Source organism: Granulicatella sp. 20925_1_45 (assembly GCF_041433555.1).
Classification (GTDB): domain Bacteria; phylum Bacillota; class Bacilli; order Lactobacillales; family Aerococcaceae; genus Granulicatella.
Genome location: NZ_JAPWBR010000018.1, coordinates 1 through 41125, shown reverse-complemented (window position 1 = coordinate 41125; position 41125 = coordinate 1). Strand labels below are relative to the sequence as shown.

Annotated in this window: 44 protein-coding genes and 1 other RNA gene; 12 read left to right on the top strand and 33 right to left on the bottom strand. The window is 38.9% G+C overall.

The genetic code is table 11. From position 1 onward, the window contains the following. Positions 1-66 precede the first annotated feature (66 nt). The 16 genes from O3798_RS06765 to secG form a co-directional block, all read right to left on the bottom strand. The gene (locus tag O3798_RS06765) at positions 67-594 is read right to left on the bottom strand and encodes a ComF family protein (RefSeq protein ID WP_371445718.1); all 528 of its coding nucleotides are present in this window, start codon (positions 592-594) and stop codon (positions 67-69) included. A gap of 149 nt (positions 595-743) precedes the next feature. Then, the gene (locus tag O3798_RS06760) at positions 744-2102 is read right to left on the bottom strand and encodes a DEAD/DEAH box helicase (protein WP_371464036.1); all 1359 of its coding nucleotides are present in this window, start codon (positions 2100-2102) and stop codon (positions 744-746) included. Between the two features lie 84 nt (positions 2103-2186). Then, positions 2187-3314: a sodium ion-translocating decarboxylase subunit beta gene (locus O3798_RS06755; protein WP_048784270.1), complete on the bottom strand. Its 1128-nt coding sequence runs from the start codon at positions 3312-3314 to the stop codon at positions 2187-2189. 13 nt (positions 3315-3327) lie between these two features. Then, entirely contained in the window at positions 3328-3702 is a 375-nt protein-coding gene (locus tag O3798_RS06750) for a biotin/lipoyl-containing protein (RefSeq protein ID WP_048784272.1), read from the bottom strand. After that, a complete protein-coding gene (locus tag O3798_RS06745; RefSeq protein ID WP_371464035.1) occupies positions 3703-4020 on the bottom strand; it encodes an OadG family protein in 318 nt (105 codons plus the stop codon). It lies immediately after the preceding gene. A 10-nt stretch (positions 4021-4030) separates the two neighbouring features. Beyond that, positions 4031-5422: an oxaloacetate decarboxylase subunit alpha gene (locus O3798_RS06740; RefSeq protein WP_371464034.1), complete on the bottom strand. Its 1392-nt coding sequence runs from the start codon at positions 5420-5422 to the stop codon at positions 4031-4033. Between the two features lie 18 nt (positions 5423-5440). Then, positions 5441-7090, bottom strand: a complete 1650-nt coding sequence (locus O3798_RS06735; RefSeq protein WP_371464033.1) for a phosphoenolpyruvate carboxykinase (ATP) — start codon at positions 7088-7090, stop codon at positions 5441-5443. 190 nt (positions 7091-7280) lie between these two features. Next, positions 7281-8612 carry a histidine kinase dimerization/phospho-acceptor domain-containing protein gene (locus O3798_RS06730; RefSeq protein WP_371464032.1) on the bottom strand — a complete coding sequence of 444 codons (1332 nt, stop codon included), beginning with the start codon at positions 8610-8612 and terminating at the stop codon, positions 7281-7283. Beyond that, positions 8609-9265, bottom strand: coding sequence for a response regulator transcription factor (locus tag O3798_RS06725; RefSeq protein WP_371464037.1), 657 nt, complete (start codon positions 9263-9265; stop codon positions 8609-8611). The genes O3798_RS06730 and O3798_RS06725 overlap by 4 nt, the downstream gene beginning before the upstream one ends. A gap of 63 nt (positions 9266-9328) precedes the next feature. Continuing rightward, complete coding sequence (locus O3798_RS06720) at positions 9329-10705, bottom strand: ABC transporter permease (RefSeq protein ID WP_371464031.1); 1377 nt, start codon at positions 10703-10705, stop codon at positions 9329-9331. Next, the gene (locus O3798_RS06715; RefSeq protein ID WP_371464030.1) at positions 10706-11350 is read right to left on the bottom strand and encodes an ABC transporter ATP-binding protein; all 645 of its coding nucleotides are present in this window, start codon (positions 11348-11350) and stop codon (positions 10706-10708) included. It abuts the gene before it with no gap. 11 nt (positions 11351-11361) lie between these two features. Continuing rightward, the gene (locus tag O3798_RS06710; protein WP_371464029.1) at positions 11362-12645 is read right to left on the bottom strand and encodes an ABC transporter permease; all 1284 of its coding nucleotides are present in this window, start codon (positions 12643-12645) and stop codon (positions 11362-11364) included. A gap of 162 nt (positions 12646-12807) precedes the next feature. Next, the gene (gene smpB / locus O3798_RS06705) at positions 12808-13272 is read right to left on the bottom strand and encodes an SsrA-binding protein SmpB (RefSeq protein WP_371464028.1); all 465 of its coding nucleotides are present in this window, start codon (positions 13270-13272) and stop codon (positions 12808-12810) included. A gap of 11 nt (positions 13273-13283) precedes the next feature. Continuing rightward, complete coding sequence (rnr, locus tag O3798_RS06700) at positions 13284-15578, bottom strand: ribonuclease R (RefSeq protein ID WP_371464027.1); 2295 nt, start codon at positions 15576-15578, stop codon at positions 13284-13286. A 4-nt stretch (positions 15579-15582) separates the two neighbouring features. Next, entirely contained in the window at positions 15583-16311 is a 729-nt protein-coding gene (locus tag O3798_RS06695) for an alpha/beta hydrolase (protein ID WP_371464026.1), read from the bottom strand. A 72-nt stretch (positions 16312-16383) separates the two neighbouring features. Next, a complete protein-coding gene (secG, locus tag O3798_RS06690; RefSeq protein WP_298647714.1) occupies positions 16384-16614 on the bottom strand; it encodes a preprotein translocase subunit SecG in 231 nt (76 codons plus the stop codon). Positions 16615-16767: 153 nt separating this feature from the next. Here secG and O3798_RS06685 point away from each other — a divergent pair, with 153 nt between their 5' ends. The 4 genes from O3798_RS06685 to O3798_RS06670 are packed head-to-tail and all read left to right on the top strand — an operon-like array spanning position 16768 to position 19010. Beyond that, the gene (locus O3798_RS06685; protein WP_371464025.1) at positions 16768-17535 is read left to right on the top strand and encodes a Cof-type HAD-IIB family hydrolase; all 768 of its coding nucleotides are present in this window, start codon (positions 16768-16770) and stop codon (positions 17533-17535) included. A gap of 16 nt (positions 17536-17551) precedes the next feature. Next, a complete protein-coding gene (locus O3798_RS06680; protein ID WP_371464024.1) occupies positions 17552-18028 on the top strand; it encodes a glutathione peroxidase in 477 nt (158 codons plus the stop codon). A gap of 46 nt (positions 18029-18074) precedes the next feature. After that, complete coding sequence (locus O3798_RS06675; protein WP_371464023.1) at positions 18075-18500, top strand: pyridoxamine 5'-phosphate oxidase family protein; 426 nt, start codon at positions 18075-18077, stop codon at positions 18498-18500. 18 nt (positions 18501-18518) lie between these two features. Beyond that, a complete protein-coding gene (locus O3798_RS06670; RefSeq protein ID WP_371464022.1) occupies positions 18519-19010 on the top strand; it encodes a TlpA family protein disulfide reductase in 492 nt (163 codons plus the stop codon). 81 nt (positions 19011-19091) lie between these two features. On the opposite strand, the gene O3798_RS06665 is transcribed toward O3798_RS06670, so the two are convergent. From O3798_RS06665 to O3798_RS06600, 14 genes are all read right to left on the bottom strand, one after another. Beyond that, entirely contained in the window at positions 19092-19517 is a 426-nt protein-coding gene (locus O3798_RS06665) for a F0F1 ATP synthase subunit epsilon (RefSeq protein WP_371464021.1), read from the bottom strand. Positions 19518-19519: 2 nt separating this feature from the next. Continuing rightward, positions 19520-20944, bottom strand: a complete 1425-nt coding sequence (gene atpD, locus O3798_RS06660) for a F0F1 ATP synthase subunit beta (protein ID WP_371464020.1) — start codon at positions 20942-20944, stop codon at positions 19520-19522. Positions 20945-20967: 23 nt separating this feature from the next. Further along, positions 20968-21900, bottom strand: a complete 933-nt coding sequence (locus O3798_RS06655) for a F0F1 ATP synthase subunit gamma (RefSeq protein ID WP_048711081.1) — start codon at positions 21898-21900, stop codon at positions 20968-20970. 24 nt (positions 21901-21924) lie between these two features. After that, on the bottom strand, positions 21925-23433 hold the full coding sequence (gene atpA, locus O3798_RS06650) for a F0F1 ATP synthase subunit alpha (RefSeq protein ID WP_371464019.1): 1509 nt from the start codon (positions 23431-23433) through the stop codon (positions 21925-21927). A gap of 10 nt (positions 23434-23443) precedes the next feature. Beyond that, positions 23444-23986, bottom strand: coding sequence for an ATP synthase F1 subunit delta (gene atpH, locus O3798_RS06645; protein ID WP_371445754.1), 543 nt, complete (start codon positions 23984-23986; stop codon positions 23444-23446). Further along, on the bottom strand, positions 23979-24491 hold the full coding sequence (gene atpF / locus O3798_RS06640; protein WP_371464018.1) for a F0F1 ATP synthase subunit B: 513 nt from the start codon (positions 24489-24491) through the stop codon (positions 23979-23981). The genes atpH and atpF overlap by 8 nt, the downstream gene beginning before the upstream one ends. Before the next feature lie 40 nt (positions 24492-24531). Then, positions 24532-24747 carry a F0F1 ATP synthase subunit C gene (gene atpE, locus O3798_RS06635; RefSeq protein WP_048711085.1) on the bottom strand — a complete coding sequence of 72 codons (216 nt, stop codon included), beginning with the start codon at positions 24745-24747 and terminating at the stop codon, positions 24532-24534. 24 nt (positions 24748-24771) lie between these two features. Next, entirely contained in the window at positions 24772-25485 is a 714-nt protein-coding gene (gene atpB / locus O3798_RS06630; RefSeq protein ID WP_048711086.1) for a F0F1 ATP synthase subunit A, read from the bottom strand. A gap of 137 nt (positions 25486-25622) precedes the next feature. After that, positions 25623-26258, bottom strand: a complete 636-nt coding sequence (gene upp, locus O3798_RS06625) for a uracil phosphoribosyltransferase (protein ID WP_048784310.1) — start codon at positions 26256-26258, stop codon at positions 25623-25625. Between the two features lie 130 nt (positions 26259-26388). Continuing rightward, the gene (gene glyA, locus O3798_RS06620) at positions 26389-27621 is read right to left on the bottom strand and encodes a serine hydroxymethyltransferase (protein ID WP_371464017.1); all 1233 of its coding nucleotides are present in this window, start codon (positions 27619-27621) and stop codon (positions 26389-26391) included. A gap of 75 nt (positions 27622-27696) precedes the next feature. Beyond that, entirely contained in the window at positions 27697-28707 is a 1011-nt protein-coding gene (locus O3798_RS06615) for an L-threonylcarbamoyladenylate synthase (protein WP_371464016.1), read from the bottom strand. Further along, on the bottom strand, positions 28707-29582 hold the full coding sequence (prmC, locus tag O3798_RS06610; protein ID WP_371464015.1) for a peptide chain release factor N(5)-glutamine methyltransferase: 876 nt from the start codon (positions 29580-29582) through the stop codon (positions 28707-28709). The genes O3798_RS06615 and prmC overlap by 1 nt, the downstream gene beginning before the upstream one ends. Continuing rightward, complete coding sequence (gene prfA / locus O3798_RS06605) at positions 29569-30648, bottom strand: peptide chain release factor 1 (protein WP_371464014.1); 1080 nt, start codon at positions 30646-30648, stop codon at positions 29569-29571. Before prfA ends, prmC begins: the two co-directional genes overlap by 14 nt. 21 nt (positions 30649-30669) lie before the next feature. Further along, positions 30670-31248, bottom strand: a complete 579-nt coding sequence (locus tag O3798_RS06600) for a thymidine kinase (protein ID WP_048711092.1) — start codon at positions 31246-31248, stop codon at positions 30670-30672. Between the two features lie 194 nt (positions 31249-31442). Here O3798_RS06600 and O3798_RS06595 point away from each other — a divergent pair, with 194 nt between their 5' ends. Together O3798_RS06595 and O3798_RS06590 are read left to right on the top strand one after the other, a co-directional pair. Next, positions 31443-32786, top strand: a complete 1344-nt coding sequence (locus O3798_RS06595) for a MurT ligase domain-containing protein (RefSeq protein ID WP_371464013.1) — start codon at positions 31443-31445, stop codon at positions 32784-32786. After that, a complete protein-coding gene (locus tag O3798_RS06590; RefSeq protein ID WP_371464012.1) occupies positions 32783-33442 on the top strand; it encodes a type 1 glutamine amidotransferase in 660 nt (219 codons plus the stop codon). The genes O3798_RS06595 and O3798_RS06590 overlap by 4 nt, the downstream gene beginning before the upstream one ends. A 47-nt stretch (positions 33443-33489) precedes the next feature. On the opposite strand, the gene sstT is transcribed toward O3798_RS06590, so the two are convergent. The 3 genes from sstT to O3798_RS06575 all read right to left on the bottom strand — a co-directional run bounded on the left by sstT (position 33490) and on the right by O3798_RS06575 (position 36856). Then, positions 33490-34728 (bottom strand): serine/threonine transporter SstT, encoded by a 1239-nt coding sequence (gene sstT, locus O3798_RS06585; RefSeq protein ID WP_371464011.1) that lies wholly within the window; start codon positions 34726-34728, stop codon positions 33490-33492. A 168-nt stretch (positions 34729-34896) separates the two neighbouring features. Further along, on the bottom strand, positions 34897-35616 hold the full coding sequence (locus O3798_RS06580; RefSeq protein WP_371464010.1) for an A24 family peptidase: 720 nt from the start codon (positions 35614-35616) through the stop codon (positions 34897-34899). Positions 35617-35665: 49 nt separating this feature from the next. Next, a complete protein-coding gene (locus tag O3798_RS06575) occupies positions 35666-36856 on the bottom strand; it encodes an AI-2E family transporter (RefSeq protein ID WP_371464009.1) in 1191 nt (396 codons plus the stop codon). A gap of 122 nt (positions 36857-36978) precedes the next feature. Here O3798_RS06575 and O3798_RS06570 point away from each other — a divergent pair, with 122 nt between their 5' ends. The 6 genes from O3798_RS06570 to O3798_RS06545 all read left to right on the top strand — a co-directional run. Beyond that, entirely contained in the window at positions 36979-38004 is a 1026-nt protein-coding gene (locus O3798_RS06570; RefSeq protein WP_371464008.1) for a lactonase family protein, read from the top strand. A 111-nt stretch (positions 38005-38115) separates the two neighbouring features. Beyond that, positions 38116-38940, top strand: a complete 825-nt coding sequence (locus O3798_RS06565) for an undecaprenyl-diphosphate phosphatase (RefSeq protein ID WP_371464007.1) — start codon at positions 38116-38118, stop codon at positions 38938-38940. Positions 38941-39024: 84 nt separating this feature from the next. Beyond that, positions 39025-39387, top strand: a complete 363-nt coding sequence (gene crcB, locus O3798_RS06560) for a fluoride efflux transporter CrcB (RefSeq protein WP_371464006.1) — start codon at positions 39025-39027, stop codon at positions 39385-39387. Positions 39388-39448: 61 nt separating this feature from the next. Next, the gene (locus O3798_RS06555) at positions 39449-40171 is read left to right on the top strand and encodes a histidine phosphatase family protein (protein ID WP_371445776.1); all 723 of its coding nucleotides are present in this window, start codon (positions 39449-39451) and stop codon (positions 40169-40171) included. A 72-nt stretch (positions 40172-40243) separates the two neighbouring features. Further along, positions 40244-40610: a transfer-messenger RNA gene (ssrA, locus tag O3798_RS06550) on the top strand. A gap of 197 nt (positions 40611-40807) precedes the next feature. Next, positions 40808-41125 (top strand): transposase family protein (locus tag O3798_RS06545; protein ID WP_371464005.1); only part of this gene is annotated, 318 nt, incomplete at its 3' end.

Sequence of the window (41125 nt, the reverse complement as noted above, 5' to 3'; positions counted from 1 at the left end):
CTGCTTGGGCTATTTTGTCGATTGCTTTTGTATCATAAATGATACGTATCATTTATGATACACTTTTTATCTAAATAACGTCAGAGATTCCACTTCTTCAACACCCATTTCCGTTAATGCTTTTGCGGCAAGGTGGATTGTTGCGCCGGTTGTATAAACATCATCCACCAATAAGACTTTCTTTGGAACCCCTACATTCTCTTTCACTTTAAAAGGTTGCTTTAGTTGCAGACGCTCCTGCCTTGTCTTCTCGGATTGCTTCTTTCCGCTGCCAATATGTTCTAAAAGCGAAACAGCTGGTACATGGCACTGTTCCAGTAAAGTTGGAATCGTCTCGAATTCTCTTTTTCTTAGACTCGCTTGGGACGAAGGTAATGGACAAAGAACAAAGCCCCTCTTTTGATATTTGAGCAACTCTTTCCTTAACTCTTTTATGACCAACGTCATCACTCTTGTATCTCCCACAAATTTGAATAACTCCATAAACTTTCGACCTGCCTCGTCATAAGCATATAAGGCAGTATTCTTTAGGAGTACCGCTTCTTTTACTTGATGCCATTTTTGACAATCCGGGCAAACTTCCACTTTTGTCATCAGCCTCCCGCACTCTAGGCACGTTGGATGCTGTTTTAATTCTATAAACGGATGCTCACAATTGACGCAAATGCACTTTCTATTTGCTCCTAGTAAAAACGAGAGTATTGGTTGGGCTCGTTCGACTTCTTCACCGCACCATAAACATTTCATTCGTGTTCCCTCCCTCGAAGCGCTTGTTGATTTAAGTTTTCAATTTCCCTGACCGCCTGGACCATCGCTTTTGTTTTGCCATTATGAAAATACACAACTTCTCCTGTTGGACATTCTACTGTCCGTCCAACGCGTCCTGCGATTTGCACGAGTACTTCTCTTGAAAATTCCTCTTCATGCGCATTGACGACACAAACATCGACTCCTGGAAAAGTGACTCCGCGTTCTAGAATCGTTGTCGTCAAAAGAAACTCGAGCTCTCCTGCTCTCATTTGAGCAATCCGTTCCTGCCGATACGATTCTTTAGAACTAACCGTCTCGAATTTTGCATTTGGAAACTGTCGTCTAAGTGCTACTTCTATCGGATTAAGAAGTGTAATTCTCGGTACAAACAGCAAAAATCGTTTCCCTACTTTAACATGTTCCTCTATAAACTGACACACAGGTTTTGGCACTTTTTTCTTTTTCAATTTTTTGTCTAAATCTCCGATAAAACTCATCGTCGGTACTATTAGTGGCTTCTTATGATACCGTTCCGGTAGCAAGGATACCGACAGCTCTTTTCGTTTGATTCTTCTCTCTAGTGTCTGGGACGGGGTCGCTGTTAAATACAGCAAACAGCCGTTCTCTTTCACCGCACGATGAACTGCTCGAATCAGTAACTCATTATCCCGGTATGGGAATGAATCTGTCTCATCAATCACGACCAAATCAAATGCGTGGTAAAATCTTAGCATCTGGTGCGTCGTCGCAATCGTCAGTGGCACTCTCTTGTACCCTTCCTCCGACTGCGAGTGAAGGACGTTTTGCTCGACTGTCGGGAAAGCTTCCTTCAAGCGCGGTGCTAGTTCCACACATACATCAATTCTTGGTGCGGCAATGGCGACTCGTTTTCCTTGTTGTAACATCCATTCGATGCTCGCAAAAATCATCTCCGTTTTCCCAGAACCTGTCACAGCCCAAAGTAGGTGCTCACGGAATCCTGTTTGCTTTACGACTTTTAAGCACTCCAAAGATAGCTGTTCCTGTTTTGCACTCAGAGTATGTTTATAGTGTGCTAATTCCTCTTCTCTTTTTGGAAAAGGTTGCTCTTCTTCAGGAGTCGCAATCACCATACTACAAGCCTTCACCTTTCCCATTCCAATACACTTCAAGCAGTACCAACATTCACCGCCCGCGCAATTCAGACAAGGCCCCTTAGCAAATTCCAACGGATCTGTATTCCCACAAAACTGGCACTCCTTCTTTCCATTTTTAGTGGTAATTCCAACATCTAGCACAGCATTCGTAGAAACTTCATGCTCTTTTAGCATCGATTGATAGACCGCTTGAATACGTCCAACCGCTCCTTCCATCCCACTCACCTCACCCCTAACTACGCAAAAAAATCAGAAGAAGATTTCTCTTCTTCTGATTTTTGTTTGAAAGGAGTGCTTCTATTATGAGAAGAATGCGAGTAATACCCCTGCAGCAATCGCACTACCGATAACTCCGGCCACGTTTGGTCCCATTGCGTGCATTAATAAGTAGTTACTTGGGTCTTCTCTTTGTCCTTCTTTTTGTACAACACGAGCGGCCATTGGTACGGCAGATACCCCTGCAGCACCGATCATTGGATTGATTTTACCGCCAGATAATTTGTACATCAATTTACCCATTAGAACCCCAGCTGCTGTTCCTCCAGCAAACGCGATTAATCCTAATAAAGTAATTTTAAGAGTCGATACTGATAAGAATAATTCCCCTGTTGCTTTCGCTCCAACGGTTAACCCTAAAATAATGGTTACCCCGTACATCATCGCATTTTGTAGAACCTTTGTAATGTTTGGAACTACCTTAATTTCTTTAATTAAGTTACCGAGCATTAAGCATCCTACTAACGGTGTTGCACTTGGTACTAATAAGCTGACAAAAATTGTAACAATGATTGGGAAAAGAATTTTTTCCGTTTCACTCACTTTACGGTTTTCTGTCATCTTAACAAGACGTTCTTTCTTCGTCGTGAGCGCACGAATAATTGGCGGTTGAATAATTGGCACAAGCGCCATGTATGAGTACGCTGCTAGGGCGATTGCTGGTAATAAGTGCGGTGCAAGTCTTGTCGTTAAGAACAAGGCTGTTGGTCCATCCGCACCCCCGATAATCCCTACTGAAGCAGCTTCTTGCGGTGTCATCCCCCACATTACTGAAAGGAAGAATGCGACGAAAATACCGAATTGAGCTGCCCCACCAAGCAAGATGGTTTTTGGATTAGCAAGTAGCGGACCAAAGTCTGTTGAGGCCCCTAAGCAAAGGAAAATCATCGGTGGATAAATCCCAAGGTTTGTTCCTTGATATAAGTAATACAAGAGTCCACCAGGTCCATTTTCAGTAGGAGCATCCATCAACCCTGCTAATGGTAAGTTAACAAGGAGCATCCCGAACGCAATCGGAACCATTAAGTATGGTTCATACCCTCGTTTAATCCCTAGATATAGAAACACGCAGGCAATAATTAACATAATGATATTTTGAATTGTTAAGTTATAGAGCCCACTCGTTTCAATCAACTGTTGAATGACTTCCATAAACCATCGCCTCCTAAATCGTTAAGAGTGGTTGGTTCGATTCGACAGATTCATTACTTGATACATGAATTGCTTTCACAACACCATCAGCCGGAGCAAGGATTTCATTTTCCATCTTCATGGCTTCTAAAATCACAAGTACATCTCCTTTTTTCACTGCATCACCGACATTTTTATTGACCGATAATACAATCCCTGCCATTGGAGCAGGCACCACTTCACCGTCCCCTGTTGGAGCAGGTGCTGGCGCAGCTTTCTTTTCTTCCACTGGCGCGCTAGGTGCTGGAGTTGGAGCTGCTGCTAATTTTTGTGCTGCTTCTTCATTTGAAATTTCTTTTAGTGAGACGATAAATGTTTCGCCATTCACTTCTACTTCGTATTTTTTCATTTAGTCCACCTTCTTTTCAATCGATACAATTTCAAAGTGCTTGTCCGGAACATCCGCACTCGCTTGTGTTAAAGCGACCAGTGCGGCAACTCGAGCAAGTTTATTCGTTTCAAATAGTGTTCCATCATTTGTTGGAGCTTCAGGTTTCACCTCAACTGGTTTTCCTACAACTCCAGCTGTTGGATGGCTCTTTGCTTCCAGGATTTGGATAACTTTAGAGCTTCCTTGCATGAGAAACATTAGAATCGTCAACATCACAAACACAATTCCCATTGAAACGATTGTGATCCATAGGATTTCTAATAAACTTAAGTGCATAACTCTCTCCTCACTTTACAGTCGCAAAAATCTTCACGATTTCAGATGGTTTTTGCCATTGTCCATTCTTCTTGAGCAAGAATTCTTTACCGACTTTAGGGAAGAGTGCGTAAGTTAAGACATCTTCGTCACTTCTTGCTAAATCTCCAAGTTCTGCTTTGAGTGTTTCGAATTCTGGTGGCAAGTGGTTTGCTGGTCGATCGCTGATGACTTCTTGGTCACCAATGATGGATCTTCTGAAGCTTTCTTGAATTGGTACTGGTGATTGTCCATAAGAACCAAGTAAGTAAGCTTTCACTTCGTTAGAAACCACTTTGTAGCGTTGGCCTGTAAGAACGTTCATCGTTGCTTGTGTTCCCACCATTTGGCTCATTGGAGTAACAAGAGGTGGATATCCAAGGTCTGCTCTTACTTTTGGCACTTCTTTTAATACTTCTTCGTATTTATCTGTTGCACCCGCTTGCGTTAATTGGGAATACATATTTGATAACATTCCACCAGGTACTTGATATAAAAGCGCACGTGGATCTGGTGTTAACATTTTTGGATTCAAGGTTCCATCTTTAATGTATTTATCTTTAATTACTCGGAAGTGGTCTGCAATAGGTTCTAATTTTGCCAAATCAACCGAAATATCATAGCCTAATTCGCGAAGAGCGATGACTAATGATTCCGTAGGTGGTTGGCTTGTACCTTCACTAAGTGGTGAAAGGGCTGTGTCGATGCGGTCTGCACCCGCTTCAATGACTGCTTGATAAGTGAGTTGTGCAATACCGCTTGTGCAGTGTGTATGCACGACGATTGGCACTGTAATCACTTCTTTTAATGCACGAACAAGCTCGATACCACGAGCTGGCGTCAAAATTCCGGCCATGTCTTTCACACAGATAGAATCGGCACCCATTTCTTGCATTTTAGCTGCTAGTTCTTTGTAATAGTCAATCGTATGCGCATCACTAATCGTATAGCAGATTGTCATTTGCGCTTCTTTACCTGTCTTCTTCACGGCATTTAGTGAAGCTTCCAAGTTACGAACGTCATTTAACGCATCGAAAATTCTGAAAATATCAATCCCGTTTTCTGCTGATTTTTCGACAAATTTTTCGACAACATCATCGGCATAGTGACGATATCCTAAAATATTTTGTCCGCGTAATAACATTTGTAACGGTGTTTTCTTTAAATGTTTTTTCAAGGTGCGCAGTCTGTCCCATGGGTCTTCGTCTAAGAAACGAATACATGCGTCAAACGTTGCTCCACCCCAACATTCCAAAGAGGCAAATCCTGCTTCGTCTAATTGATCTAAAACAGGGAGCATATCTTCAATTCGCATACGGGTTGCCATCAAAGATTGATGGGCATCCCGTAAGATTGTATCTGTAATTCCTATTTTTCGAGTCATCACCGAACACTCCTTCCATTATAAGACGTCGATAAAGCGTTCGATTGTCTTGATGCTTTCAAGGGCATCTTGTGGAATTTGATGTTCTGGATTTGCATCGTTAAATGCCTTCAAGTAGTCTAGACGGAATTGCATACGGTCACGAATTAATTCAGCGTAGTCTCCGTTCATTTCAGGCACTTCATATCCTTCCACTGGTAAGTATTCCATTCCTGGAAGCCCACCGAATAATTCGAAGTTTGCTTTGCCATCTACAACTGTTTCGATTACACCTAGGGAAACTTCTTTTGTAACTTTCTTACCTAAGTAGTCTCCTGTATTGATGATGTAGCAGTCTACGTCTTTATCAAATAATGCTTTGAATTTTTCGTAGTCCTCTACTAATGGATATACACGGAATGGGTTTGCGTATGGTTCGATAACAAGCGCATCTAAGTTTGCTCCAGCTCCTGTATTTTCAGCATTAGAACGTTTTGTCATTAATGTACATCCTAAAATAGATGCCAAACGTGGATCTGTGATTTTCACTAGTGGTGGTAGTGCATCATCTTTCATAATCCAGAAAATAGATTGAATTGGTTCTTTAATCTTATCAACACGGTTTGGTGTAGAATAACGAGATTTAACCGTACGTCCGTTACCGTTACGAATATCTTCTGTTACTAATACTTTACGGCCGTTTTCATCCAGAGTCACACCACAGTTTTGAACCGTTACGAAGTAATCTTGTTCTCTGTGACCTGCTGGATAGTCATTTGTTTTGTCGAAGTAAGAAGGTTCCAAAGCTACAGATGAACCATCTTCTACCGAAATCACAAATGCGTCGTCGTGTAATACTTCAATGTCGTATTTATCGTCATGTTTAGCGTGTGTTAATGTAGACTTACCTGATCCAGATAATCCGAAGAAGCTTGCAACGTAAGAAGCGCCTTCTTTACGGAAAATCTTCAAACCACCGTGGCAAGAAACGTAATTGTTACGAGCGGCAGTTGCCCATGCTAATGTTAACGTTCCTTTTTTGATTTCCCCAAAATAACTCATTCCTAAAATTGCAGCACAGTTATGTTTTGTATCAAAGAATGCTAATCCATCTGGGTAATCAGGATGTCTCCAAGTTGGGTCGAAGAAAATGAAAATATCATTTTCGTCATATTGTTTAGACGCATCATAACGTCTCTTATATTGGTCATTGAAAATTTGGAAGTTCAATAACCATGAGTACAAGTTGTTAATGTGTTCTTTAGGCATTGTGATATGTGCCTTCACCATGAAGTCTTCATCAAGACCTACAACAGCTGTACCCTTAATAAACGGTCTGAACGAACTGTTATAAATCTCTTCACGAATGATTGGAATAATCTTAGCATCTTCTGCTGGATTATTACCCAAAATTCGACGAGCTTTTGCAGTACGTCCTACAACGCTCCCATCAACCACCGTAAGAATATGTGCATCCTCCGGTAACCCTAAATCCTTTGCGTTTGCAACGAACGCATCTAACACTGTTGTATTAGGTGCATGTGACGCTAATTCATACGCCTCTGCCAGAGTCTGAATTTCAGTCGCATTGTTCGAATAAAAAGCTGGTTCAATAGTTGCCTTCAATTGCGAAAGATGCGGATTGCTCTTGCGTATAGTGTCTGTAGCGAAACGATCAATTGTTGCCATAATATCAACCTTCCTATCTTTTTATTGATACTTTAATTATACACGAAAACGCTTTAAATGTAAGCGTTTTTTGTGATTTTTTTTGCTAATTTCTCCATTTTTTTCTTTTAATTCTTGGAATCTCGTCCAAAAGTAGCAAATCGCTCCCAAATAGAAAAGAATGGGTTACCGCATGCGGTAACCCATTCTTTTAAGTGTTATCTTTAAAATTCATCTCAAAGCACATACCTTCTGCCGTTGCAAAGAAGCGGTGTTCTATTTGTTCACGCTCGAGCAACTGATGAACACTATAAAGCCCTACTCCATTTCCTCCACCAGTCGTTCCTTTAGAAGATGGTAGGAGCGAAAATGCTGTTTCAATTTGTTCTTTTGTGAGAGGTATACATGGATTTTCAATCGTCAATACCTGATCCTTTAATTCCACTCGAATGACGCCTTCTTTTGATGAGTGTTTAATGGCATTCATCAATAAATTATTCCATACATTTCGAAAGGCGATTGGACTCGCTTCAATCGTGAATGGTTCGATGCTTTCTTCAAGCACTAGTCCTTTTTCTTGTAATAATAACTGGAATTCTCTGTTCCACTCTGGAAGAACTTTGTCTAACGCTATCTCTTCTTTTTTTAGCGTTTCTTCTTGTAATTTAGAGAGTGCTAGAATTTCCTGAACGAGTACAGACATTTGATCGACTTTTGCAATCGACTCCTCAAGATACTTATCACGGTCTTTATATTTACCAACATTGAGGCTCATATTCTCTAATAAAATACGCAGACCTGCTAATGGCGTCTTCAACTCATGAGAAGCGCTTCGTAAGAAATCTACCTTTGTTTTTTCCAACTGAATCATCTTCTGGTTCTTCTCTTCCAGTTCATCGATGACAGATAGCAGATGCTCGTATAAGTCATTGATTTGGATTTCCATTTGTCCAATTTCATCGGACCTTGGATTTGCAAACCGTGCATCTCTATCCAATTCCATCATCTTCTGAGTGACTTTGGACATTTGCATCAGCGGTTTCGATAATTTTCTAGCATATATATACGAGAAAATCACTGCTGTAAAGATCGAAATGGCGAGCGATAATGGCAAATAACGGAATGTAACCTTGGTTGCCTGTTTGACCGATTCGGTTGTTGTCACGACCTGCAGTTGCATTTGTTTGCCGTCTTTTGTAGTGACTTGTCTGTCCTCGATAATCACCGAGTTCTGATCACTATTTTCATCAATGGCTAACTCGCTTCCTAGCTGTAAGTTCTCCCCGTTCGATTCTTTTCTTAAGTAAGCTGTAATCCCTTCATTTTTAGCATACAGTTGCAAGGCAGACGCAGCCTCTTGTTCATCGACTTTGGATAAACTTTCCACTAACACATCTGCTTTTTGGCTTAATTCTTGCTGACGTTCCTGCAAATAAAAGTGCGGAAAAGCAAAATATAAAAACAGATGCGCAATCGCCACTAGCGTACCTAGAATGCTTAATGTATAAATAAAAATCTTAGGAAACAGTTTTAATTTTCTCATCTTAACTCCAACTTGTATCCGACATTTTTAACGGTCACGATACAATCCAACAATAGTTTTTTTCGCAATTGCTTGATATACACATCCACAACACGGTCAAATGGTGGATCTTCATGAGCTGCCCACACGTGATCTAAAATTTGAGCACGACTCAACACTTGTCCTTGATATTCCACGAGCAGTTTTAAAATCGCCAGTTCCTTTGCGGTAACTTCCACGATTTGCCCATTTACTCTGGCTTCAAAACTGGTGAAATTCACACTCGTAGACTCATAGTTCCACACATTCATTTCTCCGTAGTGACGCTTCAATACGGCTTCAATCTGCTTATGCAAAACGACGAGTGAAAAAGGTTTTTGAATAAATCCATCAACGAGCAGTTCGAACGTTCTCACCTGTGTCTCTTCGTCATGAAGGGCCGTTAGCATTAGAATAGGAAGTTTACTTGTTTTTCGTACCTCTTCTAACACTTCAAAGCCATTTTTTCGAGGCATCATAATATCCAATAAGATTAAATCAATCGACTCTTTTTCAAATACTTCAAGCGCCTCTACTCCATCTTCTGCTTCAAACACATGAAATCCTTGCTCTGTTAAATATTCGCGAACACCTTCGCGAATCGCTCCTTCATCTTCAACGACTAATAAATTCAAAACCATCACCTCTTTTTCGCTATTATATCAATCAATTGGTCTTGCGACTAGACCCTTGCATTTTTATTCCGTATCTTGCAATAAACTCTTCGGAGATTTTTGTAAAATAAACGCACTTCCTAGGAGAACTGCAATGACAATGACCACAAGCCCAAGACCAACAACCGTTGCTTTATCCATATTGGATACTGTCACCGATAATTCTGTCAATGTCTTATTGAAGCCGTCCACGGCTGCTCCACCACCAAGGTTTGCTGATTTCGCTTCATTCGCCAGTTGCGTGCCAAGGCTACTATTGACTTGCCCTAAGATGAGTTTTCCAACCCATTCACTGACAGGTCCACCTGCAAGAATCGCAGCGATAAAGCTGGCAATGCTGACCATTCCTACTTCGCACAGCATTTGCGCGATAATCGTTTTGTTCGTCATTCCAAGCGCCAAACGGACACCGATTTCTCTTCTGCGGCTATTTGTCCATAAGAAGAGAACGAGCACTAAAATAATCGCAGAGAAAATCAGACTTCCAAGGAATAGTTTATCCGTTAAGCCGTATACTAAGTTAATTGATTTTTGAAGTGTTGGGTAGTTTTGGCTACTCTTAATGAGCGTATATGCCTTCCAGTCAATTCCCAATTTCTTCGCTTGCTCCATCACCTTATCAATGTCGTATTGACCACCGACAAGGAAAGTAGCATCCAGGTAAATCGCATCCGCATCTGTATAGCCATACATTAAAGCACTTGTCTTCAAGTCCGTTAAAATCGTATTTTCATATAATTCTTGTGGCGCTGTGACTCCACCTTTATTTTTACCTCCGAACAGACCAACAATCGTCACTTCGGTTTGGTTATTGGCTTGCTTTTCGTTATCTGCATCATAGATGTTTGATTTCAACTTGAACTTGTCGCCGACTTTTAAATTATTTTTCTTAGCAAAGTCTTCGTGTACTAACGCCACATTTGTATCGTCATCCTTAATATGGCGCCCTTCTGTTAGCGTAAAAGTCTGCGCCGCGAATCGTTCATCCATGCTAGAATCATTAATTCCGGTTACTTGAGCGGCTTTTCCGAAACGTTGCTGACGAGTGGCGTCAAGACGAACTCCTTTTGCTGGAATCAATTCTTGATCCACAAGGTCCGCTACGACTTCCATTCGCTTCACTGCCTTTTGAACACCTTCGATTCCTTCAATCGCTTGAATATCTTTTCCTTTCAAGTTCCCGCCCCCACGAGCAGTCCCTTGATTATGTCTGCGGTCGATTTGCATCGAGAACGAAGAATTAATCGACTTAAACGTTTCTTTTGCAGCGGTATCCGTTGCGTGTTTTACGGCTAAACTACTGAGGGCCACCGTTGCCATACTGAATAAAATAAAGAAAATAATTAAGGTTTTAAACTTTTTTCTTGAGACATATGCCCAAGCATTTTGTAGGATATTCATCTATTTTTCCCCTCTTACTTTCTTTAGTTTTCCGTCTTCTAATTCCAACACTTCATCACTCGCAGCGGCTACTTGCGGGCTGTGAGTCACTACGATGACGCATTTTCCACTTTCATGTGCTGCCATTTTTAAGATATCGATAATTTCTGCGGCTGTTCCTTCGTCCAAGTTTCCGGTTGGTTCATCCGCTAAAATAATTGGCGCCTTTGAAACAAGCGCTCTCGCAATCGCAACCCGTTGTTGTTGCCCACCTGATAGCTTCAATACATTACGATGAATTAATTCTTCCTCTAAACCTAATTTCAATAGGATATCTTTGGTTGCTTTTCCATTTACGAGTCTTACATTTTCAAGAGGTGTTAAATAATCGATTAAATTATAGTTTTGGAACACTAAGCAAATATGGTCACGACGATGTTCACTGTATGACCCTTGCGCAATATCTTGCCCATTGAAACACACTTTTCCTTTCGTTGGGCTATCTAATCCTGCTAATAGCGATAAGAAAGTTGATTTCCCAGCTCCGGATTTACCAACGACCGCATAGAATTTTCCTTCTTCAAAAGTGGCATTCAGATCATTCAATACATATTTTTGAGAATCCTCGTATCGATAATAAATATTTTCTAATGATAATACTGACATAAAAACACTCCTTAGTTCATTTGACTTAAAATTTTCTTCGGTTTCTTCATTAAAATGACTGCCGTGCTAAATAGAACGGCTAGTGCAATAATGATTAGGACGACTCCAATGGTTAGCAGTCCTTGCATCAGACTGAACTCTGGCAAGCTCGATTCAAATAATGATTTCACTTGTATTGGAATCTCATCCGAAGATAAGAGACCAGTATAAAATTGTTTAGCTACAAAGCTTCCCAACATAAGAGCGAAAATCGAACTCGTTGCCGCAACGGTGTAGAGTTCTAATAAGATTTGCGCGATAATTTCTTTTCTTGAAATTCCGACCGACATCAAAATTCCAAACTCATGGATTCTTTCTCTTAATGTAAATAATAAAATTAAAAATAAAACAATTACTGCTAATACAAATACAGAACTCGTCAACAATGTCATGAGCGATTTGAAGTTTTGGATAGGCGAGGCCACCTGTTCAAATACTTGCTCATTTTTAGAAAGTTGCATCCCATCCCACTTGAGAGGAAGTACTTTTACTCTAGAAATCACTTCTTCTAATTTTGATGGATCTTTCACCGTAAAAATCGCACGATGAACAATGGCATTCGATTCATCTTTCCCGATTAATGTTTGACTCGTTTTATAATCCATATAGATGCGATTTTCTGTTAAGTCACTCGTCAATCCTGTCGATTGCTCTGATAACTTCCCATTGAAAATCCCGACGATTTCCACCGTTACTTCTTTACTGTTTGCAGTAGCGTCCCCGTTTTGGAAGTTCTTCAATTTAATCTTGCTTCCGACTGTCCAATTGTTTTCTTTTGCAAGCTCTTCATGTACGAGAACTTTTCCGGAATCGTCTTTTGTTAACGCACGACCTTCTTTAAGATTTAGCGCTCCACTAGCAAAATTTAGCTCCTGATTACTAGAAGTGACACCATGATACCCCACAAGTTCCCCCATATTTCCTTGATCGAGTTGGACCGCTTGTTCTCTTTCAACGGCCTTTGCGTCTTCTAGTTGACCGATGCCATCAAATTCATACTGCGTCTCTTTCACTCCCTCAACTTGTTCTACTTGAGACAATTTCTTTTGTTCGATGTTCCCATCTTGTAAGAGGGATTCAATTTGAAACCCTGAATTCGATAGTTCTAACAACTTCGTTTGAACCTTCCCTGTACTTTCTTGCATCGAGAGGACCGCCAAGACAGCTGCTGTAATTAGCATCATGATGAAAAATAATATTCCTGTACGAATCTTCTTGCGAACAAGATACGCACCCGCTCTCTTTTTCCAATCCATGTGCTCTCCCACTTCCTTTCCTATTCTGTACTGTTAGTTTGCACTCCCAATATGAAACGAATATGAAACGAATTTCTTTTTTGAAAAATTTCATTACCATATATGGTAATGAAATATTTTTTGCATGCAAAAAAGGCTGGACAATTTGTCCAGCCTTCCTCTTTAATATCTTTCTTTCATTGCACGATCGATTTCGCGTTTCATATCCTTTTGCTTTAAGGCATCACGTTTATCGTAATTTTTCTTCCCTTTCGCAACTCCGATTAACAACTTTGCAACGCCATTTTTAATGTAGAACTTTAGCGGCACTACCGTATTTCCGGCTTGCTTTACTTGCTCCAGTAAATAGTTGATTTGCTTTTTATGAAGCAATAATTTTCTCGTTCTTAATGGGTCATGATTGAACAGTGTCCCTTGTTCAAACGGACTAATATGGACACCTACAAGAAAAGCTTCTCCTTGCTTCAAGCTCACGTATCCATCTTTTAAATTGATACGCGCTTGACGAACCGATTTGATTTCTGTTCCAGTTAAGACCATCCCAGCTTCAATCGTTTCAAGAATGGTATAGTCATGACTTGCTTTTCGATTTTGTGCGAGCACTTTATCGTTCGTTCCTTTAGGCATTCACGAACCTCCTAGCGTCTTTTCTTTTTCGTTTTAATCGCTTTTTTAAAGCGTTGGCGCCCTTTTGATTTTTTACCCTTTTTAGAAGACTTTTCATCAAAGCGTTCGCCTTTTCTTGGACGTTCTGTTTTGGCCAATTTTGCATCTTCTACGAGTAGGAAATCGACTTCTCTAGCTTCCACATCTACTTTCACACATTTCACACGAACACGGTCACCGATACGGTAACTAACACCCGTACGTTCCCCAAGTAAAATCATGTGGCTTTCAATAAAGTTAAAGTAATCTTGCTTCAAGTGAGAAATATGAATTAATCCTTCTACGGTATTGGCTAACTCAACAAACATCCCAAATTTTGTCACTGAGCTTACGATTCCATCGAATTCCTCGCCGACTTTGTCTTGCATGTATTCAGCTTTTTTCAATGCGTTCACATCGCGTTCCGCCTGTACTGCAAGTCGTTCCATACGAGATGATTGGTCTGCAATTTGTTGTAATTTATCTTCCAGAAGCGTTTCTTCTTTCTTCGATAAATGACCTGGGTGTTTTCCGTAATGACGAATCATACGATGAACGATTAAGTCAGGATAACGACGAATCGGCGAAGTGAAGTGCGTATAGTCTTCCGCTGCCAGTCCATAGTGTCCTGTAGGCGTGATATCGTACTTAGCTTGTTTCATAGAACGAAGCATCATCGTTGATACCACTGCTTCATACGGTTCACCACGTACCTCGCTTAATGCTTTTTGCAATTTCTTCGGTGTAATCGAATCGTTCTTCCCTTTAATCGTAATTCCAAACGCTGTAATAAACTCTAAGAATCGTTGGAGTTTTTCGCTATCTGGATTTTCGTGAATACGATAGATAAATGGCACCTTCATTTGTTCATAGTGACGAGCCACTGTTTCATTCGCCGCAAGCATAAAGGACTCAATGAGTCGCTCTGCTACACCACGTTCACGTAGTACGATTTCTGTTGGCGCTCCTTTTTCATCCACCAGAATTTTTGCTTCTTGTGTATCAAAGTCAATCGCTCCACGTTCCGTACGTCTACGTTCAAGAATCGTATGTAATTCTTTCATGTTCCAAAGCATTGCTTCAATCTCTGGAGTGATTTTTTCAGAAGCTTCATTCGTATTGAATAATACGTTCACTTCATCATACGTTAATCGCTCGTTCGATTGAATCACACTTGGAAAAATCTCATGCTGGTAAATCGTTCCGCTACGGTCGATTTCCATGCGTGCTGTTAACGTTAATCGCTCTTCATATGGATGAAGCGAGCAGATTCCATTGGATAATCGTTGCGGTAACATTGGAACAACACGGTCCGTTAAATACACACTCGTTCCGCGTTCAAATGCTTCCTTATCCATTTCGGAATTTTCCGTTACATAATAAGAAACATCAGCGATGGATACCGTTAATACAAAGGTTCCATCTTCACGTTTAACAAGAGCCACCGCATCATCTAAGTCTTTGGCGTCTGCTCCGTCAATCGTCACGGTTAATTCTTGGCGTAAATCCACACGCCCTTCGATTTCTTCCGGTGAGATGGTTTCACTCACACGGTTGGCTTCCTCTAATACTGATTCTGGGAATACTGTTGGGATTTTTAATTGATGTAAAATCATTAAAATGTCCATGCCGACAGCGTCTTTATAGCCGATTTCTTTGACGATATGCGCCTTCAAGACGAGTTCGTGACGCTCTGTTTCATAATGTTCCACTTCGGCAATAACGACGGTTCCGTCAACTGGGTTTAATCCCTTTCTAGTCACATAACATTTCGTTTTCTTTAATTTAGAATCTTTTATTGCAATTTCGCCACAATAGCCTGTTTGCAGCATAATCTTCGAGGGATAACGTGTATAAATCCCCACCACTTGCTTCACAGCGCGTTCTAAGATTTTCACAATCGTTCCGCTTGCGGCTTTATCGTTATAAGGATTTTCTTCTTGAACGATACGAATCGCAACTGTGTCTCCATCCATAGCGCCATGGACATCCGTTCTTGGGATAAAAATATCTGGTTTGCCTTCTTCAACTGTTACAAAACCAAATCCTTTATCGTTTAATCGGAATGTTCCTTCTAACGTACGATTTTTTTGATTGAATCCAAATTTACCTTGTCGTGTCAATACAATTTTTCCAGAATCTTCGAGGTCAGCTAATTGTTTCACTAAAATCTTAAAGTCCTTTGAAGCAGTAAATCCGAAATGCTCACTAATTTCTTGAACAAAAAAACTTTCGGATTCATGTTCCATAAAGAAATTCATTAAGATTTCTTCTAATGATTGTCTCATTTCTTTACCTCCATTCTTGTTGATTTAGAAAAGAGAGAACAGTCTCTTGGAATTCCTTTCTAACAGGACTAACCGTAATCACATGCCCTGCTTCTTCATACCAATGTAACTCCACTTGTGCGTTAATGAGGCCCTCTTTTAATTCAAGAGAAGACTCTGGATCGACAAGTGTATCTTGTTCCCCTTGTGCAATATAAAAACTTCCTGTCACTTCGTCTAAATGTGAAGCAACGTCACTTGAAAATGATTGAATGTGTGCTAATTGTTTTTGTGCTTTTTCCTTCATTTCAGCTTCATCAAATGGTCGTCCTACATTTCTATAAGATGCCTTCGCATACATCATAAAACTTTGAAACAGTCCTGGCAACTGAGGATTCCCAGAAGATACCGGAGAACAAAATGTGCCCGCATATTCCACTAGATGTTCGGTTGCTAATTTAGTCGCCATAATACCGCCCATCGATAATCCAAAGGCACTAACCGTGTGATAGCCTTGTCCTCGAACAAAGTCGACAGCACGTTTAGCATCATCGTACCAAGCCTCAGGAGAACTTGCTAAGATATCTTCCACATCTGGAGTTCCATGGCCAGAAAATACTGGAACATAGACTGCATAATCATGACGATATAAAAACTGCGCAAGCATTCTCACATCCGCAGGTGTTCCTGTATAAGCATGAAATAAAATCACCGCTCTTGTATTGCTTTCTTTTCTTAACCATAGTGCTTCCATATAACTCTCCTCTAATCTGCCAAATAAAAAAGTACAATTGGTTGGATGTCCGAACAATTGTACTTAAATTTATTATTTTGATGAAATGTATGCTAATGCAAATGCTAATAACATGAAGATTGTTCCTAAAACAACTGTTACGCGAATTAAGAATGCCTCAAAACCACGTGCCTTTTGTTTACCGAATAATTGCTCTGCTCCACCTGTTAAATTCGCAGCATTTGTTTTTGAAGGTTGCATTGCAACAACAATAATTAATAATACGCATACCACAACCATCAGTGATAAAATCAAATTGTACAAAGGATTCCCTCCTTAACTAAAATTCTTTTCAATTTTAACATAAAAACTACGATATTTCTACTCTTTCACGCGAAATATTTTCAATTCGAACTACAATTAAAATCCTTCGAAACATGGTATAATAGAAAAAGACAAAATGAATGGAGTGACGGAATGAAAGGTTTTGTATTTTTTGATTTGGATGGAACACTTTTAAACGGCGAGTCAAAAGTGGACGTCGCTACAGCCAAAGCCATTCAAACGCTAAAAAACAACGGGTATGAACCCTTTATCGCAACAGGACGTTCTTCTGCTGAAACACGCGATATTATGGAGAGTGCCAATATCCACTCAGGAATTTTTATGAACGGTCAAGTCGTTCTTTATCAAGGCAAGCGTGTTTATTCTTCAGAAATTCCAACTGAAATGGTGAAGAAATTCCATCAAATGGTAAAAGAAGATGGATATGGGTTTACGGCCTATAATGACAAAGAATTCTACTTAGTAGAATCCACAGATGGAGCTAAGGATGCTTACGGATTTATTCACACGAATCCACCTGCACTAAACGCAGATTTTTATATAGATAATCCGATTAACATGTTGCTCTTTATCTGTCTTCCACCAGCGGAAGAAAAATATAAAGTAGCATTTCCTAATCTTGATTTCCTACGGAACACACCGTACTCAGTCGATGTGATTTCAAAAGGGAATTCAAAAGCGGAAGGAATCAAACGCTTCTTAGAGTATTTAAATCAAGAAGATGCTGAGACTTACGCATTCGGAGATGGTCCAAACGATATCGAGATGCTTCAAGCAGTGACGCATCCTGTCGCTATGGGAAATGCCATCCCCGTACTCAAAGAACTTGCGGAATTTATTACGACTAACAACACAGATAACGGCATTATCAACGGATTAAAGCACTATGGCCTTATTTAAGAAAGAAGGAAAATAAATGTCAATTTATGAAATCGAAGTCCCTACAGTAAATGGAGAAGTAACTACTCTAGAAGACTATAAAGGACAATTACTACTGATCGTGAATACGGCTAGCGGTTGCGGTCTAGCGCCTCAATTTGAAGGGTTAGAAAAACTCTATTTAGAATTCAAGGACAAAGGATTCACAGTTCTTGGGTTCCCTTGCAATCAATTTGCAGGACAAGAGCCACTCACAGCTGAACAAGCAGTCGCACATTGCCAATTGACATACAATACGACTTTCCCAATGTTTGGTAAGGTTAAGGTAAATGGTCCAGAAACACATCCATTATTTGAGTTATTAAAGAAAGAAACTGCTGGTCTTTTCGGTGAAAAGGTAAAATGGAATTTCACGAAATTCCTTGTAGCTAAAGATGGAACGATTTTGAAACGTTTTGCTCCGACTACAACGCCTGAACAAATTCGAGACGAAATCGCAAGTCTTCTTTCATAAAACAATCTATGATAAAATAAAAAGAAAACAGTTAGGAGAAATCACCATGGAAGTCAATGAAATTTTACGTATTTTAGAAGAAATGAATGTAGCTGTTGTCGCGACTGCAGATGAGAACAACCAACCTCATGCACGTCATATCCATATCGGTGTTGCAAACGAAAAAGGCGTGTTCTTTATGACTAGTCCTAAAACAAACTTCTACAAACAACTACAAAAGAACCAAAAAGTTGCCATTACTGCTATGAAGAGCGAAGATTACTTAATCCAAGTGATTCGTATCGAAGGTGTTGTAAAAGAAATTGGTCGTGAACGTCTTGAAGAAGTTCTTAAAGATAACCCATTCGTAAAAGACGTTTACCCTAACGAAGAAGACATTGCTGGCGTACAAGTATTCCACTTATATGACGGTAAAGGATTCTACCATAGCCTTACACAAGGCCACAAATACGTGTTTGATATTCACGAATAAACATAGAAAGAGGATTTTATGAAAAAACTTTTATTGGCTCTTGCAGCTCTTTTTGTTGTTGGCTTAGCGACATTTTATTTATTACCATCAAGCAGCAAACCTGCTGATGCAAACGTCGTATTCCAAGACGCAAGCGGAAAAAAATTAACTGAAAAAGACTTTAACGGAAAGCCAACAGTCTACTACGCTTGGGCAAGTTGGTGTCCAGATTGCCAACAAGAGCTCCCAATTTTAAATACATTAAAAGAAAAATATGCAGACAAAGTTGAATTTGTTGGTGTAGCGATGATCAGTCAGAAAGAACCGATTGAGAACGGAAAGAAATACTTAAAAGAGCATTCTCTATCCCTCAACTATTATGCTGATGTTGATTCAAGCTTCCAAAAATATCATGAGATTACAGAAATTCCAACCCTAATCTTTGTCGATAAAGATGGAAAAATTGTTAAAAAAACGGCCGGCGTTCTAACTCAAGAAGAACTCGAAACCTACATCAAAGAAATCTTATAAAATCAAAAAACACTAGCAGAATTCTCTGCTAGTGTTTTTCGTATCTATAAGAAAAGAGAGGATGAAAACATCCTCTCTTATTTATTTTCTTCTATGTTTAGAAACACCAATACGATTGATTGCCTTACTTAAAGCAATTTTCGCACGCTCTACATCACTTTGAGAACGACTACTATCGCTAATCACTTTTTCAGCTTTATCCTTGGCTTGTTCTGCACGAGTCACGTCAATGTCTCTTGCACGCTCAGCCACGTTGGCAATGACCGTTACGACATTATCCCGCACTTCCATAACTCCACCACCGATTGCAATATAATCAGTTGGGGAATCCTCTAAGAATCGTTTCACTCGAAGCGCTCCGATTTTTAAAGGAAGCATGATTGGAGCATGATGCGGTAGTATGGTGATTCCGCCATCGACTGCATCGGCACTCACAGAATAGGAACGATGGTTATACACTTTTCCTTCTGGTGTTGTGACAACGACCAGTAATTCATGTTCAGCCATCTTTAGTTTCCTCCATAAAACCCTGCTGCTTTAGCTTTTTTAATCACGTCTTCAATTGGTCCTACGTTACGGAACATATCTTCTGGAATATCATCATATAAACCATCAATAATTCCTTTAAATCCGCGAACCGTATCTTTAATTGGAACGTATGAACCAGGTTGTCCTGTAAATGCTTCTGCAACGTGGAAGTTTTGTGATAAGAAGAATTGAATTCTTCTTGCACGGTTTACAATGACTTTTTCGCTATCTGACAATTCATCAATCCCTAAGATGGCAATGATGTCTTGTAATTCACGATAACGTTGAAGCATTTGTTGTACTTTCATTGCTACTTCATAGTGTTCTTCCCCAACAATTTCTGGAGTTAGAGCACTTGAAGTTGAAGCAAGTGGATCCACCGCTGGATAAATCCCTTGTTCTGTTAAACGACGCTCTAAGTTTGTTGTTGCATCTAAGTGGGCGAATGTTGTTGCTGGAGCCGGGTCAGTATAGTCATCGGCTGGCACGTAAATCGCTTGAATAGATGTAATCGATCCGTCTTTAGTAGAACTGATACGTTCTTGTAATTGACCCATTTCTGTCGCAAGTGTTGGTTGATACCCAACGGCAGAAGGCATACGTCCAAGCAGGGCTGATACTTCTGAACCTGCTTGTGTGAAACGATAAATGTTATCGATAAATAAAAGTACGTCTTGTTTTTCAATATCACGGAAGTATTCCGCAATCGTTAATCCTGTTAGTGCTACACGCATACGAGCTCCTGGTGGTTCGTTCATTTGTCCAAACACCATCGCTGTTTTAGCGGATACACCTGAATCTTGCATTTCATGGTAAAGATCGTTCCCTTCACGAGTACGTTCCCCTACCCCTGTAAATACTGAAATACCACCAAGTTCTTCAGCAATATTATGAATCAATTCTTGAATTAATACGGTTTTCCCTACACCGGCACCACCGAATAAACCGATTTTACCACCTTTAAGATAAGGTGCTAAAAGGTCAATTACTTTAATCCCTGTTTGTAGAATTTCATATTGACTGTTTAATTCTTCAAATTTTGGTGCTGGTTTATGGATTTCATGTCTTGTGAAATCTTCTGGGAATGGTTCCTTCAAGTCAATCGTATCTCCAAGAACGTTGAATACACGACCTAATGTTTCAGGTCCCACCGGAACGCTAATTGTGCGCCCTAAGTCCACCACTTTCATGCCACGTTGCAAACCATCTGTAGATTCCATGGCGATTGTACGAACTGCACCATCCCCTAATTCTACAGCAGTTTCCAAAGTAACAGTTGTTTCGCTACCATCATTGGCTGTTTTCACAACTTGTAATGCATTATGAATATCTGGAACGCCTTCTTCTAAAGGAAATACCACGTCTACAACTGGCCCTACAACTTGTAAAATCTTTCCAGTTCTCAATCCATTTTCCTCCTTCTAAAATCCTAATGTTCTTCCAGAGCGGCTGCTCCACCGACAATTTCTGTAATTTCTTGTGTAATTTGCGCTTGTCGTCTCTGGTTCAAATCTTGTGTTAAGTTACTGATTAAATCTTTAGCATTATCAGTTGCACTTCTCATTGCAGTCATACGAGATGCATGTTCTGCTGATTTGGCATCGATAATGGCTCCGTAAATAAGCGATTCTGCATATTGTGGAAGCAAGATGTCCATAATAATTTCCTTGTTCGGTTCGAAAATATAATCCAATTCGTACTCTTTTGCTTCTTCCGCGTCCAAGTCGATAATTGGTAACATTTTTTCAACACGGTAGTTTGATAACAGTGCGTTTACATGGTGATTATAGCAAACGTAAAACTCATCAAATTCACCGTCACGGAACATTTGGACCGCACTTGACACAATCTTTCTTACTTCTTCAAAGGTTGGAATATCGGATACGTCATTAATTTCAAGACGTACATCGACTCCCATCTTCTTGAAGAAGCGACTTGCAGCATCCCCAATCGTTAAGATGACATATTCATCTTTGGATTGGTGGTCTAACTCTAACATTTCTCTTGTTGATTGGAAAATGGAAGAGTTGTAACTCCCAGCAAGTCCTTGGTCAGATGAAATCACTAAGTATCCAGTCTTTTTAACCGGACGTTCAATTAATAAGTCGTGATAGTCGATGAAAGAAGTTACTACTTCTCCGTCCTCTGACGTTTCATCGACAACCTCTTCTTTATTGTGATTTGCGTATAGTAAGTGAGTTACAACTTCACGGATTTTTTGAGCGTAGTCTTGATAGTGACGCACTGCTTGCTCTGATTTGGCTAATTTTGCTGCAGAGACCATCTGCATGGCGCTAGTGATTTGACTTGTTTTCTTTGTTGAAACAATTCTCTTCTTTAAATCATTTAAGGAAGCCGTCATTCAGGTCACCTCTCCTTTCTACGCTTATTGAACACGTTCAAATAAATGAATTTGTTTGAAACTCTCAATTACTTTGTAGAATTTCTCTTCATCCGAAATCACATGTTGATCGCGGACTTCATTTAATAAATCTCTATGTTCGCTTTCTAAATGTTGATATAACGCTTTTTCAAATGGTTTAATACGGTCGATTGGAATCGCATCTAATAAACCATGTGTTAAAGCAAATAAAATCGATACTTGATACTCGATTGGTAATGGTTGGTGAACATCTTGTTTCAAGACTTCTACCGTACGTTTACCACGATTTAATTTTTGTTGCGTTGCCGCATCTAAGTCAGAACCAAATTGAGTAAAGGCTTCTAACTCACGGTAACTTGCTAAGTCGATACGTAATGTACCAGAAACTTTCTTCATCGCTTTAATTTGGGCAGAACCCCCAACACGCGATACAGATAATCCGGCAGATAACCCTGGACGTACCCCTGAGTAGAATAAATCACTTTCTAGGAAGATTTGTCCATCTGTAATAGAGATTACGTTTGTTGGGATATATGCAGAAATATCTCCGGCTTGTGTTTCGATGATTGGTAAGGCTGTTAATGACCCTGCTCCTAATTCATCACTTAATTTTGCTGCACGTTCTAGTAAACGTGAGTGCAAGTAGAATACATCCCCTGGATATGCTTCACGACCTGGTGGACGACGAAGTAATAGGGAAATTTCACGATATGCCGCAGCTTGTTTTGATAAATCATCGTACACGATTAATACATCGCGTCCTTGATACATCCACTCTTCACCCATTGCAGTACCTGCATATGGTGCAATGTAAAGCATTGGTGCTGGTTGAGAAGCGCTCGCTGATACAACCGTTGTATATTCCATTGCTCCGTAACGTTTTAACGTTTCAACAAGAGCTTTAACCGTAGATTCTTTTTGACCAATGGCTACATAAATACATAATGTATTCTTACCTTTTTGGTTCAAAATTGCATCCACTGCAATACTTGTTTTACCAGTTTTACGGTCACCGATGATTAACTCACGTTGCCCTTTACCAATTGGAACCAACGCATCGACTACTTTTAACCCTGTAGGTAATGATTGTTTTACACTTTGACGTTGCATAACGCCAGGTGCTTCATTTTCTACTGGACGTTTTTTCGTTGTTTCGATGGCCCCAAGTCCGTCAATTGGACGACCTAACGCATCGACAACACGACCAATCAATGCATCTCCTACTGGAACATCAAGGATACGTCCTGTACGTTTAACAGGTTCTCCTTCATGGATATTTTCATATCCTCCGAAGATGATAACACCAACATCGTTTTTTTCTAAGTTTTGGGCCATCCCGTAGGCGCCGTTTTCAAATTCTACTAATTCTCCAGCCATTACATTTGTAAGACCGATGACACGAGCAATTCCGTCCCCGATGAAGGAAACTTCACCGATTTCTTCAATTTGTTCTTTCGTTTCAAAAGAAGCGATTTGGTCACGAATTCTCGCTGTAATATTACTCATTTCCATTTATGCCATCTCACCTCTTTAATCCTGTTTGGCTAATTTTCTCTTTGAATTGTTTTAGTTTGTTTGCAATCGTTCCATCTAATAAATACTCTTTTGTCTTAATTTGAACGCCTCCAATCACTGAAGGATCTACGGTATTCACCCAAGAATCAAATTCTTTATGTGTTTTATTTTGGAATGCAGTTGCAATACGATCCATCTGCTCATTCGTTAAAGGAATCGCAGACACAATCTCTAATTTGTTAGCATTGTAAATATCTAAGAACGCTTCTAGTGCTTCTACAATATTCATCGAACCATCTTCAGACGGGAATGTTGCTAAGTACTCTTGTGTTTCTTTTGATAAATGTCCAAATGCTGATTCTAATACAGATAACTTTTTGTCATAAGAGACATGCTCTAAATGCATCATCTGTCTAAACGTCGAAGTGTTTTGAATTCCTGCTAAAATTGCTTGGAGTTCATTCGTCACCTGCTCTAAGTGCCCTTCGAATTTTGCCTTCGCATAAAAATGGCTGGCTTCTTTAACGATATCTTTATGATATTTAACCATTATTTTCCAACCCCTTAATGAAGGCTTCGATTACTTCTTGATGTTTCTCTTTTGTCACTTCTTTTTCAAGAATTTGACTAGCAAGTTGAACCGATAGGTCTACAATATCATCTTGCACTTGCGCAATGGCACGTTGTTTCATTGAATCGACTTCACGTTGTCCATCAGCTTTCATGCGAGAGACCACATCTTTACCTTCTTTAATCATTTCATCTTGCGTTTTTGAAGCTGCTTCACGAGCGTTATCTAAGATTTCGCTACCTTTCACTTCTGCGTTATGAATAATTTCGTTGGCATTAGCCTGAATTTCTTCCGCTGATTTTCTTTTCTCAGCGGCTTCGTCTAAATCTTTAGCAATTTTATCTCGACGTGCTTCTAACATGGCATTTACTTTATCCCAAGCAAAGAATTTCACCAAGAATAGTAACAACGTAAATGAAATTAATACGGCTAAAGTATCGCCTAAAATTGTACTGACATTACCTGATAACATTACTTCAAACATCTCTCACCCCTCCTTTGCGACAATAATTCCATTTGTTGGATTATTTAACGAATACAAGGATAAGAGCGATTAATACGGCGAAGATTGGCATCGCTTCGATTAAGGCAACCCCGATGAACATTGTTGAACGTAATTCATTGCTCATTTCTGGTTGGCGTGTCATTGATTCAATTGTTTTTACGATAACTGCTTGGTTACCAAAGGCTGCTGCTAAAGCTGCTCCTGCTACTGCGATTGCTGCTGCTAATTCTGTCATTATAAATTCCTCATTTCTTAAAAATTAATGTTTCATTACTTTATGTGAGATGTAAACCATTGTTAACGTACAGAATACGTACGCTTGAATAGCTCCAATTACCACTGAAAATCCTTGCCATACTACTCCTAGTGGTATTGCAAGAATATAGGTTATTAGTCCTGCTGCGGATGAGAACATCACAATCAATCCTAATAACACTTCGCCGGCATAAATATTTCCGTACAGACGGAATGCCAACGTAATTGTGTTCGTAAACTCTTCAATCAATTTGATTGGGAGCATTATCGACATCGGACTTAAGTAAGAATGTTGAATATATCCTTTGAGTCCCATCTTCTGTACACCAGAATAATGTGCGATTAATGTTGTCATTAGCGCTAAGGCTAAACATACTACTGGGCTAGCTGTTGGACTGGCAAAATAGCTGTGATCTTCATAGTGAATAAAGATAATTAGCCCAACCATATTAGCGACTAGTACAAAAGAAAACAGTGAGAAAATATATAAATAATACGTTTGTGCTGTTTTCTCATCAACTGCACTGTTTACAATACCCTTCGCGAAGTCCATGAGTGCTTCCAGAGCATTTTGCAACTTACCAGGCTTCATCGAAACCTTCCTTGAAGCAAAAATTGTAAACAATGCGATTAGTAAAACACTAACCCCACATGAAATCAAAATCGGAACTGAAAACGACAATCCAAAAATCTCAACCACTTTTGGCGTTGCTTCCATGTTTCTTATTTCCCCTCCTTTACACCAAATAAAAAAATGACAATAATCCTATACTTTGAGTTTTACGCTCAGTACGGTGATTATTGTCAGATTTGGTGGCAATAGTCTATCGCAAAAGCGTTGACTATGTAAATTTATTATTTGGTTCCGAATAAACGATCTCCAGCATCTCCTAATCCTGGAAGAATGTATCCATGTTCATTTAATCTTTCATCTAACGCTGCTGCGTAGATGTCGATATCTGGGTGGGCTTTACGTAGAACTTCTACACCTTCTGGAGCAGCTACAAGACAGCAAAACTTAATCGAGCTTGGTTGTGCACCACGCTTCAACAGTGCGTCAATAGCAGCTACTGCAGATCCCCCAGTTGCTAACATAGGATCAACGACAAACAATTGTCTTTCAGAAATATCTGAAGGCAACTTCACGAAATACTCAACAGGTTGCAATGTGTCATGATCACGATACATACCAACATGCCCAATTTTGGCTGCTGGGATTAATTCGAGAATTCCATCAACCATTCCTAGTCCTGCTCGCAGAATCGGAATGATAGCAACTTTTTTACCAGCTAATGTTTTCAATGTTGTTTTAACAAGTGGAGTTTCGATTTCTACATCTTCAAGAGGCAGATCTCTAGAAACCTCATAAGCCATTAGCATTGAAATTTCGTTTACAACTTCGCGGAAAACTTTTGTTCCACAATCCTTTTGACGAATCATTGTCAATTTATGTTGAATTAACGGATGATCAAGTACGTGAAATTTACCCATTTGTCATTCTCCTTCCAATACATTAGTGTCACTTCTATTATTTTACCTAAAAACCAGTTAAATATCTAGTCTCAGTTTGAAAACTTATTATTATTTTCATAATCTGAAACAAACCTTTACATTTACCTCGTTACGCGTATAATTTGAAAGTTTCCGTCAACTGTTTTACTTCTTGACGAACCGTGTTTAATACTTCTTCATTTTCAGGATGTGTTAATGTTGTAAGGATTAACTCAGCTACTTTTTTCACCGCAGCTTCATCAAAACCACGTGTTGTAATAGCTGCCGTTCCGACACGAATTCCACTTGTTTTAACAGGTGGTAATGTATCAAATGGAATGGCATTTTTATTCACTGTAATTCCAACAGTGTCGAGTAATTCTTGCGCTTCTTTACCGTTTAATCCAGTATCTTTAATATCGAGGAGTAATAGATGGTTATCTGTACCACCTGAAATCGCACGAATCACTGTTCCTTCGAACACTTGCGCCATAGCTTTAGCATTTTTCACGACTTGCTCGATATACTCACCAAATGCTGGTTGAAGAGCTTCATGGAATGCAACTGCTTTACCAGCAATCACGTGCTCTAGGGGTCCACCTTGGATTCCAGGGAAGATCGCACTGTTTAATTTTTTACCAAATTCTTCTTTTGCTAAAATTAAACCGCCACGTGGTCCACGTAATGTTTTATGTGTTGTTGATGTCACAACATCTGCATAAGGAACTGGATTTTGATGAGCCCCTTTAGCAACTAACCCAGCGATATGGGCCATATCCACCATAAAGTAAGCTCCAACTTCTTTAGCAATTTCACTAATTCGTTTGAAGTCAATCTCACGTGGGTACGCTGAAGCTCCAGCTACGATTAATTGTGGCTTTTCTTCCTTAGCGATACGTTCTAATTCATCATAATCGATTGTTTCAGTTTCTGGATTTACTCCATAAGAAACGAACTGATAATCTTGTCCAGAGAAGTTTACTCCCATTCCGTGAGTCAAGTGCCCACCATGGTTTAAGTCCATCCCTAAAATCTTATCGCCTTTCTTCACTAGAGCACGATACGCAGCCATATTTGCTTGAGAACCTGAGTGTGGTTGAACATTGGCATATTCTGCACCAAACAATTCTTTCACACGGTCAATTGCTAATTGCTCGATGACATCTACATATTCACATCCGCCATAGTAGCGACGTCCTGGATACCCTTCTGCATATTTATTCGTTAGAATACTTCCTTGTGCCCGTAAAACTCCTTCAGATACGAAGTTTTCAGATGCAATTAATTCAATCCCTTGTTGTTGACGATGTAATTCTTTTTCGATCGTCTCAAAGATGATTTTATCTTCTGTAAATTGACTCATTCAACTACCCCTTTCTTTTCTTACCTTTTCTATTTTATCACATTATAGGCTTTTGTAGAAAACCTATGAGTTCTTCTATAGAACGGTTGATGCCGCTTTTTTCAAACGATTCATATACGCGATTCCTACTCCTACTTCTGGAGCAGATTCTGCTAAAATTACATCTAATTTTAAGTGGTCTAATGTACGCAGTGCATCAAATAACGCACGGTTCATATCGTCCACGCTCGTCCCCATCTTGTAAGTACCTTCAACTTTATTTTCAAAGGCATCTATAATAGCGTTTTGAGCCATCACACCCACTGTTTTTCCTTGTACTTTGTATTTATGGATAGTTTCTTCAAAAGCTTCAACCGTTCCTTCAACAACAAACACTGGTGTTTTTGGTGCGTAATGACGATATTTCATCCCTGGAGATTTGGGTACTTCCCGTTCTCCTGCTGTCGTTTTGACTGTAGATTGAATAGGCCCAATGACCGCTTCAATTTGTTCTTTTGTAATGACACCCGGTCGTAATATTACGGGCCCGTCTTCATTCGTTAAATCAATGACTGTTGACTCCACACCGACAGTGGATGATCCACCATCAACGATTCCACGAATACGACCATTCATATCTTCAAATACATGTTCTACTTTCGTTGGACTTGGCTTCGTCGAAAGGTTCGCACTCGGTCCCACAAGAGGAATTCCCACTTTTGAGATTAACTCTAATGTTAATGGATGCTTTGGCATACGGAATGAAACCGTTGGAAGTCCAGCGGATAAGGCTGGAGCATAAATTCCTGGTTTCGCCTTTAGAATCATCGTCAGTGGTCCTGGCCAAAAAGCCTTCGCTAAGGTCAGCGCAATTTCAGGAACTTCTTCTACAGTAGAAGTCATCTGCTGGATATCACTAATATGAACAATCAGTGGATTATCACTTGGACGTCCTTTTGCCTCAAATACTTTTAACACCGCTTCTTGACTTGTTGCGATTGCTCCTAATCCATACACCGTCTCCGTTGGAAAAGAAACAATTTCTCCTTGTTGCAACGCTTTAGCTGCAATATCTAAGTTCTCTTTTGTAAAAATTTGTGTTTCCATTACTGCGCCTCCTTTCCACTCACAATAATCATGCGGTCTAATCCTGCAATATCTTTATGAATTGTTACTTCTCTATTTGGACAAGCTTCCCTAAAAATTCGTTGTACGCTTGCTCCTTGGTTAAATCCAATTTCAAAAAAGGCTTGTCCACTATCTGTTAAAAATTCTTCTAATCGGTTGGCAATCTTTTCGTAAATCGCAAGCCCCTCATTTTCTGCAAATAACGCTTGCTTTGGCTCATAGCGTCTCACAGACTCATCCATTAATCCTTCTTCCGAGAAAGCAATATACGGTGGATTACTAATAATACACTCAAACTTCTCACGGGGAACATCGCTGTACACATCGCTATATATCAATTCGGTTTGAAGATTGAACTTCTCTCGATTCTTTTGAGCGACAACGAGTGCTTCTTCTGAAATATCGCACCCAAAATAATGATGTCGTCCAACCAGTCTTTCAAGACTTAAAATAATGCACCCTGTTCCAACACCAATTTCTAGTACCTTCCCAACAGGGCATTGTTCTAAAAATGACTGTGCTTTTAAAACTAGCTCTTCTGTTTCTGGACGAGGAATTAAAGTGTCCTTTGTGACCATAAATTCTTCCCCTAGAAATTCTGCAACTCCTGTAATTTGCTGCAAGGGTTCAAACTCACTTAAGCGTAGTAACTCAGGTTCTAAGTCTTCAAAAGTCACCGTAGCCTCTTGTCGTAAATTCAACAAAAATTGCGACAAGGTCCATTGATTCTTGAATAGCATTAATTCTCTTACAAGATGTTGGCATTCTTCGTTTCCTAGTTTAGGTTGTTTTTCTTCTAAAAAACAAGAAGCCCTAACGAGGACTTCTTGGTTTGTTGGATTAGTTGTTTCCATTATTTAATTGCTCCAATTTTTCTGTGTGATCATAAAGAATTAAAGCATCGACAATTTCATCAATTTTTCCAGCTAACACTTGATCTAACTTTTGAAGTGTTAAACCAATACGGTGGTCTGTAACACGGTTTTGTGGGAAGTTGTACGTACGAATACGTTCAGAACGGTCCCCTGTACCTACTGCAGACTTACGGTTTGCATCATATTCAGATTGTGCTTCTTGAGAAATCTTGTCATATACACGCGCACGCAATACTTTCATCGCTTTCTCACGGTTCTTCAATTGTGAACGTTCATCTTGCATAGCAACAACAATTCCTGTTGGCAAGTGAGTTAAACGTACGGCAGATGCAGTCTTGTTAACGTGCTGTCCACCGGCACCTGATGCATGGTAAATATCCACACGAATATCTTTATCTTCTAATTCAATTTCTACTTCTTCTGCTTCAGGCATGACAACGACTGTAGCTGTTGAAGTATGCACACGTCCTTGAGATTCAGTTGACGGAACACGTTGTACACGGTGAGCACCAGATTCATATTTTAATTTAGAGAATACATTATCCCCTGTAATCATTAAAATGACTTCTTTATATCCACCGATACCTGTTACATTGGCATCCATCACCTCTACACGCCATCCTTGTGCTTCAGCGTATTTTTGATACATATTCAAAAGATCTCCCGCAAAGAGTGCAGCTTCATCTCCACCAGCTGCACCACGGATTTCCATGATGATGTTTTTGCCATCGTTTGGATCTTCTGGTAACAGTAAGAATTTGATTTTATCTTCTAATTCTACTTTTTCTTTTTTGAGGGCACTTAATTCTTCTTTAGCCATTTCTGCCATTTCAGCATCTAAGCTTTCGCCAAGCATATCCTCTGTGTCGCTAATTTCTTCAACCACCTGTTGATAACGTTTGAACGTTTCTACTTTTGGTCGTAAGTTTGCTTCTTCTTTTGTTAATTCCATGAAACGTTTTGTATCGCCGATAACTTCCGGGTCACTTAGTAACTCTGAAAGTTCATCATAACGAATAATAAAACTATCTAATTGATCGAACATACTTTTCTCCTTTATCTTCTCTTATAAGCGTTCTTCACCAGGATGATTATAATGATAACGGCAAACTGGATAATAGGCATCATTGCCTCCAATTTGAATTTGTTCTCCCGTATACACTGGAACACCATCCACTACACGCATATTCATACTTGCTTTTTTATGACAATACCAACAAATCGTTTTAATCTCTTCGATTTTATCCGCATAAAGTAATAAGTATTTAGAGCCTTCAAATAACTCGTTTTGGAAATCATTCTTTAAGCCAAATGCCATTACTGGAATATTTAATTCGTCAACAATTCGAGCGAGTTCTAGAATGTGTTGTTTTGATAAGAATTGAGATTCATCAATCAAAATACAATAAGGTTTCACCGCTTGACCTTCGACAATTTCGTAAATAGGTGTATCGTCAAAAATCGGAATGGCTTCACGTCTTACTCCGATACGACTTGATACATATCCTACTTGGTCACGGTCGTCAATTGCACTCGTAAATAATAAAACCGGTTTATCTTGTTCTTCATAATTATGTGCAACCTTTAAAATTTCGATTGATTTTCCGCTATTCATTGCACCATATTTAAAAAACAATTGTGCCACATTTATCCCTCCAATTGCTAAACTATACCTTTAATATCTTACGATAAATGGGTACCTTTGTGCAAAGAAAAACCGTTATTTCAGGCGATTTTCAACAAACAATTTTAATAAAATTTTAAAAACGTTTTTATAAACCACTTTTCATGAAAATATGCTACAATAGTGAAGTATATTAACGGAAAGGATCGTCTAAATTGAATCTTAGAACACAAGTTGCCTTAGGAGCTGGTAGATTTACTCGCTGGGCTCTGAAGACTTTTACAAAAGGCGGTAGTAGCCTGCCAGGGAAAGTAGCTCATGCTATCGATCCAAATATTTTAAAATCACTCGCTGAAAATTACGATGTCATTATCGTCAGCGGAACAAACGGGAAAACTTTAACAACTTCACTGATTGTTCAATTGTTAAAACAAAAATATCCAAATATTTTAACAAACCCTACTGGAGCTAATTTAACTCAAGGGATTGTTTCAACATTTTTAAACCACTCTCCAAAGACCGGTGAAAAGAATATCGCCGTTCTTGAAGTGGATGAAGCAACGATTCGTCACATCACTCCATATATCGAACCAAAACTATTTGTGTTCACGAATATTTTCCGCGACCAAATGGATCGTTTTGGAGAAATTTATACAACCTATCAATTAATGCTAGATGGTGCTGCTTTTGCACCAAGTGCAACTATTTTAGCAAATGGAGACGCTCCTATTTTTAATAGTGTGGACACTCCAAATCCTCGTGAGTATTTCGGATTTAACAATGCTGAAGATAGCGAAATGATGGCGCACTACAATACTGATGGTGTTCTTTGCCCTCATTGCCAATCGATCTTGCACTATAAGTGCATTACTTATAGCAACCTCGGAAAATACTATTGTCCAAAATGTGATTTCAAACGTCCTGAATTGAATTATGCAGTCACTGCACTTAATGAATTATATCTAACAGGTTCTTCATTTGATATTGACGGTACTACTTTCTCAATTCCAATTGCTGGACTTTACAATATTTACAATGCGTTAGCAGCTTACTCCGCTGCAAAATTCTTCGGTCTTTCAACTGAAGAAATCCAAGCAGGGTTCTCTAAAGCACAACGCGTCTTTGGTCGTCAAGAAACATTTGATGTTGAAGATAAAGAAGTCATGTTGAACTTAATTAAAAATCCAGTCGGATTTAACCAAATCGTTCAATTATTATCTTATGAAAAAGAATCCTTTAGTTTAGGAGTTCTCTTAAACGATAACCCTGCAGATGGTCAAGACGTGAGCTGGATTTGGGATGGCGATTTCGAAGGGCTACATGCCTTGAATTCTGTTGACACAGCTATTAGCGGAATCCGTGTTGAAGACCTTAGTGTTCGTATGGAAGTTGCAGGTTTTGAAAACATGAAAGTCTTTAAAACAAATGCGGAATTAATCGATTGGATTCGCAAAGCTCCAACGAAGAAAGTCAATGTACTAGCAACTTATACTGCTCTACTCGACTTACGTAAAGACTTTGCCAAAGAAGGATACCTTAAGGAAGGGATGAACGGATGAAATTAAGAATCTGTCATTTATATGGAAACCTAATGAACACTTATGGTGACAATGGGAACTTACTCATGTTGCAACACCGTGCAAAAAAATTAGGCTACGAAGTGGAAACTACTTTAATTAGTTTAGAAGAAGATTTTAATGCTGAAGACTTTGATATTGTAATGTTTGGCGGCGGTCAAGACTTTGAACAAACCGTTGTTGCTAAAGACCTTCAAAATAAAAAAGAGGCCCTCATCCAATACATCGAAGATAATGGTGTTGTCGTTGCGATTTGTGGTGGATTCCAATTACTCGGTCGCTACTACGTGAATGCAAGCGGAGAACGCCTAAACGGTATTAGCGCTATTGATGTTTGCACCAATGGACAATTTCCAAGTCGCTTAATTGGGGATATTGAAATCTTTAATGAAGAATTTGGTGAAACTTATTTAGGCTACGAAAACCATATCGGTAGAACATATCTTGGTAAAAATATGAAGCCACTTGGTAAAGTTGTTAAAGGATTCGGAAATAACGAAGAAGATCATGTTGAAGGATGTCATTATAAAAATGTATTCTGCTCATACTTCCATGGCCCAATCTTAGTTAGAAACCAACACTTAGCTGATCGTATCATTGAAACAGCGGCTGAGCGTCAACTTTCAAAAAATGCATAACGCAAAAGACCCGTGTAACATTTTTGTTACACGGGTTATTTTTTTATCTATTCAGCATTAGGATAAACAGAAATCTGTCTTCCTTCTTTTTTCCACTGACGGAATTCTGCCGCAGCTGTAAATAATACGTCTGTTGAAGAGTTCAATGCCGTCTCACAAGAATCTTGGATTACACCAATGATAAATCCAACTCCAACGACTTGCATCGCGATATCATTTGAAATCCCAAACAAGCTACATGCTACAGGGATTAATAAAAGCGAACCTCCAGCAACACCTGAAGCGCCACAAGCAGCAATCGTTGATAACACACTTAAGATGAGCGCTGTAATAAAATCTACTTGAATTCCTAATGTATTCACCGCACCAAGCGTGAGTACCGTAATCGTAATGGCAGCTCCTGCCATATTAATCGTTGCCCCTAGAGGGATTGATACAGAATAACTATCCTCATCTAGTCCCAAATCTTTACAAAGTTGCATATTCACAGGAATATTCGCTGCAGAACTACGTACAAAGAATGCTGTCACTCCACTCTCTTTCAAGCAACGGAATACTAGCGGAAAAAGATTTTCACGAATCATAAAGTACACAATTGCTGGGTTTACAACCAAAGCAACGAAGAACATACTTCCAATTAGAATAAGGATTAGTCCACCATAGTTTGCAAACACACCTACTCCATTTTCAGATACTGTCGTAAATACGAGTCCCATAATCCCAACCGGTGCAAAGCTAATCACAATTTTAACAACGTGACTTGTCGCATCCGCAACTTGACTTAAAATATTTTTTACAGATTCATCGGATTTTCTATATGCCATTCCAAACAAAACTGCCCAAGAGAGGATACCAATGTAGTTACCTGAAATAATCGCATTCACAGGATTATCTACAATTTTTAAAATAAGAGATTGCAACACTGCTGCGATACCTTGAGGTGCTGCTACTTCTGTTGCACCTTCTCCAAGTGTCATCGTAATTGGGAATGCATAACTAGCAATGACCCCGACAAGTGCTGCAGCAAATGTCCCAAACAAGTATAGAATGACAATGGATTTCATATTCGTTTCATGACCTTCTTTATGCTGAGCAAGTGCACTCATTACGATAAAGAATACTAATAATGGCGCAATTGCTTTTAAGGCATTAACAAATACCGTTCCAAGCATTCCAAATACCGTAAATTCCGGCACTGTAATTCCAAGAAGAATCCCAATTGCCATCCCGATAATAATTCGATTGATTAGACTTAAATTTTTAATTCTTTCCACAAACTGATTCATATATTCCCTCAATTCTCTTTCGATATAGCGACTATGATACACAATCAACTAGTATTCTGTCAAAATGTTTCCACGTTTTACAAACATTTGTATACATTTTAGATACACTTTGATGTATTTATAGTTCTCTCATAGATTATCTCTTTTAGTTAAAATAGAACTAAAACATTAAATCCATTGAATAGAAAATAAATAAGTCAGTAGAGCGCTAATGCTGATAAATGGAGCAAAAGGAATTTTTTCATGTAGCTTATTTCTTTTTGTTAAAAGCATCCAACTAATCACTACTCCCCCGCCAATAACAAAAGAAAAGAGTCCGATAAAGAGAATTTGACTTAGTGAAAAGAAGGGACCTAATGTTGTTAAATAGTATACATCTCCCATTCCGAAAACTTCCTCTTTCCAAATCCATTTTCCAACACCATAAACCGTACTGTACAATACAAGCCCAATCATCATAGATAAAATAGCTTCTTCGACAGCATTCATTCTGTTATAGAGTCCTACGATTGCTAAAATGAATAACAAGCGTAAATCTACTTCATATGAATCGAAATCCATCAACGCTATCAGCATACAGATTGTGCAAAAAAAGTAGCCAACAATTTCCAATGGGGATTTTAAATAAGCTACTAGACAAAATAAAATGGAGAATATTATTTCTACTATGAAGTAGCGGATAGAAATTGTCTGTTTACAATAGCGACACTTCCCACGTAAAAAAAGATAAGAAAGAATAGGTAGTAAATCCAATACATGTAGTGAATGATGACAATGAGGACAATAGGATCTACCATGAACAAAATCTTCTCCTTTAGTCCCCCTCACACTGACTACATTTACAAAACTTCCTATAACTGCTCCAATCACACCTATCATAAAAAGCATAAAAAAACCTCCCTTACTAAACATTACGTTTCGTAAGAGAGATTTGGTTTTAATTTTCTTCAATCATAACGACTTCGACGGTTTCTTCTACTTCCTCTTTTGGAGTGTAATACAAACCAGAATAGTCTTTATACCATGCAAAGAAGTGAGTTACAAATACTTTAATAACTGCATAAACAGGTACCGCAATCAACAATCCTGTTAATCCAAACATTTTTCCGGCAGCTAGTAAAATTACTAAAATTGTTACTGGATGCATCTTCAATGATGAACCGAGAATCAGCGGTTGCAGTAGACGACTTTCAATCAACTGTTCAATCACAAATACTAATAAGACTTGTAAAGCAATAGATGGGCTTGTAACAAAGGCAATGACAAGTGCAATACTTAATCCAATAATAGAACCAATGTAAGGAATAATGGTTAATACTCCGGCAATCATCCCAATTGTTACGCCATATGGTAACGCAATGATTGCATACCCAATCGTATATGTCACACCAACGCAGATAGCTACTAGGATTTGTCCACGAATATATGAGCTGACTTGTTGGTTCATTTCATGTAACATCACGCTAATTTTATGACGTGAACGAGTCGGAAATATTCGTGTGATGGAAGGAATGACTTTATTTCCATCTTTCAATAAATAATAAAGAATAACTGGCATTGTCATCAGTGTAATCACGATATTCCCTACGATTCCAAACACACTTCCGATACCGCTAAATGTAAGGTTTAACACTCCATTTAAACGTTCTGTCATCGATTGAATGAAATCCATGTTAATCGTATTAAATTGTTCCTGCAAAGCTGTAAACCAACTAGATTGCATGAACTTTTCAACTTGATCACTGATAATTTGATAATAATAAGGCAACTGTGACACTAAATCTAGCAATTGCTTTTGGATAATCGGTACCAAACTTGTGACTACCCCGATAAATAGGAAAATAACTCCTAACATCACCGCTAAAATCGCAATGCCTTTTGGCACCTTTTTATTAACTAGAAAATCATAAACGGGTTTTACTAAGTAGTAAACTACCGCGCCGCAAGCAACGGGCACCCCAACAGCAGAGATGAATCCTTTAATTGGATTAAACAAGTACGATGTCTGCGAGAATAAAATCAAGTTAACAAGGAGCAATAATAAAATAAGCAATCCTGTCACCAATTGATTATCTAAAAACCATTTCCAAAACCATGTTTTCTTTTGGTTTTCCGGTCTATGATCCATAAAGTTCCTCCTTTTCACATTTTCCTCTAGTGTATCACATTTTTGCTCTCTATGATTAACATTTGATTAGATTTTGCAAAAAATTGTATAATTATTTTATATTGTGATTCGGAGGGAATCGTATGAATGAAAAATTTTATTTAGGAACCTATACAAAACGCGTTAGTAAAGGAGTTTACTCTGTAACTCTTAACAAAGAAACTGACCAACTAGAATCTCTGACATTAGAAGCAGCTATCGACAATCCAACGTATCTTTCATACTCGAAGAGCGACCAATTATTATTCGCTGTTGGAAAAGGTGAAGAACATTGCGGAATTTCAGCAAGTAATGCACTGACTTCTCCAGTAGAACCATTAGCAAGCTACGATGATCAAAAAGCCGTTCCTTGCTACATTCGATATAACGAAAAAACAGGAGACGTGCTCACCGCTAATTATCACGGAGGATTCGTGGAATTATACCACTACGATAAAGAAAAACAATCTTTTACTTTTGTAGATAAAAAAGTCCACTCTGGATCTAGCGTCCATGCAAACCAAACTTCTCCACATGTTCACTACACTGATTACACACCAGACGAAAAATGGATTGTAGTTTGTGACCTCGGAATCGATACTGTATTTACGTATAAACGTACAGAAAAAGGTTTAGAAGAAGTTGCTCAATATAAGACGAAAGCTGGTAGCGGACCTCGTCATTTAGCCTTCCATCCTACGCTTCCTATCGCTTATTTGATTTGCGAACTGGATGCTACCGTTGAAGTTCTCTCTTATGATAAAGAAAATGGAACATTTACAAACTTAGATAAGATTGCTTTAACAACCGAAGATCAACAAGCTTGGGGAGGTGCCATCCACATCACTCGTGATGGAAGATTCCTATATGCTTCAAACCGTGGATTCGACGCGTTATACACATTCTCAGTCGATGCCACAAATGGTTTACTCACTCTCGTACAAACAATCGATAGTTATGGTTCAGTTCCTCGTGATTTCCACTTAAGTAACGATGAAGCTTATATCGTTGTTGGACACCAAGAATCAGACAATTTAACGCTATTCAAACGTGACTTAGAAACTGGTGAACTCACACTTCTTCAAAAAGATTTTTATGCCCCAGAAGTAGTTTGTGTCGTACCTCAATAGAACTCATTTTACAGTCTCTTCTTTTTTGAAGAGACTTTCTTGTTTATTGTGGTAATCCTTGCCAGAAAGCAGTATAATCGTTGTTAGCAGACTTTATAAAGGAGTGGAAAAATGCTTAATCTTATCGAGATTATTAAAACTATTATTTTAGGAATTATCGAAGGCGTTACTGAATGGCTACCAATTAGTAGTACTGGTCACTTAATTTTAGTGAACGAAATCATTCAATTAGACGTATCTGCTAAATTCCAAGAAATGTTCAATGTTGTGATTCAATTAGGTGCCATCATGGCAGTTGTCCTTGTGTATTTCAACAAATTAAACCCATTTGCTAAAAGTAAGAACCGTAAAGAGTTTATCGAAACAATTAGTCTTTGGAAAAAGGTAATTATCGGATGTATCCCTGCTGTGATTCTTGGATTCATTCTTGATGACTTTATGGATGACTACTTCAACAAACCAATCGTTATTGCATTAGCCCTAATCGTTTACGGGATTGCGTTCATCTACATTGAACGTGCACATAAAAATGTGGAACCAAAAATTAATGACTTCAAAGAATTAGACTTCATGACAGCCATTAAAATTGGTCTTTTCCAATGTTTAGCGCTTGTACCTGGTACTAGCCGTTCTGGTTCAACAATCCTTGGTGGTTTATTAGTCGGAACAAGCCGTTCAATCGCAACTGAATTCTCATTCTTCATGGGGATTCCAATCATGTTCGGTGCGAGTGGATTAAAATTATTGAAATTCGGATTCCACTACTCCCTAGCTGAATTCGTCATTTTATTAGTCGGTTCTGTCGTTTCATTTGTTGTATCTCTATTCGTTATCAAGTTCTTATTGAAATACATCAAACACCACGACTTCCAAGCATTCGGTTGGTACCGTATCGCTCTTGGGATTATCGTTATCGGAAGTTTATTCTTCAAATAAACATAAAGCTGGATTTATTCCAGCTTTTTCTTTTTGCCCAATTTCGGGTATAATAAAACTATTCAATTAAGAAAGAAGGATACTATGTCACTACTCTATGTCGGAATTGGCGGTGCCATTGGAGCTATTTTACGATATTTATTATCTCAGCTTCCTCTGCAGCACTCTCTTCCCATTAAAACATTATTCATTAACTTATTAGGATCGCTTGTCATCGGATTCTTAAGCGCTAAATTTCAACAATCACACTGGTTCGAAGGCGATCAACTACTACTCATTACAGGAGTATGTGGTGGCTTTACAACCTTCTCCACTTTCAGCTTAGAATCTCTTCAATTAATCCAAAATGGAGATACTCCACTCGCTCTTTTATATATGGCTATTAGTTTAGTAGGCGGACTTGCTTGTGTAGCATTCGGATATTTTATTGGCCAAGCTTCATTTTAAAATAGCATTTTTATAAGAAACGGTTTACAATAGAAATAAGAACAAGAACGGAGGTCATTTTATGACGAAAAAAGGTGTAACATTGTATTTCATGAGACATGGAGAAACCATCTTTAACCGCTACAATCGTATGCAAGGATGGTCTGATACTCCTCTAACAAAAGAAGGACGCCTAGATGCTATTCGTTCTGGTTTGGGAATGAAAGACGTTCATTTTGACGCGGTCTATACAAGTGACCTAAGAAGAACTGTCGAAACTGCTCAACTCTTCCTTAGAAATCATCCAAACCGTGAAAACCTCACGATTGAAATGATGCCTGAATTCCGCGAAGTATTCTTTGGAAGCTTAGAAGGAAAAGACGCTGGTGAACTTTGGAGCGAACTTTATAAGAAATTACATCGCAATTTTGATGACTTAGGTGGACGTAATATCCAAGAAGAATTAAACGGACTAAAGGAATTAGATCCAGACCATCTCGGAGAAAACTTTATGGAGTTTTGGTTACGTGTAGAACAAGGTTTGTTAAAAGTAATCAATAAACACCGTGACCAAAATCAAAACATTCTTATCGTGAGCCATGGAATTACCATTCGAAATATGCTTCACGAATTGATTCCTGACTTCCAACTATCAGAATTAATCGGAAATGCATCTATTAATATCGTTGAATATTCAGATGGTAAATTCCACTTAAAAGCACTTAATCAAACAAACCACTTTGTACTTCGTAAAGAAGCTAAAGAAGAACCTTATGAGATGCTTCCTACAAAAATGCACGACTAATAAAGGTTTGCAAGTATAACTGAACTTTGTTACAATGAGAGTCTAGGCGAAAGTCTAGGCTTTTCTTTATACGGGGTCGTTACGGATTCGACAGGTATAGGTTGAGCTTTCAATGCATTCCGTAGGTTACGGCTACGTAAAAACGTTACAGTTAAATATAACTGACAAACAACAAACAAACACTTTAGCTTTCGCAGCTTAATAACTGCTAGCTAAGATCTGTCCGGCATCGCCCATGTGCTCGGGTCCAGGTCCTATAACCAGTGGGATACGATTCACTTTTCCGTCTGTCTAAGTGAATAAGAGATTATCAGGCTAGCTTAAGATGATGCTTGTTTATCAGCTAATCGGTAGCGAAACTTAAATAGATAAACTATGAATGTAGATTTGATTGTGTCGATATACTTGGACAGGGGTTCGACTCCCCTCGGCTCCATTATTTTATGAAAAAACTCTCCTTTTTCACGATGATAAGGAGAGTTTTTCTTTATTTCAATATAATTTTTGCAATAAAAAGGTTCTATAATTTTTAGGGTTGATGGAAATTTTCCACCAACCCTATTTTAGTGTATACAAAAAGGCCAACATCCATTATATTAAAAGCGCCTAAACCTAAAACAAAAGGATGATGACCATATGAACAATATACTAGAAGCAACGCTACAAATCAAAGATAAAAACATTATCTGGGATAATACAGTTCAAGAGAAGATATTTAAAAAGAGAAAATCTTTATTTTATTCAGCTACATATACGCATAAACCAGAATTTTGTACTGTCTGTGGATGTGTTTGTCAGAATAATAATATCGTTAAAAACGGCACGAAAACATCTCGTATCACTCTCTGTTCTGTTTCAGGCCTTCCGGCCTACTTAAATCTACGCAAGCAGAGATTTCTCTGTAGAGAATGCGGCTCTTCATTTACTGCAGACACTAGTCGAATCGTAGAAAAA

What these genes read in the sequence shown, in the direction of transcription:
- O3798_RS06665 (WP_371464021.1), bottom strand. Translation starts at nt 19,517, where the DNA reads ATGGCTGAACATGAATTACTGGTCGTTGTCACAACACCAGAAGGAAAA.
- O3798_RS06590 (WP_371464012.1), top strand. Translation starts at nt 32,783, where the DNA reads ATGAAATTAAGAATCTGTCATTTATATGGAAACCTAATGAACACTTAT.
- O3798_RS06675 (WP_371464023.1), top strand. Translation starts at nt 18,075, where the DNA reads ATGGAAGTCAATGAAATTTTACGTATTTTAGAAGAAATGAATGTAGCT.
- sstT (WP_371464011.1), bottom strand. Translation starts at nt 34,728, where the DNA reads ATGAATCAGTTTGTGGAAAGAATTAAAAATTTAAGTCTAATCAATCGA.
- O3798_RS06565 (WP_371464007.1), top strand. Translation starts at nt 38,116, where the DNA reads ATGCTTAATCTTATCGAGATTATTAAAACTATTATTTTAGGAATTATC.
- O3798_RS06685 (WP_371464025.1), top strand. Translation starts at nt 16,768, where the DNA reads ATGAAAGGTTTTGTATTTTTTGATTTGGATGGAACACTTTTAAACGGC.
- atpA (WP_371464019.1), bottom strand. Translation starts at nt 23,433, where the DNA reads ATGGAAATGAGTAATATTACAGCGAGAATTCGTGACCAAATCGCTTCT.
- atpF (WP_371464018.1), bottom strand. Translation starts at nt 24,491, where the DNA reads ATGTTTGAAGTAATGTTATCAGGTAATGTCAGTACAATTTTAGGCGAT.
- O3798_RS06615 (WP_371464016.1), bottom strand. Translation starts at nt 28,707, where the DNA reads ATGGAAACACAAATTTTTACAAAAGAGAACTTAGATATTGCAGCTAAA.
- smpB (WP_371464028.1), bottom strand. Translation starts at nt 13,272, where the DNA reads ATGCCTAAAGGAACGAACGATAAAGTGCTCGCACAAAATCGAAAAGCA.
- O3798_RS06720 (WP_371464031.1), bottom strand. Translation starts at nt 10,705, where the DNA reads ATGAATATCCTACAAAATGCTTGGGCATATGTCTCAAGAAAAAAGTTT.
- crcB (WP_371464006.1), top strand. Translation starts at nt 39,025, where the DNA reads ATGTCACTACTCTATGTCGGAATTGGCGGTGCCATTGGAGCTATTTTA.
- prmC (WP_371464015.1), bottom strand. Translation starts at nt 29,582, where the DNA reads ATGGAAACAACTAATCCAACAAACCAAGAAGTCCTCGTTAGGGCTTCT.
- O3798_RS06555 (WP_371445776.1), top strand. Translation starts at nt 39,449, where the DNA reads ATGACGAAAAAAGGTGTAACATTGTATTTCATGAGACATGGAGAAACC.
- O3798_RS06760 (WP_371464036.1), bottom strand. Translation starts at nt 2,102, where the DNA reads ATGGAAGGAGCGGTTGGACGTATTCAAGCGGTCTATCAATCGATGCTA.
- rnr (WP_371464027.1), bottom strand. Translation starts at nt 15,578, where the DNA reads ATGAGACAATCATTAGAAGAAATCTTAATGAATTTCTTTATGGAACAT.
- O3798_RS06570 (WP_371464008.1), top strand. Translation starts at nt 36,979, where the DNA reads ATGAATGAAAAATTTTATTTAGGAACCTATACAAAACGCGTTAGTAAA.
- O3798_RS06695 (WP_371464026.1), bottom strand. Translation starts at nt 16,311, where the DNA reads ATGGAAGCACTATGGTTAAGAAAAGAAAGCAATACAAGAGCGGTGATT.
- atpB (WP_048711086.1), bottom strand. Translation starts at nt 25,485, where the DNA reads ATGGAAGCAACGCCAAAAGTGGTTGAGATTTTTGGATTGTCGTTTTCA.
- atpH (WP_371445754.1), bottom strand. Translation starts at nt 23,986, where the DNA reads ATGGTTAAATATCATAAAGATATCGTTAAAGAAGCCAGCCATTTTTAT.
- atpE (WP_048711085.1), bottom strand. Translation starts at nt 24,747, where the DNA reads ATGACAGAATTAGCAGCAGCAATCGCAGTAGCAGGAGCAGCTTTAGCA.
- O3798_RS06710 (WP_371464029.1), bottom strand. Translation starts at nt 12,645, where the DNA reads ATGGATTGGAAAAAGAGAGCGGGTGCGTATCTTGTTCGCAAGAAGATT.
- O3798_RS06580 (WP_371464010.1), bottom strand. Translation starts at nt 35,616, where the DNA reads ATGCTTTTTATGATAGGTGTGATTGGAGCAGTTATAGGAAGTTTTGTA.
- O3798_RS06670 (WP_371464022.1), top strand. Translation starts at nt 18,519, where the DNA reads ATGAAAAAACTTTTATTGGCTCTTGCAGCTCTTTTTGTTGTTGGCTTA.
- O3798_RS06715 (WP_371464030.1), bottom strand. Translation starts at nt 11,350, where the DNA reads ATGTCAGTATTATCATTAGAAAATATTTATTATCGATACGAGGATTCT.
- prfA (WP_371464014.1), bottom strand. Translation starts at nt 30,648, where the DNA reads ATGTTCGATCAATTAGATAGTTTTATTATTCGTTATGATGAACTTTCA.
- O3798_RS06745 (WP_371464035.1), bottom strand. Translation starts at nt 4,020, where the DNA reads ATGCACTTAAGTTTATTAGAAATCCTATGGATCACAATCGTTTCAATG.
- O3798_RS06655 (WP_048711081.1), bottom strand. Translation starts at nt 21,900, where the DNA reads ATGACGGCTTCCTTAAATGATTTAAAGAAGAGAATTGTTTCAACAAAG.
- O3798_RS06735 (WP_371464033.1), bottom strand. Translation starts at nt 7,090, where the DNA reads ATGGCAACAATTGATCGTTTCGCTACAGACACTATACGCAAGAGCAAT.
- O3798_RS06740 (WP_371464034.1), bottom strand. Translation starts at nt 5,422, where the DNA reads ATGACTCGAAAAATAGGAATTACAGATACAATCTTACGGGATGCCCAT.
- O3798_RS06755 (WP_048784270.1), bottom strand. Translation starts at nt 3,314, where the DNA reads ATGGAAGTCATTCAACAGTTGATTGAAACGAGTGGGCTCTATAACTTA.
- O3798_RS06730 (WP_371464032.1), bottom strand. Translation starts at nt 8,612, where the DNA reads ATGAGAAAATTAAAACTGTTTCCTAAGATTTTTATTTATACATTAAGC.
- O3798_RS06765 (WP_371445718.1), bottom strand. Translation starts at nt 594, where the DNA reads ATGACAAAAGTGGAAGTTTGCCCGGATTGTCAAAAATGGCATCAAGTA.
- O3798_RS06575 (WP_371464009.1), bottom strand. Translation starts at nt 36,856, where the DNA reads ATGGATCATAGACCGGAAAACCAAAAGAAAACATGGTTTTGGAAATGG.
- O3798_RS06750 (WP_048784272.1), bottom strand. Translation starts at nt 3,702, where the DNA reads ATGAAAAAATACGAAGTAGAAGTGAATGGCGAAACATTTATCGTCTCA.
- glyA (WP_371464017.1), bottom strand. Translation starts at nt 27,621, where the DNA reads ATGAGTCAATTTACAGAAGATAAAATCATCTTTGAGACGATCGAAAAA.
- O3798_RS06680 (WP_371464024.1), top strand. Translation starts at nt 17,552, where the DNA reads ATGTCAATTTATGAAATCGAAGTCCCTACAGTAAATGGAGAAGTAACT.
- upp (WP_048784310.1), bottom strand. Translation starts at nt 26,258, where the DNA reads ATGGGTAAATTTCACGTACTTGATCATCCGTTAATTCAACATAAATTG.